At 44.5% G+C, this 57,671-nt stretch carries 53 protein-coding genes and 1 pseudogene (2 of these 54 cut by a window edge); 25 read left to right on the top strand and 29 right to left on the bottom strand.

Annotated features, from left to right (window positions below; genetic code table 11):
* Window positions 1-686 carry the 3' end of a cysteine--tRNA ligase gene (gene cysS / locus B3K42_RS01045; RefSeq protein WP_110989634.1) on the top strand. Its footprint begins 703 nt before the window's first position, so 686 of the gene's 1,389 nt are visible here — the last part of the coding sequence; the start codon falls outside the window, past its left edge; its stop codon occupies window positions 684-686.
* 400 nt (window positions 687-1,086) lie between these two features.
* On the top strand, window positions 1,087-1,527 hold the full coding sequence (locus B3K42_RS01040; protein ID WP_110989635.1) for an OsmC family protein: 441 nt from the start codon (window positions 1,087-1,089) through the stop codon (window positions 1,525-1,527).
* A gap of 40 nt (window positions 1,528-1,567) precedes the next feature.
* Here the strand turns inward: B3K42_RS01040 and B3K42_RS01035 are convergent, their stop codons facing one another.
* From B3K42_RS01035 to ggt, 3 genes are all read right to left on the bottom strand, one after another.
* Complete coding sequence (locus B3K42_RS01035) at window positions 1,568-3,235, bottom strand: S8 family peptidase (RefSeq protein ID WP_110989636.1); 1,668 nt, start codon at window positions 3,233-3,235, stop codon at window positions 1,568-1,570.
* Between the two features lie 143 nt (window positions 3,236-3,378).
* A complete protein-coding gene (gene mscL, locus B3K42_RS01030) occupies window positions 3,379-3,831 on the bottom strand; it encodes a large conductance mechanosensitive channel protein MscL (protein ID WP_110989637.1) in 453 nt (150 codons plus the stop codon).
* Window positions 3,832-4,002: 171 nt separating this feature from the next.
* Window positions 4,003-5,685 carry a gamma-glutamyltransferase gene (gene ggt, locus B3K42_RS01025; RefSeq protein ID WP_110989638.1) on the bottom strand — a complete coding sequence of 561 codons (1,683 nt, stop codon included), beginning with the start codon at window positions 5,683-5,685 and terminating at the stop codon, window positions 4,003-4,005.
* A gap of 165 nt (window positions 5,686-5,850) precedes the next feature.
* Between ggt and nadE the strand changes: the two genes are divergently transcribed.
* On the top strand, window positions 5,851-6,690 hold the full coding sequence (gene nadE / locus B3K42_RS01020) for an NAD(+) synthase (protein ID WP_110989639.1): 840 nt from the start codon (window positions 5,851-5,853) through the stop codon (window positions 6,688-6,690).
* Here nadE and B3K42_RS01015 read toward each other — a convergent pair.
* From B3K42_RS01015 to B3K42_RS01005, 3 genes are all read right to left on the bottom strand, one after another.
* Window positions 6,674-7,753 carry a hypothetical protein gene (locus B3K42_RS01015; protein WP_110989640.1) on the bottom strand — a complete coding sequence of 360 codons (1,080 nt, stop codon included), beginning with the start codon at window positions 7,751-7,753 and terminating at the stop codon, window positions 6,674-6,676. The two genes, nadE and B3K42_RS01015, sit on opposite strands and share 17 nt — an antisense overlap.
* A gap of 463 nt (window positions 7,754-8,216) precedes the next feature.
* Complete coding sequence (locus tag B3K42_RS01010) at window positions 8,217-10,670, bottom strand: hypothetical protein (RefSeq protein ID WP_110989641.1); 2,454 nt, start codon at window positions 10,668-10,670, stop codon at window positions 8,217-8,219.
* 57 nt (window positions 10,671-10,727) lie between these two features.
* Window positions 10,728-11,192: a hypothetical protein gene (locus tag B3K42_RS01005; RefSeq protein ID WP_110989642.1), complete on the bottom strand. Its 465-nt coding sequence runs from the start codon at window positions 11,190-11,192 to the stop codon at window positions 10,728-10,730.
* A 135-nt stretch (window positions 11,193-11,327) separates the two neighbouring features.
* Between B3K42_RS01005 and B3K42_RS01000 the strand changes: the two genes are divergently transcribed.
* The 7 genes from B3K42_RS01000 to B3K42_RS00970 all read left to right on the top strand — a co-directional run bounded on the left by B3K42_RS01000 (window position 11,328) and on the right by B3K42_RS00970 (window position 19,745).
* On the top strand, window positions 11,328-12,179 hold the full coding sequence (locus B3K42_RS01000; protein WP_110989643.1) for an aminotransferase class IV: 852 nt from the start codon (window positions 11,328-11,330) through the stop codon (window positions 12,177-12,179).
* A 135-nt stretch (window positions 12,180-12,314) separates the two neighbouring features.
* Window positions 12,315-14,399 carry a peptide ABC transporter substrate-binding protein gene (locus B3K42_RS00995; RefSeq protein ID WP_110989644.1) on the top strand — a complete coding sequence of 695 codons (2,085 nt, stop codon included), beginning with the start codon at window positions 12,315-12,317 and terminating at the stop codon, window positions 14,397-14,399.
* 70 nt (window positions 14,400-14,469) lie between these two features.
* Complete coding sequence (locus tag B3K42_RS00990) at window positions 14,470-15,837, top strand: M14 family zinc carboxypeptidase (RefSeq protein WP_110989645.1); 1,368 nt, start codon at window positions 14,470-14,472, stop codon at window positions 15,835-15,837.
* Window positions 15,838-15,842: 5 nt separating this feature from the next.
* Window positions 15,843-16,829 carry an ABC transporter permease gene (locus B3K42_RS00985; RefSeq protein ID WP_110989646.1) on the top strand — a complete coding sequence of 329 codons (987 nt, stop codon included), beginning with the start codon at window positions 15,843-15,845 and terminating at the stop codon, window positions 16,827-16,829.
* Between the two features lie 2 nt (window positions 16,830-16,831).
* The gene (locus B3K42_RS00980; RefSeq protein WP_110989647.1) at window positions 16,832-17,764 is read left to right on the top strand and encodes an ABC transporter permease; all 933 of its coding nucleotides are present in this window, start codon (window positions 16,832-16,834) and stop codon (window positions 17,762-17,764) included.
* Window positions 17,765-17,769: 5 nt separating this feature from the next.
* On the top strand, window positions 17,770-18,753 hold the full coding sequence (locus B3K42_RS00975; protein WP_110989648.1) for an ABC transporter ATP-binding protein: 984 nt from the start codon (window positions 17,770-17,772) through the stop codon (window positions 18,751-18,753).
* Window positions 18,753-19,745, top strand: coding sequence for an ABC transporter ATP-binding protein (locus B3K42_RS00970; protein WP_110989676.1), 993 nt, complete (start codon window positions 18,753-18,755; stop codon window positions 19,743-19,745). Before B3K42_RS00975 ends, B3K42_RS00970 begins: the two co-directional genes overlap by 1 nt.
* Window positions 19,746-19,806: 61 nt before the next feature.
* Here the strand turns inward: B3K42_RS00970 and B3K42_RS00965 are convergent, their stop codons facing one another.
* The 3 genes from B3K42_RS00965 to B3K42_RS00955 all read right to left on the bottom strand — a co-directional run bounded on the left by B3K42_RS00965 (window position 19,807) and on the right by B3K42_RS00955 (window position 23,152).
* Complete coding sequence (locus B3K42_RS00965) at window positions 19,807-21,087, bottom strand: alpha/beta hydrolase (RefSeq protein WP_110989649.1); 1,281 nt, start codon at window positions 21,085-21,087, stop codon at window positions 19,807-19,809.
* A 135-nt stretch (window positions 21,088-21,222) separates the two neighbouring features.
* Window positions 21,223-22,410: an ABC transporter permease gene (locus tag B3K42_RS00960; RefSeq protein WP_110989650.1), complete on the bottom strand. Its 1,188-nt coding sequence runs from the start codon at window positions 22,408-22,410 to the stop codon at window positions 21,223-21,225.
* Window positions 22,403-23,152, bottom strand: coding sequence for an ABC transporter ATP-binding protein (locus B3K42_RS00955; protein WP_110989651.1), 750 nt, complete (start codon window positions 23,150-23,152; stop codon window positions 22,403-22,405). The genes B3K42_RS00960 and B3K42_RS00955 overlap by 8 nt, the downstream gene beginning before the upstream one ends.
* Before the next feature lie 247 nt (window positions 23,153-23,399).
* Between B3K42_RS00955 and B3K42_RS00950 the strand changes: the two genes are divergently transcribed.
* From B3K42_RS00950 to B3K42_RS00940, 3 genes are read left to right on the top strand one after another with little or no spacing between them, the layout of a single operon-like run.
* Window positions 23,400-24,830, top strand: coding sequence for a TldD/PmbA family protein (locus B3K42_RS00950; protein ID WP_110989652.1), 1,431 nt, complete (start codon window positions 23,400-23,402; stop codon window positions 24,828-24,830).
* Entirely contained in the window at window positions 24,830-26,104 is a 1,275-nt protein-coding gene (locus B3K42_RS00945) for a metallopeptidase TldD-related protein (RefSeq protein ID WP_110989653.1), read from the top strand. Before B3K42_RS00950 ends, B3K42_RS00945 begins: the two co-directional genes overlap by 1 nt.
* Window positions 26,105-26,121: 17 nt before the next feature.
* Window positions 26,122-26,787: a nitroreductase family protein gene (locus B3K42_RS00940; RefSeq protein WP_110989654.1), complete on the top strand. Its 666-nt coding sequence runs from the start codon at window positions 26,122-26,124 to the stop codon at window positions 26,785-26,787.
* A gap of 125 nt (window positions 26,788-26,912) precedes the next feature.
* Here B3K42_RS00940 and B3K42_RS00935 read toward each other — a convergent pair whose 3' ends face one another.
* From B3K42_RS00935 to B3K42_RS00915, 5 genes and pseudogenes are all read right to left on the bottom strand, one after another.
* Complete coding sequence (locus B3K42_RS00935; protein WP_110989655.1) at window positions 26,913-28,961, bottom strand: heavy metal translocating P-type ATPase; 2,049 nt, start codon at window positions 28,959-28,961, stop codon at window positions 26,913-26,915.
* Window position 28,962: 1 nt separating this feature from the next.
* Window positions 28,963-29,313 (bottom strand): ArsR/SmtB family transcription factor, encoded by a 351-nt coding sequence (locus tag B3K42_RS00930; protein WP_110989656.1) that lies wholly within the window; start codon window positions 29,311-29,313, stop codon window positions 28,963-28,965.
* A 67-nt stretch (window positions 29,314-29,380) separates the two neighbouring features.
* A pseudogene (locus B3K42_RS00925) lies at window positions 29,381-30,313 on the bottom strand (PhoPQ-activated protein PqaA family protein); the annotation flags it as partial.
* Between the two features lie 15 nt (window positions 30,314-30,328).
* On the bottom strand, window positions 30,329-30,661 hold the full coding sequence (locus tag B3K42_RS00920) for a hypothetical protein (protein ID WP_146227019.1): 333 nt from the start codon (window positions 30,659-30,661) through the stop codon (window positions 30,329-30,331).
* Complete coding sequence (locus tag B3K42_RS00915) at window positions 30,654-31,331, bottom strand: hypothetical protein (protein WP_292596321.1); 678 nt, start codon at window positions 31,329-31,331, stop codon at window positions 30,654-30,656. Before B3K42_RS00915 ends, B3K42_RS00920 begins: the two co-directional genes overlap by 8 nt.
* 133 nt (window positions 31,332-31,464) lie before the next feature.
* Here B3K42_RS00915 and B3K42_RS00910 point away from each other — a divergent pair, with 133 nt between their 5' ends.
* On the top strand, window positions 31,465-32,124 hold the full coding sequence (locus B3K42_RS00910) for an HAD family hydrolase (protein WP_110989660.1): 660 nt from the start codon (window positions 31,465-31,467) through the stop codon (window positions 32,122-32,124).
* Here the strand turns inward: B3K42_RS00910 and ltaE are convergent.
* Window positions 32,102-33,139: a low-specificity L-threonine aldolase gene (ltaE, locus tag B3K42_RS00905; RefSeq protein WP_110989661.1), complete on the bottom strand. Its 1,038-nt coding sequence runs from the start codon at window positions 33,137-33,139 to the stop codon at window positions 32,102-32,104. The two genes, B3K42_RS00910 and ltaE, sit on opposite strands and share 23 nt — an antisense overlap.
* A gap of 504 nt (window positions 33,140-33,643) precedes the next feature.
* Window positions 33,644-33,883 carry a DUF3795 domain-containing protein gene (locus B3K42_RS13810; protein ID WP_220026548.1) on the bottom strand — a complete coding sequence of 80 codons (240 nt, stop codon included), beginning with the start codon at window positions 33,881-33,883 and terminating at the stop codon, window positions 33,644-33,646.
* Window positions 33,884-33,981: 98 nt separating this feature from the next.
* On the opposite strand from B3K42_RS13810, the gene B3K42_RS00895 reads away from it, so the two are divergent.
* Entirely contained in the window at window positions 33,982-34,719 is a 738-nt protein-coding gene (locus B3K42_RS00895) for an acyl-[acyl-carrier-protein] thioesterase (protein WP_110989663.1), read from the top strand.
* Between the two features lie 34 nt (window positions 34,720-34,753).
* On the opposite strand, the gene B3K42_RS00890 is transcribed toward B3K42_RS00895, so the two are convergent.
* The 4 genes from B3K42_RS00890 to B3K42_RS00875 all read right to left on the bottom strand — a co-directional run bounded on the left by B3K42_RS00890 (window position 34,754) and on the right by B3K42_RS00875 (window position 40,392).
* Window positions 34,754-35,848: a KamA family radical SAM protein gene (locus tag B3K42_RS00890; RefSeq protein ID WP_110989664.1), complete on the bottom strand. Its 1,095-nt coding sequence runs from the start codon at window positions 35,846-35,848 to the stop codon at window positions 34,754-34,756.
* 372 nt (window positions 35,849-36,220) lie between these two features.
* Window positions 36,221-39,223, bottom strand: coding sequence for an Ig-like domain-containing protein (locus tag B3K42_RS00885; RefSeq protein WP_292596315.1), 3,003 nt, complete (start codon window positions 39,221-39,223; stop codon window positions 36,221-36,223).
* 81 nt (window positions 39,224-39,304) lie between these two features.
* Window positions 39,305-39,955: a DUF4230 domain-containing protein gene (locus tag B3K42_RS00880; RefSeq protein WP_110989666.1), complete on the bottom strand. Its 651-nt coding sequence runs from the start codon at window positions 39,953-39,955 to the stop codon at window positions 39,305-39,307.
* 53 nt (window positions 39,956-40,008) lie between these two features.
* Window positions 40,009-40,392, bottom strand: coding sequence for a DUF5362 family protein (locus B3K42_RS00875; RefSeq protein WP_110989667.1), 384 nt, complete (start codon window positions 40,390-40,392; stop codon window positions 40,009-40,011).
* A gap of 197 nt (window positions 40,393-40,589) precedes the next feature.
* On the opposite strand from B3K42_RS00875, the gene B3K42_RS00870 reads away from it, so the two are divergent.
* Together B3K42_RS00870 and B3K42_RS00865 are read left to right on the top strand one after the other, a co-directional pair.
* Window positions 40,590-41,546, top strand: a complete 957-nt coding sequence (locus B3K42_RS00870; RefSeq protein WP_110989668.1) for a potassium channel beta subunit family protein — start codon at window positions 40,590-40,592, stop codon at window positions 41,544-41,546.
* A gap of 49 nt (window positions 41,547-41,595) precedes the next feature.
* The gene (locus tag B3K42_RS00865) at window positions 41,596-42,210 is read left to right on the top strand and encodes a hypothetical protein (protein WP_110989669.1); all 615 of its coding nucleotides are present in this window, start codon (window positions 41,596-41,598) and stop codon (window positions 42,208-42,210) included.
* A gap of 60 nt (window positions 42,211-42,270) precedes the next feature.
* On the opposite strand, the gene pruA is transcribed toward B3K42_RS00865, so the two are convergent.
* Genes pruA through B3K42_RS00845 form a run of 4 tightly spaced genes read right to left on the bottom strand, consistent with a single transcriptional unit; the run spans window position 42,271 to window position 47,108 of the window.
* Window positions 42,271-43,842, bottom strand: a complete 1,572-nt coding sequence (gene pruA / locus B3K42_RS00860) for an L-glutamate gamma-semialdehyde dehydrogenase (protein WP_110989670.1) — start codon at window positions 43,840-43,842, stop codon at window positions 42,271-42,273.
* 12 nt (window positions 43,843-43,854) lie between these two features.
* Window positions 43,855-45,003 carry an NAD(P)/FAD-dependent oxidoreductase gene (locus B3K42_RS00855; RefSeq protein ID WP_110989671.1) on the bottom strand — a complete coding sequence of 383 codons (1,149 nt, stop codon included), beginning with the start codon at window positions 45,001-45,003 and terminating at the stop codon, window positions 43,855-43,857.
* Entirely contained in the window at window positions 44,987-46,804 is a 1,818-nt protein-coding gene (locus B3K42_RS00850) for an FAD-dependent oxidoreductase (RefSeq protein ID WP_292596311.1), read from the bottom strand. The genes B3K42_RS00855 and B3K42_RS00850 overlap by 17 nt, the downstream gene beginning before the upstream one ends.
* The gene (locus tag B3K42_RS00845) at window positions 46,797-47,108 is read right to left on the bottom strand and encodes a (2Fe-2S)-binding protein (RefSeq protein WP_292596309.1); all 312 of its coding nucleotides are present in this window, start codon (window positions 47,106-47,108) and stop codon (window positions 46,797-46,799) included. The genes B3K42_RS00850 and B3K42_RS00845 overlap by 8 nt, the downstream gene beginning before the upstream one ends.
* 211 nt (window positions 47,109-47,319) lie before the next feature.
* Between B3K42_RS00845 and B3K42_RS00840 the strand changes: the two genes are divergently transcribed.
* The 3 genes from B3K42_RS00840 to B3K42_RS00830 are packed head-to-tail and all read left to right on the top strand — an operon-like array spanning window position 47,320 to window position 50,122.
* Window positions 47,320-48,060: a glycerophosphodiester phosphodiesterase family protein gene (locus tag B3K42_RS00840; protein WP_292596307.1), complete on the top strand. Its 741-nt coding sequence runs from the start codon at window positions 47,320-47,322 to the stop codon at window positions 48,058-48,060.
* Complete coding sequence (locus B3K42_RS00835; protein WP_110990843.1) at window positions 48,057-48,824, top strand: YdcF family protein; 768 nt, start codon at window positions 48,057-48,059, stop codon at window positions 48,822-48,824. Before B3K42_RS00840 ends, B3K42_RS00835 begins: the two co-directional genes overlap by 4 nt.
* A gap of 11 nt (window positions 48,825-48,835) precedes the next feature.
* Window positions 48,836-50,122 (top strand): C69 family dipeptidase, encoded by a 1,287-nt coding sequence (locus B3K42_RS00830; protein ID WP_292596305.1) that lies wholly within the window; start codon window positions 48,836-48,838, stop codon window positions 50,120-50,122.
* Here the strand turns inward: B3K42_RS00830 and B3K42_RS00825 are convergent.
* Window positions 50,115-50,714 carry an MBL fold metallo-hydrolase gene (locus B3K42_RS00825; protein ID WP_292596304.1) on the bottom strand — a complete coding sequence of 200 codons (600 nt, stop codon included), beginning with the start codon at window positions 50,712-50,714 and terminating at the stop codon, window positions 50,115-50,117. The genes B3K42_RS00830 and B3K42_RS00825 overlap by 8 nt on opposite strands.
* Before the next feature lie 224 nt (window positions 50,715-50,938).
* Between B3K42_RS00825 and B3K42_RS00820 the strand changes: the two genes are divergently transcribed.
* The gene (locus B3K42_RS00820; protein WP_258367356.1) at window positions 50,939-52,612 is read left to right on the top strand and encodes an HD-GYP domain-containing protein; all 1,674 of its coding nucleotides are present in this window, start codon (window positions 50,939-50,941) and stop codon (window positions 52,610-52,612) included.
* A gap of 24 nt (window positions 52,613-52,636) precedes the next feature.
* On the opposite strand, the gene B3K42_RS00815 is transcribed toward B3K42_RS00820, so the two are convergent.
* From B3K42_RS00815 to B3K42_RS00800, 4 genes are all read right to left on the bottom strand, one after another.
* On the bottom strand, window positions 52,637-52,783 hold the full coding sequence (locus tag B3K42_RS00815) for a hypothetical protein (RefSeq protein WP_181419103.1): 147 nt from the start codon (window positions 52,781-52,783) through the stop codon (window positions 52,637-52,639).
* Window positions 52,784-52,831: 48 nt separating this feature from the next.
* Window positions 52,832-52,978 carry a hypothetical protein gene (locus B3K42_RS00810; RefSeq protein WP_292596303.1) on the bottom strand — a complete coding sequence of 49 codons (147 nt, stop codon included), beginning with the start codon at window positions 52,976-52,978 and terminating at the stop codon, window positions 52,832-52,834.
* Window positions 52,979-53,563: 585 nt separating this feature from the next.
* Window positions 53,564-54,097: a chromate transporter gene (locus B3K42_RS00805; RefSeq protein WP_292596302.1), complete on the bottom strand. Its 534-nt coding sequence runs from the start codon at window positions 54,095-54,097 to the stop codon at window positions 53,564-53,566.
* Window positions 54,094-54,636 carry a chromate transporter gene (locus B3K42_RS00800; RefSeq protein WP_292596301.1) on the bottom strand — a complete coding sequence of 181 codons (543 nt, stop codon included), beginning with the start codon at window positions 54,634-54,636 and terminating at the stop codon, window positions 54,094-54,096. Before B3K42_RS00800 ends, B3K42_RS00805 begins: the two co-directional genes overlap by 4 nt.
* 216 nt (window positions 54,637-54,852) lie before the next feature.
* Between B3K42_RS00800 and B3K42_RS00795 the strand changes: the two genes are divergently transcribed.
* The 4 genes in view from B3K42_RS00795 to B3K42_RS00780 are tightly spaced (at most 32 nt apart) and all read left to right on the top strand, a layout consistent with a single transcriptional unit that may run on beyond the window.
* Window positions 54,853-55,473 (top strand): PRC-barrel domain-containing protein, encoded by a 621-nt coding sequence (locus B3K42_RS00795; RefSeq protein WP_292596300.1) that lies wholly within the window; start codon window positions 54,853-54,855, stop codon window positions 55,471-55,473.
* A complete protein-coding gene (locus tag B3K42_RS00790; RefSeq protein WP_292596299.1) occupies window positions 55,473-56,024 on the top strand; it encodes a hypothetical protein in 552 nt (183 codons plus the stop codon). Before B3K42_RS00795 ends, B3K42_RS00790 begins: the two co-directional genes overlap by 1 nt.
* 32 nt (window positions 56,025-56,056) lie before the next feature.
* Window positions 56,057-56,755, top strand: a complete 699-nt coding sequence (locus tag B3K42_RS00785) for an ABC transporter ATP-binding protein (protein ID WP_292596298.1) — start codon at window positions 56,057-56,059, stop codon at window positions 56,753-56,755.
* Between the two features lie 2 nt (window positions 56,756-56,757).
* Window positions 56,758-57,671, top strand: the 5' end (the start) of a protein-coding gene (locus tag B3K42_RS00780) for an ABC transporter permease (RefSeq protein ID WP_292596297.1). The gene runs 2,101 nt beyond the window's last position; 914 of the gene's 3,015 nt are visible here — the first part of the coding sequence; it begins with the start codon at window positions 56,758-56,760; its stop codon lies beyond the right edge, outside the window.

Below are 57,671 nucleotides of genomic sequence, written 5' to 3'. Positions count from 1 at the left end.
ATATCCATACGGGCGGCATAGATCATATTCCAATTCATCACACGAACGAGATTGCCCAGAGTGAGGCAGCTTTCGGTCATGAATGGGTTAATTACTGGCTTCACTCGGAATTTCTTGTCATTGGTGAGGGGGAGAAGATGTCCAAATCCCTGAGGAACTTCATTACCTTGCAGACGCTGATCGATAAGGGCTACGATCCTGCAGAGTATCGATACTACCTTCTGGGAGCTCACTACAAGAAGCAGTTGACTTTCACGCTCGAGGCTCTTGATGGGGCGAAAAGCGCCATGAAGAAGCTTGCCACTAAGATAGGAGAACTGAAGGAATCAGAAGCACCAGTTAGTGAACCCAATTCATTACTTCTGAATGAATTTCATGAAGCAATAAACGACGATCTGAATACACCTAGGGCGCTCGCTGTGTTGTGGAAGGTCGTTGACAGCGAGGATCTCCGTCCTGGCGAAAAACTCTCTTTGATCGACGAATTCGACAGAGTTCTTGCGCTAGGTCTCTCCGAAATCGAAACTGACGTAATTCCCGAAGAAATAAAAGAGCTTGCAAACCAGAGGGATCAGGCTCGAAGTGACAGGGACTGGAAGAAAGCAGATGAACTGAGGGAGCTGATTTCTGAAAAGGGGTATGAAGTTCTAGACGAACGAGACGGATACAAGATAAGAAAAAAGTGAATCGCAGTGAATACCGGCAAATGAAGAGTTTTACGCGAATTCAACCTTCCTTGATGTCACGTTTGTAGTAAGATGTTGACCTGTTGGCCCAAGATCTGTGTTCAGACAGAGCTTTTTGACTTGTGAAGAGAGATCTTTCTTTCATGTTCGTCTTTATTCATGGTTCTCGCTTCAGACAACGATCTTTCCATCCATATCATTTCGTACGAGAGCAATACTTCAGTATTAGAGCTTACAGCCAGGAGATAGATAGCGAGCGGACCTCTGTTCATTGTTTTTTACAGCTTTGGTCTGTCATTCTTGTGAGTATTTAACGGATAATTTATATCGGCTTAACCGAGAAAGGTTTCAATCCTGTTAGAATATATGTGAAAGATATAACAATTTAGGAGGTAAGTATATGCCAGATGCGAATTTCAGAGTAAGAGCAGTTTCGGAAAGTCGGGCGAGAGTTGCCGTAAAAGCAAGAAATTTCACTATGATCGTTGATGAGCCACCTAATCTCGGTGGTGACGATAAGGGTGCCAGTCCAGTTGAATACGTTCTCGCCGCACTTGCCGGTTGTCTGAATGTAGTAGGACATCTCGTTGCAGATGAGATGGGTTTCAAGATAAAAAGATTGGAAATAGACGTCTATGGTCCGCTGAATCCGGCCAGATTGTTTGGTAAATCATATGAAGACAGAGCGGGTTTCAAGGAGATAACCGCAGAGATGAAAGTTGAGACCGATGCAGATGAAGAGACACTCAAGAAATGGGTCGAGGCTGTGGAAGATCGTTGCCCAGTCACTGATAACCTGGTAAACCCAACGCCTGTTAAAGTTCTGGCATCCAGTCTGTAGACGAAAAGAGTTTCCAGAAAAGACCCCTGAAGGGGTCTTTTCATTCTTCGGTAGTTGGACAGATTATCGGAAAGAAATATATGACGTTATCAAGGTCATGATGACCGTTTTTAAAGAAGCTAAGAGTCTGAGCATCGTTGAAAGATGGATTCCAGGTTTGGGCTGGATTAATCGCTCCATTGCCAAAATACCCTATCAAATCTCCTTTGTCGATCTCTTTGTTTCCATTGAAATCCCTCCAGATCCTTATTTTGATGTAGTTTTCTGTGAGTCCGGTTAAGTAGAATGAACCGTCTCTCTCAACCTCGGCTTCCTTTAGAACCTGGCCCGAAGTGGAGAGGATTTGAATCAAGAGAGGTCTCCGCTCTTCACTGAAGTTTAGAGCATCGAATGCCTGAATAAGGCCGTATCCATAGTACTGATCCCATCCCGGATCTCCTAGATCACGGGCCGTTTCCCGAAGGATCTTCCTTATAATCTCTTCGCCAGAAGAATCTCTGCCTGCGTATCCTTGTGCCATCAGGAGAGCTGCAAGCCCCGTTACATGTGGCGCCGCCATGGATGTTCCGGCCATATATGAGTATGTATTTCCTGCATTCACTGAGTATCCTGTACTAAGTATTTGATAGCTGCTTGAGCCGCCTGGGGCGACAAGGTCAAGAGAATCTCCGTAATTCGAATAACTCGCCCTCTGCATCGTATTGTCGACCGCTCCGACTGATATCACTTCCTCGTAAGAAGCCGGATAGTATGGGCTTGAGGAATTGTAATTGCCTGATGCAGCTATCATCAAAACTTCATTTTCCGACGCGTATTGAACGGCCGCCGCTACAACAGGAGAGTCCGGCCCTGCAAGGCTCATATTTATTATCTTGGCTCCATGATCAACTGCATAATGAATTCCCTTCGCAAGAATGCTCACCGTTGTGACGCTTCTTCCGTATTCATTGTAATCGAAGACTTTTACTGGAAGAATGACTGGATAATCACCCCATATCATTCCCGAAACACCTTCGAGATTGTCGGTCGACGAAGCTATAGTACCTGTCACATGAGTTCCGTGTGAAAGCTTGCCGGCGGGGGGTTCGTCTATTGGGTCATAATCATCATTGTAGACGTCGTATCCAGAAAGCAGTTTGCCTGATAGATCGGGATGGTCAGGTCTTGTACCTGAGTCGATGACGGCCACCACAACCGTTGACGCTCCCTTTTCAATCTTCCAGGCCTTATGCATCTCAATCATCGGATAGTTCCACTGTTCGGGATACAGCTGATCGTTGGGGACACTCTCCTCGGATTGAAGAGTGAAAATCCTCTCCGGCTCGATTGACTTAACTCCTTCAATTCCAGACAGCGAAGATGGATCGTTTGTCTTCACAACGGCATAGCCAAGAGAGCCGTCTCTTGAATAGAACTCATCAAGGATCTCTACTCCAGAAACTCCTGAGATTATTGCTGAATCAAACCCTCTATCGAAGAGGATAACAAATTGATTACTCAGGAAACCCTGCTCGATGTCTTCACTGGAAAATCTTGGAGAGTATGCTGTGGTTCTTTGAAAACTATCAAGAACTGAGGTTTCTGGAAAGTAAGGAACGACCTGGCCTGAAAGAGAGTAGTAAACCTCGGGTTTAATGCACCCGGTTAGCGAAAAACAAAGAACAATAAAAAGCGCAATCAAAAGCACGAAAACTTTTCTAAGCCGCATCTTGAACCTCCGGATCTAGATAGGAAGATTGTACCATTATCTCTGAAGCGTCGGATTCTTCTGATAAATCGGTTCAACAACAACCAGGAATGGAAACACGCAAAAAAAGAGCGGCTGCAAAGCCGCTCTTTCTAATTACTATCTCAAGTTTTCTTTCCGAGTTCAGATGTACAATTAGGACACCTTACGGCATCGATAGGAATCGAAGTGTGACAGAAAGGACAGGTCTTGGTTGATGGCGCTGCCGGAGCCTCTTCCTTCTTTAGCCTGTCACGCATTTTGTTTATTGCTCTGATTATCAGGAAGATCACAAAAGCGAGAATAATGAAATTGATGATTGCGTTGATGAAAAGACCGATGTTTATCGTTGCGGCACCAGCCGCCTTTGCCTCTGCGAACGTTGCATAGGCCTCCCCTGAAATGTTTATGAATAAGTTGCTGAAATCAATGCCACCTGTGAACAAACCGAGAATCGGCATTAGTATGTCGTCTACAAGAGATCTTACAATGACTTGAAATGCACCACCGATAATAATGCCGACAGCCAAATCAATAACGCTGCCGCGGCTGATGAACTTCTTGAACTCTTTCCACACACCGCTCACCCCCCTCTACTATGAAGCTGTAAAAAGATTATAATTTAGTCTAGTTCTAAAAACAACCGTTTAAGGCCCTCTTGATCCATCTTTTCTTTTATTGGATCTCTTGTTTATCAACAGTGATTCGCTACCTTCTTAGTCTTTGTGTGTGTGAAAACCGTATCTGATTCAATATCCAACAGCCTGCCCGTCTCTTCTGGGGTCGGCTCCTCCAAATAGTATTCCTATATCTTTGTTGAACAAAACGGCATGAACCCCGCCGAAGTAAGGATCATAGTCGTTTCTTACAGTTATTTCATGTCCCATTTCGATAAGCCTATTGTAAGCGTTAATTGAGATCCTTCCTTCTATAGACATCGGGCCAGTCTGCATCCTAAATACTCTGGGTGCCAGAATTGCTTGCTGTACAGTCATTCCGTGGTCAATTATGTTGCTTATGGTTTGAGCTACAGTAGTGATGATCCGTGTACCGCCTGGCGCACCGATAGTCATATATGGTTCACCTTCAGGGTCTATAACCAGAGTAGGACTCATGCTGCTGAGTGGCCTTTTCCCGGGTTCGACTGAGTTTGCTGAGCCGGGGGTTTTTACGAAGTCGTCCATGTGATTATTAAGAATAATTCCTGTTGTCGGCACAACAACGCCAGAACCAAAGAAGTAGTTTATGGATTTTGTCATAGCAACCATGTTTCCCTCTTTGTCCATAACAGAAAGATGAGTAGTGCTTCCGCTTTCGAACTTCCAGGGGTCACCGGGCTCAACGAATTCAAGTGGAATGCGCTTATCTATTTTCTCAGCAAGGGTCCTGGCATAATCTTTCGAAGTTAGTCCCTCGAGAGGAACATCCACAAAGTCAGTATCGGCCATGTATCTTGATCTATCGGCAAAAATCAGTTTCATTGCCTCTGACCAGATGTGGATCGTCTCGGCAGTGTTGTCTCCCATCGATCCGACATCGAAATTCTCCATGATATTTAGAAGTTCAATTACGTGAGTTCCTCCCGAGCTAGCAGGTGGAACTGACAGTATAGTGTAACCTCGATATGTTCCAACAACTGGTTTGCGAACCTTCACTTCATAATTTGCAAGATCATCCATTGTCATTACTCCGCCGCGTTTCTGAACTTCGCCCACAATCTTCTCGGCAATTTCTCCAGAATATATCGCATCTTTCCCGTTCTCTACGATAGATCTTAGGGTATTGGCCAAGTCCTTTAGTACAATAGTCTCTCCCACTTCATAAGGAATACCTCCATACTTCAAATAGAGGTCGACTCCATTTTCCATCATCATTATCTTCTCGTAGTTGTCGCTAATAATTGAAAAAAGATTAACTGTTACAGGGATTCCCTTCTCGGCCCAGTCTATGGCTGGCTGAATTACTTCTTTTCGAGAAAGCGTTCCGTAGTTTTCAAGAGCATATAATAGGCCGGCGACTTCACCCGGAACCCCTATGGCCTTTCCCCCGATGACGCTCTCATAGTTTACTGGACGATTATTCTCGTCAAGATTGAAGAAAGTCGGGCTTGTAGAGTTCGGTGCAGTCTCTCTGAAATCAATGACTACTGGTTCATCCATATCGGCCAGCTTAATTATCATGAATCCTCCTCCGCCGATTCCAGAAGCATTCGGTTCCAGAACACCTATCGCAAATGCGGTGGCTATAGCAGCGTCTACAGCATTCCCGCCCATCTCAAGAATCTTAACGCCTACTTCTGAGGCTTCAGGTTTTGCGGCTGCAACAACTCCGTTTCTTCCCTCTGCATCCCTTCCATAAAGGTTAAGAGGGTTCGATGCCAAAACGGTTCCAGCAATTAGTATGGCCACAAGAACAAACACTGATTTTCTCATTTTTCACTCCTCCTGCTCCAAATATGAGATTGCTCTAACAAATCAGTCTAACATTTCTGGAAACTGAAACTTCTTTGTCGGCAGACTTTCCAGTGGGCGCTTTGTGTAGAATATTCAGTTTTCAAGAATGAAGGAAAAGTTTAGTATAATCTTGTTGGTGATCATATGCGAGAAATTGTCGATTTCATAAGAAGCACTGTTCTGAAGTGGGGCTATCGAGGGGCTGTGATAGGAATAAGCGGAGGAATAGACTCTGCAGTGGTAGGTAAGCTAGCTGTTGACGCCCTAGGCAAGAAAAACGTATTTGGCCTTCTCATGCCCGAGCGCGACTCTTCGAAGGATACTCTGGAGGATTCGAAGCTTGTGGCTGGTTTCCTGGGAATAGACTTCAAAGTCAAGAACATAAGTTCAGTTCTCCGTTCTGTTGGCTGTTATAGACTTCAACCGCCTGCACTTTTAATACCTCAGTCGGTTAAAGAAAAGTATGTAAGGGATAAGTGGAAGAAGCTTTCTTCAGATCCTTTTCTCGACGACTTGGCCGACAGTGGCAATGAAGAATTCAAAAGGGGACTGGCTTTTTACAGGGCTAAACACAGAGTCAGGATGGTTTCGTTATATCTGGAAGCCGAAAAAAGGGGTTACGCTGTACTAGGCACGACAAACAAGACTGAATGGCTTTGCGGACTTTATGTGAAGTGGGGAGATGATTCTAGCGACATTGAGCCGATAAAGCATTTGTTCAAGACTGAGGTAATGGATCTTGCAAGAGACTTGAAAATCCCGGCGAGGATCATTGAAAAACCACCGAGTCCCGATCTAATTCCGGGAGTCAATGATGAAACTGCCTTTGGACTTCAAATGAATGAGCTAGATGAAGTGCTTCGGGAAATCGAAGCCGGCAAAGCCCCAAACCCTCACGACAGGAAGGTCATGAGGGTTATGGAAATACTCCAGGCGGCTGAACACAGGAAGCTCAGGAATCTTTCAATTATTCAGAAGAAGTGAGAGTTTTAAGCCCGTTACTCCATGAAATGCTTATCAGATTAACTACGGCTCTTTCCAGTTGATGATCAGCGAATTCCGGAAAGTCAGTGAAAACTTGTTTCTTTGCTTCCCCAGGTCCAACGCTAAGTTCATCGAGTTCCTTTTCGGCAACGTAGAGCTCTTTACCCATTGGATCAAGTAGTCTGAAAGAGATGTGCACTCCTTTAACCGTTCCAAGATCTGAATTGTTCTTGACTCTTAGGACAACGCCCTTCTTTTTGCTGAAAGTTCCAGTCTTTTCTATGCTTGACTGAATAACGACTTCGCGATGGAGGGAGTTCGTTGTTTTTCTGTCTCCTGCAAGGTAAAGGTCTGCACTCTCTGGAATACTGTCTTCCAGATCGAGATCGGATACAGATATTTCTTCTCCAAGCGCTTCTGGGAGCGATTCATTCTTAGTTTCAAAACTCTCCAGAGATTTGTACAGCTGATAAAGATCCCACAAGTTGTCGTTGAAGACTCTGTGTTTTTTCAGTTCTTCAACGATTATTCCGGTGCTAAAGGAATCTAAATCTATCTTCGAATTTTCCTTGCGAATCTTCACGCCATCCTGGCCAAAGTGGACACCAGAAAGAATAAACCATTCATCGGGCAACGGAAAGACGAATCTTCCAATATGCTCTTCCTTTGAAGAGAACTCTATCGCGTTAACGATAATAGGAACGACGTAATCGGTCTCTCTTTTTGCAGGGATCTTTGATGCTTCTCCGTCTGACACCACTCTCATAGTCTTGCCAAGCGTCCTCGATTCGAAGGCCCAAAGCGAAACTGAATCCTCATAGAACTTGTCGTCCACAACTTTTACCCCTTGAAGCTTAACAGAGCTAAGATCGAGTTTGCTTTTGGTAAGAGAAAACTTGGACGATTCCATCTTCACTTCGACTACTGTCATAAGCCGGTCCTTGTATTTCGCAAAGACCGGATCTGAAGGAAACGTGAACGTTATTCCGTCATGTTTTGATTCCTCAATAAACACAGAACCAGCATCGCTTATAAGAAAAGCCGAGTACCCCATTATCTTCATAATTATTTCCCCCTTTCTTTTTTGTTATCTCCGATAACAGCATTATACCTCATTCCATTGTCACGACTTAAGCAAAGTCGACTGACAGGCAGATTTCGAGTTCTTTCCAAAAGTGAAGTAGACGACCCGCATTGTTCATCGAGAGGGATATATTGCTAGTAAGTAGGCTTGAGATAGTTGTTCTGGTTTTCTGCCAAAAGGGGTGATTGCGTCGTAGCATTGAGATGGAAAATCCTAAAGGAATCTTGAGTTTTTACAAATTGAGAAAGGATTCCCAGCGTCTCCGAGCATAAACGGTTCTATCCTATCTTTCCAGAAGAACCTGCTGTCAAGTCTATTTGGAGGAAGGTGCCTATTGCTCCGTTCTGCAAATAAGTGGTTGTTCGAAAAAGAAAGGGGAAGATTCCCCTTTCTCGTTTATTTTCTTTGAGCAATTTTACGGCTCATGTATTGAAATCTCTCTTTACGGTTGATTATCCAATCCAAAGTAAATTCCAAAACGCGAGTCACTGTACTTAATGCCTATCTTGGGGAAAACGTCACCGATACCTATTGTTGAACCTACATTTATGAAAAGGTAAAGGGCGGAATGATCGAGACTGGTGTTTGTTCCGCTTATCACAGCGCCAATTCCCAGCTCTTTCAAGAAGAATAGAGGACTCCAACCCCAGTCTATCCTGTACATGAGTTGAGCTCCGTTCGCATACCAGTAGAAATCATCGTAGAAGCCGACACCAAGACCGACAGATGTACCCAGAGTTGGGGAGAATCCAGCATCCACGGCAAGCAATGGCGTGATCTTTCCGTCAGAAAGTCTTATCCCGGGTTCCACCGAAATCGAGAAGAGATTTCCTCTCAGACTTAAGGGAACAGATGTAGTGATGCCGCCTGACGTGTCAAATCCAATATAAGCGTGTGATCTAAACCTTGTGGAAGGATTCAAAGGCATCTGGAAGAGCTCAGAAGATAGTCCTGCGGTTAGCATAGGCACGCTGGGGGTGCCTAAGCTTACTTTCAGAGAGACATCTACTCCTTCCAAGATCTGTCCCACATACTCCCCCTGGAAAGTAAGCTTGTTAGTACCAAAGGTAAATGAAGGCATCAGCTCCATGGAATGCTTCGAATCATGTGAAAGGTGAACGGTAAGAAAGCCAAGGGAAATGTTCTCGCCATCGTATGCGACTAACGGAGCTCTTAACACAGGGTTCAGAAAATGAAGGAAAGTCTTCTTCAGGTAATCGCCGCTTGTATACTCCACAGAAGTTGGCTCGAAGTCATCGGGTTCAACTTCTTTAACACTGTATGGAGTGCTTTCAAGACCGAAAACATAAATAGACATTCCCTTTTCTCTTCGGGAGTGTCCGAATCCGTACACTGTAGAATCTAGCACCACCGCCTTTTCGAGATTGGCACCTTCGGTTAGTCTGAAAACCTCTCCCGATTTTACCTCTACAGCGAAGGCATCCATATACCCTTCTTCATAAGCGGCTGTAAAGACTACCTTCCCCTCTTGGTAGTCAATACCCCTTCCCTTGAGATAGGGATCGTCTAGTATTACTCTGAATTCCCCTTCGGTGAAGGTCGCGACGGCTCCGTTAATGCCATTCCTTGATAGCAGCATAGCCAGGCTTCCGTCTTCAAGAACTACGATATCTTTGACCAGCCATGGAATTGTTATGAGTTGCATCCCATCGAAATAGATGGTTGATAGTTCAGTCTTTGCGTCGTATAGTGCTTTGATCAATCTCCCGTTGTAGATATCAAAGGCAGTGATCATTCCTTTGTCCAGAAGTCCCACAGAAAGAGGAGGCCTGTGTGACCAGATTTCTCTGGACGTTGTGTTCCTTTCGGTTACCGAAGTCATCAAGTAGATATTCCCTTCGTGCCATTTCAAGCTCAGGGCGCCAAAGTCGGAAAGCCTCCTGGAAAAGCCGCCATCTACATATTCTTCAATTCCTCTTTCTACAGAGCCATTCCATGAGCTTGCTTCACCGAAAACCGAATAGGAGAATAAGACACCGTTTTCAGTCTTCGTCATATCGTATATCTGACCGTTGGCCACTGTTCTGACTTCAGTTAACGTGGCATACTTTGTGGCTTCGATTCCGACTTCTTCTTTCCAGTCATTGTAGAGCCCGTCCAGGGTTTCACCGAATGCAATTTGTGAGGCGTTGATAGGTCCGAAAACGGGAAGTCTTCCCGAGACTTCACCATGAAACTCCTTGACTGATTCTATGCCGAATCTTCTTACGAGATAGTCATAGAAGCCTGCCATATAGTTATAATAGAGGGCTCCTCCTCGGTAGTCCTCCCTTGATACAGACAACGCATAGTCCAGAGCTGGGAAGGTGTTTGCTTTCATGTTCTGATAGGTCATCTCTTTCCCCCATAAAGGGTTATTCAATCTTCCCTCGGAGAAGTAGTTAGAGGACTCGGCGAACAGGGTCACTCCTTCTACAAATGGCGAGAGCATTTGCGGCGAAAAGAGTTCCGTTCCCAGGAGCACTCTAGAAATGAACGCAGGTACACCCGTTATGTAAGTCAGATGAGCGATATGAGTGAATTCATGCATTAACAACTGTCTATACTGATTCGACACATTCATTCTAGTTGAGAGTATTGTGTCGGAAGGCCACACGAAGATCTGAATAGTTTTGTGGTTTTGCACTTGAGCGATACCGTTCGTGTTTGCCCCAAAATCGGCGAGGACGATGTTTATTCTTCCGGGGTCGTTGCCGACGAGTTCGACTGCTTTCGGCCGTATCGATTCGAAGGTGTTGCCTATATAAACGGCAACTTTCTCATATCCCTCCGGGTAATAGATATCAGCATTCGGGAATTCAAGTACGTTATTGGCAAGGATAGGGACTGCAAGAACAGCCACAATTGCCAAGAGCAACATTATTGTTTTTCTCATTAGTATACCTCCTGCCTCAGACCATAGGCGAACGGGACTCATCCCTTGAAAGAAACGCTACATACCGAATGTGTCTTTGAAAAACCGCTTTGTATCTTTCACACTTAAGTTCCTACCGAAAGTCAGCTTCATTTTGCCTTCTGCCCAGACAATCTTAATTATCGTGCCATCTGAAAAAGTAGTCTCCCTCGAAGAGTCCGTCTTCCTGGAGATCTTCACCTTTTTTAGTGATGCTTTCGGAATGAAGATATTTCCTGGCGTCTCGTTAAGTATTTCTTCCATTGACTTTTCACCATATCTATCCAGCAAAGTTGAACCAGAGGACATAACGGATGCCATCTTCTTAAGAAAACCTTCATTTCTTTCCTTTGAAGCTTCCCTCGCCCTATTAACGGCTTCACTGGTGAGTGCTTTTGTTATCTGCACCAGCAACAGGCCTTCTGGAATCGCCACAATGTCATATATCTTGTTTCCGAAGAATCCAGAAGCCCCTCCTGGAAAGATCTCCAAAATATTGTCCATCTAGAAAACCTCCAAATGAAAAGTCTGCTTACGATTCCGTTATATTCTAACATTGATCAGCTGTCATACCGTAAATTGATGATCTGTTTGATGCATAATAGTGTCAGGAAGGCACTAAAGCTCAGGGAGGTTTCTATGTGGGCATTTCTTGACGGTGATTTTGTACAGGAGAAAAGTAGAGTTATTCAGTTGGAGAACAGGGGACTGACTTTTGCAGATGGACTCTTTGAGGTTATTAGGACGATCGAAGGGAGAATTCTCTTTTTTGAAGAGCACTTCTCGAGGATGAAGAAGAGTGCTGAGTTTTTCAACATCGAGATGCGATTCACCCCAGAAGAAGTAAAGAAAAGTGCACTTGAACTCATAGGGAGAAATTCAATCGAAGATGGGGAGCTTTACATAGAACTAACGAGAGGTACAGACCCTCACAGAGAGCATAGATACCCTCCAAAGGATACATCCAGCACGTTTTTTATGCTTGCCCTTCCATTGAGAAGAATTGATGCAGATAACTGGAAGAATGGAGTTAAGCTCTTCACCTATCCTGATCTAAGACACAAGCTATGCGAGCACAAGACGATAAACTTGCTGCCCAACGTTCTTGCCAAGAACTTCGCGTATGCCAATGGAGGATATGAGGCACTGATGTATCGAGAAGAAGATGGAATGAAATTCGTGACCGAAGGGGGTAGTTCAAACTACTTTCTTGTAGATAATGGGATCTTCTTGACGCCCAATGTCGACAATATCCTTCCTGGCATTACCAGGGGAAAGGTAATTGAAATCATAAAAAAACTCGGTCACAGGATTATTGAAAAGCGAGTCACCGTCCAGGAGTTTCTAAGCGCGGAAGAGGTTTTCCTCGTGAGCACGGTTTCCCGTGTAATGCCAGTTAAAGGCATCGATGAAGTTACTTTCAAAGTTCGCGGCAGATACACCGAGAAAGTTATGAGCGCATATGAAGAACTCTTCTTCTCAGACAGGTGAATGATTTGGTATTAACTTGTATTAAGAAATAAACAATACGTAAAATCTGCCCTTGAGGGGTAATCTTTTGTGTGACTGGTATATAATTACAAAAACTTTTCGGGTTTCAAATAATCTTTTTTGGAGGTGTTCGGGATGAAGAAGCTCCTCGTTTTCTTTCTAATTGTTCTCTTCTCAGCGATCTTGTTGGGGCAGGTTTTCCCGGAAGAAGCGATTCCTGTAATCGAATCAGAAGGGATCATGTCTTCTGTTGATGAATCATTGTTGACTTATTCAGAATTCAAGAATGCAGTTGAAAAGGCCTTTCCAGGTAAGGGAAATCTGATCTCAGGAACAGGCGAGGTCTTGAGAGCGGATTTCGCCGTTGCGATGATCGAGGTTCTCGGTCTGAAGTCTGAATCTGAGTCCTACGAAGAGATTTGCACCACCGCACTTGACGAGTGGGAAGCCCCAAAGGAGGCCTGGGGAGCGCTCACGGTTGCTTACAGGAGCAATCACCAGCTTCTCGATTTCCGATATGGCCATTTAATCGAGGCAAATTCACCTATTACGAGGGAAGAAGCGGCCATTTCGATTTACATGACCATGAATCCACCAGTCATTGGTGGAATGGCAACGACAGCAGTCACAGCCGATGCTCCAGGTTTCAACACTTTATTCACTTCTGCCGGTTTGACCTGGACCATTTGTAATATCATTGGCGACGGAATTACCGGAACAGACAAGGACGGATTCTACTTCCCCAGGATGATCAAGAGAATTCCATCTCTTGAGAACGGGCTAATGGTGCTTAATGAAGATGGTTCGCTCACAATAACCTATGAACTAAGAAAAGGAATGAAATGGCACGATGGAGGGCTGGTCACTGCGCATGATGCGAAGTTCCAGTGGGAAGTTATGAACAGCGGCGCCCCGGTTACGACGAACTACTTCGAGAGCTCAGTCTCCGAAGTTAATGTTATTGACGACTATACATATTCCATTACCCTTCCAGAACCTCTTAGTAATGCCGAGTTGGGTTCTTCTGTTTACGCTTATTACTTTGGGTGGTTCCAGCTTCCAGAGCATGTTTTCAGGGATAGTTACGAAGAGGCTAAGGCCAGTGGAAACTGGGATGCTTTCGTTGAAGAAGCTAACAAGAACCCGATAATGACCGGTCCTTACAAGTTCAAAGAGTATGTCGAGGGCCAATACGTGATTCTGGAAGCTTTTGATGAGTTCTATATGGGTAGACCTAACATTGATGAGATAGTTATGCGAATCATTCCTGATATGGACGTAATCTTCGCTTCTACACTCAACGGAGAGATAGATTTCGGAAGATATACTCTTACACTGAAGCAGTCGGTTCAGCTTGAGAATCAGCGAGGCGACATGTTCAACGTCTTCTATACACCGAACATTGCTTACGACAATTTGAACCTTAACCTGAGGGATCCTGAGGATACAACAAAACCCCATCCGATCTTTGGAGATAAGAGGGTACGGCAGGCCGTTCTCTATGGTATCAACAGAGAGCAGATAAGCAACGTGGTTTACGCAGGACTTGCCGAGGTTGTCGATACCTGGATTACTGATCTTCACCAGATGAGAGAAGCGCTCAAAGGTCCGGATGTGAAGCATTACGAGTACAATCCCTCCAAGGCAAAGGTTTTGCTCGAAGAAGCCGGCTGGAAACTGAACAGCAAAGGCATTTACGAAAAGGATGGAAAGCCTCTGAAGTTCAGTCTTTCACTTGCTTCGGGAAGCGGAGATTATCAGATGATGGCCCAGATGATTCAGGGTATGCTTAAGCAGATCGGCATGGAAGTAGAAATAGATATGAAGCCGGCGCTGGTAATCTGGACGGAAACATTCCCTTATGGCGCTTACGATGCTCTTCTCTCCGGTTGGGGGTATGGAGTCAGTGATGAGGCTGCGAACTATTGGACAACCGACCAGATACCTTCTGAAGAGAACTACTGGGGTGGTATGAACTACACCGGTTGGGCAAATGCTGAAAACGATGAGATAATAAATGCGGCCGCAAGGGAGCTTGATCCAGAAAAGAAACAGGCTCTCTATGAAAGGCATTTTGCGATCTGGACAGATGAGCTTCCCGTTCTACCGTTAGTAGTTGCACCAACACCTCATTTTGCAAAGAAGTACATCAAGAGTTTCAACTCTGGATACGATAACGGCCTTGGCTGGATAATCCAGAACTGGTACATCGATAGATAATAAGCTTCTTTGGGGGAGAAAATGAACTTCTCCCCCATGTTTTTTTACATCATCTTTCGGAGGTTTCGACATGAAGTTCAGAGAACTAATCGATGCAGTCCCCGACTACAAAGAGTTCTTCACAGTCGAGGAAATGGACCAGAGATCGTTTGAACTCGCAAGAAAGTATCCTGACAAAGTCAAGATATATGAGGCAGGAAGATCACGTGCTGGAAATCCAATCTATGTTCTGGAGATTGGTAAAGGCAAGAACAACGCCCTTCTATTCGGATGTCCCCATCCAAATGAACCGATAGGAGCAATGATGTTGGATTTCCTGAGCGAGAAGCTTGCAAGTGACGACACTTTTCGTAATGAATTCGACTACACTTGGCATTTGATAAAGGTAATTGACGTCGATGGGACGAAGCTTAACCAAGGATGGTTCAAAGACTCTTCCTCTATAAGAAAGTATGCAGGTAATTTCTACAGGCCGCCCGGTCACGAACAGGTTGAATGGACATTCCCTGTTGATTACAAAACTCTGCATTTTCACTCGCCGCTTCCGGAAACGGAGGTGCTTATGAAGCTTATTGAAGAGAAGAAACCCGAGTTCATGTACTCTCTTCACAATTCCGGTTTTGGAGGGGTCTATTATTATGTGAGTGACTCAGTTCCAGAACTCCATGAGACTTTCAGCAAGCTTCCAGGCCTGTTTGGTCTGCCACTTTCTCTTGGAGAGCCGGAAGCACCTTTTTTGGAGCAGCTCGAACCTGCTATTTTCAAGCTTTTCGGAATGGCTCAAGAGTACGATTATCTAGAGAAGAATCTTGGTCCAGACAAAGACCCAGCAAACGTCATCAAAGCCGGTACTAGTTCAGATGATTTTGCTTCATCCGTAGCCGATACGTTTTCCTTAGTTTGTGAGATGCCATACTACTATGATGCAAGGGTCGAAGACATGTCTGAAGCCGACATTACGAGGAAGGAAGCGCAGAGATTCAATTATCAAAGGTCCGTCGAGAATTTTGAGTTTGTCAGCGAAGTGATGAAAGCGTTGGATCCGTACGTCATAGACAGAAATTCCCCGTTCTACAGAGTCTTCAAGAATGTTCTTGAAACCTATCCCGATCAACTGCAAGCACAGAAGAATTGGATTGAAAACGACCAGTCTCTTGAGAGAAAGGCAAGTATGGCAGAGGTCTTCGATAACAAGATAGTCAGCCAGTTCTATCAATCATTGATGCTCGGAATGCTAAGAAGATTGGTCAGGGAGAATGATGACGGATCGGAAGAGCTGTCGGCAATCGCAAAAATGGTGGAAGAAGCATTCGAGAGAAAGATTGAGTATCTCGAGAATAATCTTGATTATACGACTATTCCAATAAAGAGTCTGGTCAGCGTCCAGCTGATTGCAGGGCTTAATGTGGCAGACCATATTCAAACAAGGAGAAGCTAGAAGTCGTGAAAGTCCATTTCCTGAAACGGTTTCTGGAGCTTATTCCGATATTTTTCGCAATCTCAATAATCATCTTCGTAATTATGAACTCTATGCCCGGCGATCCTCTCTTGCAGATGAGAATGCAGAATCCGAGGGTAATGACTAACGATCCTGAAAGGATGAGGGAGCTTAGAGAGTACTATCATCTTGACGATCCGCTTCCGGTGAAATACTTCTCATGGCTGAAGAGTGTTATGATCGGCGACCTAGGATATTCGAGCATGTACAAGACTCCGGTAATAGATTTGATTGTTTCTCGACTGCCGAATACTCTAATCCTTACTATAACCGCATGGCTGATTGGGCTGGTAGTAGCTCTTCCTATTGGGATACTTTCGGCAGTCAAAAAGTATTCGGCTTTCGACTACACAACAACTGTTTTTGCCTTCATAGGCATCTCTTTGCCGGGATTCTGGTTTGCTTTAATAGCGATAATAATCTTCAGCGTAGGTCTCGGGTGGTTACCCGTTTCCGGTATGTCGACCTATGGAGTTACAGGGACCTGGAATATCTTTGTTGACAGACTGAGACATCTTGTACTTCCGGCTTTTGTACTGGGATTAGTGCAGGTTGCTTCGTGGGTGCGATACATAAGAACATCCCTTCTGGAAGTCCTTGATCAGGATTACGTCAGAACTGCGTATGCAAAAGGTGTTCCCGATAGAAAGGTCATCATCAAACACGCTCTGAAGAACGCGATGATACCTATTATTACAATAATTGCACTCGATATCCCTTACTTCTTCGGTGGAGCATTGATTATTGAGACAGTATTTTCCTGGCCAGGAATGGGTAGACTTATGTACAATGCAGTGATCTCGAGCGACTACAATCTGGCGATCAGTTGTCTGATGTTCCTGGCTATCATAACTCTTATTTCAAATCTCGTTGCTGACTTCCTGTATGTGATGGTTGATCCAAGAATCAGGATGGGCGGGAAGGGAGCTTAGTCATGCCAAAATTCTTCTACAGAAGGGAACTCGATGAAATCGAAGACAAGGCGCGGCCGGTTCATATAAATAGCTACAGGCAGTTGGTGTGGGCGAAGTTCAAGAGTCACAAACTTGCCATGTTCGGTGCGGTTGTGCTTGTTGGTGTGATCTTATTCACCGTATTTGGTCCGCTTTTCGTCGATGTGGGATACGAAGATATGGACTTCTCTTATCTCTTCTCGACGCCGTTGACAGAGGGTCATCCTTTTGGGACAGACGAGCTGGGTCATGATGTACTTGTTAGAGTAATGTACGGCGGAAGAATCTCTCTCTTTGTCGGGTTTGCCTCTGCGGTGATAACCACCCTAATCGGAACAGTTGTCGGACTACTTTCGGGCTTCTATGGAGGCCTTGTTGACAGGTTGTTAATGAGATTTGTTGATGTAATGCTTTCTATACCAATGTTCCCGATTTTGATTACTCTTACCCTTGTCTTTGGTTCGGGAATTATGAATATCATCTTGGTCCTGACCGTTTTCGGCTGGATGGGTGTTTCCAGGTTGGTCAGGGGACTTGTTCTCTCGATAAGGGAGACCGAGTATGTCATGTCGGCCAAAGCTATGGGGGTCAGAAACGTAAGAATCATTCTAAGGCACGTTTTGCCTAACGTAATACCAATCGTAATTGTCTCTGCGACACTTAACATGTCGTATGCAATACTTGCAGAGTCATCTTTGAGTTATCTCGGGCTTGGAATTCAGCCTCCCATGCCGTCCTGGGGTAATATGCTTCAGAGAGCTATGAACTACATACTTGGTACAACTACTGGGGTAAATCCGTGGTGGCTTACCGTCTTCCCAGGATTCTTCATATTTATCACAGTACTGAGCGTGAACTTCCTGGGAGACGGGCTTAGAGATGCTCTAGATCCCAAATTTGTGAGTGAGAGTTGAAAAACATGGAAAGAATTCTCGAAGTTGACAACTTGAAGATTTCCTTTAAAACTCAGCTTGGAAGGATAACACCTCTAGACGGAGTCTCCTTTAGTCTGTCAAAGGGAGAGACTCTCGGGATCGTAGGGGAATCTGGCTGTGGCAAGACAATCACAGCTTTCTCAATAATGAGGTTGCTCCCAAAGAACGCCTTTCTCGGTGAAGATGCAAGGATTGCTTTCAGAGGGAAGGATATTTTAGGTCTTAGCAAGGAAGAGCTTCAGAAGATTAGAGGGAAGTCGATATCAATGGTATTTCAGGAACCCATGACTTCTTTGAATCCCCTCTACACGATTGGATGGCAGATTTCCGAAGTTTACAGGCTGCACGAAGGTCTTAGTGAGGAGGAGGCAATGACGAGGAGCGTGGAAATGCTCCGGCTTGTTGGGATTCCAGACCCCAAGAAGAGAGTCACGGAATTTCCTCATCAACTGTCGGGAGGTATGAGGCAGAGAGTAATGATTGCTATGGCGCTCGCATGCAGCCCGGAGCTACTCATTGCCGACGAACCCACTACAGCGCTTGACGTAACTATTCAAGCCCAGGTTTTGGAACTAATGAACGAGCTGAAGGATAAGTTTAGCACAGCCACGATAATCATTACGCACGATTTGGGAGTAATCGCCGAAATGTGTGATAGAGTTCTCGTAATGTATGCAGGTCAGATTGTTGAGAGCGGGGACATATTTGACATCTTCGACAAACCCATGCATCCTTACACAAAGGGCCTGATCAATTCTATACCAAAGATTGAGATTTCCAAGAAAGATCAGAAGAAGTTGAACGTAATAAATGGTTATGTCCCCCATCCGTCGAATTTCCCCGATGGCTGCAGATTCAGGCCGCGTTGCCCGATGGCATTTGAGAAATGTCTGGATAAACCGCCGATGATTGAATCCGAAGGCCATCACTCAGTTCGTTGTTGGCTATTTGAAGGGGATGATGTGTGATGAAGGTTTCCCCAATGGTAGAGATCAAGAACCTGAAGAAATGGTTCCCCATAAAGAGCGGGTTCAGGTCTAGGTCCAATCTGAAGGCGGTAGATGGGGTTGACCTGCATATTTATAGGGGTGAGACTCTTGGGCTGGTTGGAGAATCGGGTTGTGGAAAGACCACAATTGGAAGAACCCTCATAAAAATCTACCAGCCTACCGATGGAGAATTCCTCTATAGAGGAGGTTCGACTGATAACAATGTAGATATCTTCTCTCTTTCCGAATCGAAAATGAGACCCTTCAGGAAGGAGATACAGATGGTATTCCAGGATCCATATGCGTCTCTCAATCCGAGAATAACAGTACACGACATAATCGCGGAAGGGCTAAGGGTGCACTCCGTTGGCAGAAGCAAGCAAGAGAGAAAATCAATGATAGCAGAGATCCTTGAAAAGGTAGGTCTAAGGCCAGAGTACATGTACCGATACCCTCATGAATTCTCAGGTGGACAGAGACAGAGAATAGGAATTGCCAGATCGATGATCCTGAATCCTGCACTCGTCATTTGCGACGAGCCTGTTTCGGCGCTTGATGTATCTGTCCAGGCACAGGTTATTAACCTGCTTGAAGATCTAAAGCACGAGTTCAAATTGACTTATCTATTCATTGCTCACGATCTGGCAGTTGTGAAGCACATTTGTGACAGGATTTCGGTTATGTACCTGGGAAAGATAGTAGAGACAGCGGAAACAGACCAGCTCTTTAATGACGCGCTTCATCCCTACTCGCGCGGATTGCTTTCGTCGATTCCAGTTCCGAATCCTCACATGAGAAAGACCGGAAAGAGAGAGATCGTGAAAGGAGACATTCCCTCTCCCGTTGATCCGCCTGAAACTTGCAGATTTGTTAAGCGATGCCCCGGGGCATTCGATAGATGCTGGAAAGAAAGCCCTTCATTGAAGCAAGTAAGTGATGGTCATTTTGTTTCGTGCTTTCTTTATGATTGATAGATTCTTTAGCAGAAGTTCTCGATATGTATGGAGTTGAGAACAGATGTATGCAAGCCTGTCAATCAAAAATATAAATCCATGAAAATAGAGCATCTATGAGACGACCATCGACATGTCGAAACTCATAGTAATCATCGGGTGTTGATATCCCACCCTTTACAGGCATAAAGTAATGATCGAGACCGGGTAGCAGCTGAAAATAAACATTCAATCGTGTCCATAGCGCGTTCATGAACATTATGTAGTCCTGAACCGTCGATTCGAAATCGGCATCGCCCTGAACAATGAGCACGGGGATCTCCAGTTCTCTTACAATTTCAATAGGATTCATTCTGTCAAGCTCATAATAGTATCCGGCTGTTGCTGCCAGGACGGGGGCGCCGGGAGGCAGCTTACCATCAAGAGCGGTCTGCAGGTAGTCGGTCAGAAGTTTAGTCTGCTGTCCAGTTTCTTCTCCATAGAGCGATCCAATGTATTCATGTTTGTCAATTATCACCTGCAGTTCTCTCCTGGCAGGCGTAGCCAGTAAGATAATTCCATCGACCCTGGAGTCTCTGGCGGCGATTGCTGGGGCAACTCTGCCTCCAAGTCCGTGTCCCGCAAGAAATATTGATGAGACTGAGGGTATTCTCGATGCGGCAGTTATCGCATTGATTACATCTTGTATTACTTCAGTCTCGATACTTGGAGAAGTCTGGGACAAACGCTCTCCGAACACGAATGTTCTCTTGTCATAACGAAGAACGGCCACACCCTGGGTTGCAAGGCCCCAGGCAATCTGCCTGAAGGGTTTGTTAGGACCTATTGTAGAATCTCTGTCCATAGCTCCTGAATCATGTATGAGAATTACAAGTGGATACTTGTCAATCTCTTTGGGAACGGTAATTACTGCGGGAAGCCGGTTCTTATCATCTCCAATCGTGATTTCAAACTCATCGAATTCTCTCGTATCGATGTACTCGGCAATTGCTCCTGTTTGCAGTGTCGGTTGAACCAGAAATGTGTCAACTCTGCCTTGATCATCAACCACTACGTTGAAGTCGATAAACCCTCTCTCAAACTGAGCGTGAAAGATGAATACTGTGAATCCTCTTATCTTGCTCGTCTCGGTTGAGAAAATGAAGAGATATTCGCCGTATTCCTCCGCAAGCTGCTGAAATTCCTGACTCATGTTTTCGACTGTATAGAGATTTTTCGCCCTTAGACTTTGCATCTCGTAAGCAAGATAATAGTTTCCTCGTAAGAGAAACTGAAGATACCTGTCAGCGAGTACCTCGGATCCAAAGAGCATTGTGAAAACCAGAAAAACAAAAATCCCGACTGATACTATTTTCCTCAACCTAGACTTCTCCCGACAAATGATTCTGACTATTTATCCTAACTCAATGATAAACCATAGACCTTGATTGGTGAAATTAAAAGGAGGGCATGGCCCTCATTTGTTTCTAATATATGAAGATTTCCCGGGATTCAGTTAAGCTCCAGAAATGTCCATAATCTTCTCGCTGTTGAAGACTCTAGTAAGAAAGTAGATGAACAATGATACATAAACGAGGTTGCTCACAAGCATGAGGGAGAATCTCGAAACGACAAAACTGGCGGTAATGATATCTTTCATGACGAAGATCGAGTTCACGAAAGGAATCAAGTAAAGAAGGGGATTATCTGGAGATTCCATCTGCATAGTTGCAACTCCCAGTACTATTGCCATAATATATATGGGCATTACGTAACCGCTTCCCTCTTTCATATTTCTTGCTAAGGAGCCAAGGAGAACAATTAGGGCGGCTGCTAGCCCGGACATTGTCACCAGTGTAATGAAGAGACCGAAGAGATTTGTGGCCGACAGAGATGAAAAATTGAGCTCACCACCCCCAAATGCAGGTCCTCCAACTTTGAAAGCGATTATCAATCCAATGAAAGTGAATATGCTGTTCAGAATCGCTATGGTCATCACGTAGAGAATCTTGCCGGTTGCAATTGATGATCTAGAAACCTGATTCACCAAAAGCACAGGCATGTTTCCTCTCTCTTTTTCACCAGCAGTTGTGTCGAGGCCTATATTCATGGATCCGGCGAAGATGTATATGAGCAGGAAATATGGGATCAAAGTGGCTAGCAGCTCTGTTCCCTGAGACTCTTCCGGTGCAACATCTCTTTTCTCTACGCTCACGAGATTGAGATCATCGAGTGTCAATCCATGTTCGAGAAGCTTTTCCGAAAGAAGCAGAGATGAATACGCCGATAGGGCATTCTGAACTATTTGAGCCCCATACGAAGAACCTCTTGAAGTCGAATTGTAGAAGAGACGGGCATCTATCTTCTCTCCACCACCAATTCTTTCCGCGGCATCTGCGGGAAACTCTAACATGATTGAGTTCTCCTGGTTTCTGACCGATTCTTCGCTAAGAGTTTCGTCAATTTCAAATGATATCATCTGATCTAGAAAACTAAGGAACCTCCCGTCTGGCATGTTAATTATCTTCAGCGTGTAGACTGTGTTCTCGTAGGTTCTGGTTTGGGATGTAGACACCGTGTTCATTACGAGGAAGATCACTGGCATGATCAACATCGGCAAAATCAGAACTGCGAAGACAGTTCTTGCGTCCTTGAATATATTCTTGAGTTCCTTTCGAAAGATGATTAGAGCATCCCTAAACAATCTCGATCAGCCCTTCTCTGTCTGCAATCTTAAAGAACACGCCTTCAAGATTGTCTTCGCCATACTTCTCATAAAGCCCTTCAAGAGTGTCGTCTTCGACAAGCCTGCCCTTGAAGATAATTCCAACTCTATTGCATAGCTTTTCGGCAACAGACATGATGTGAGTAGAGATGATTATCGTCTTTCCCTGGTCGCGGTAGTCTTTGAGAAAGTCGGTAACCGTTCTTGCCGTAAGGATGTCCAGACCATTTGTGGGTTCATCAAAGATTATGACTTCGGGATCATGAATAAGACTGACTGCGATCGCAGCCTTTTGCTTCATTCCTGTAGAGAGCTTCCCGATTCTCTTGTCAAGGAAGTCATTCATATCCAGATATTCTGATAGTTCCTTTGTCCGTTTTGAGATATCTGTGTCCCTCATATGATTGAGTTCGCCGTAGAATCTAAGCAGTTCCTTTGGTGTAAGGTTTCCTGATAGTTTCATATCGCTTGTAAGGAAACCTATTCTCTTCCGAACTTCTGTGGGCTGAACTACGGAGTCGAATCCCATTACGCTTGTCTTTCCTCTGTCTGGCTTGAGAAGAGTTGAGATAATTCTGAGAGTTGTAGTCTTTCCGGCACCATTTGGTCCTAGAAGGCCAAAAATGCTTTTTGGCTCGGCGGAAAAGCTCAACGAATCGACAGCTACCACCTTTTTTCTTCGACTTTCGAAAGTCTTTGAGATATTCTCGACCTTAACCATTTTTTGCCTCCTAATGACGGTCTTTCCAGGGTGTAGAATAACACTCCATTGTTAATTCGAAGTGAAAAAATATTTCATTATGACAGGGAGATTGATTAATTATATTCACTGCAAAATTCATTTATTTCATGTCTTGACGAATTATAGTATAATTTGTCATAAGTACTCCGCTTAGAACTCTTGGAGTCGACTCTTCGGATCAAGTTCTTGCTTAGTGATGAGCAAAATACGCGTTAGGAGGTTCTAGATGAAGGTAGAAGATTCAAGATATCTCAACGACAAACGGGACATGATGAAGAAACTTGTGTGTTCTCTGGAACGTGACTTTCCTTACGTTTCAGTTCTCGGCACGGATGTCAGAGGTAAACAGTACCAAGCGATGACAACAGGGATTAGCGTGAACGATTCGAGATGGTCCGAAAGAGGGTTCGTACTCAGAATTCATGATGGAAGAGGTTACTTTGAATTCTCGTTTAACGAAATGGGGAATCAAACAGTTGAAGAGATTGTAAAGTATGTAGGGAGAAAGCTTTCTGCGTTCAGGAATAGTATGAATGAGAAAAATCTAGATACTTCAGCAGTATCGATGTTCGAAGAAGAGGAATCAAAACTCTGTTTCAATGACGAAGTTGGAATTCTTCCGGGTTCTCTCTCGGCAGGAGAGATAATCGATAGACTGTCTTCTTTTAAGGATCGGGCTCACGAACTCTCCGATGAAGTAGTAAACGTAATGGCCCTCATGGAAAACGTGCAAGTGAGTAAGCTCTTCATTTCTTCCAGGAAGGAGCTCTCACAATCCTACATCTGGTCTCAAGGATATTTGTACGTCGTTGCCAGAAGGAACAAGAGGACCAAGTATAGTATGAAAGGTTTCTCGGGATTGAAGGGTCTGGAGGTTCTGGACGAGATGGAAGCGTTCGTCGGGAAAGTGGTCGAGAATGCTCGACTTCTGCTCTCGGCCGAGAGAATAGATCCAGGTGAGTACGATGTGATTTGCTCGCCAGATGTTGCAGGACTGATTGCTCATGAAGCTTTCGGACACGGAGTCGAAATGGACATGTTTGTGAAGGGGCGGGCAAAGGCCGTCGAGTACCTGGGAAAGCAGGTTGCGTCTGAGTTGGTTACGATGCATGACGGTGCGGCCGGTGTAAGAGAAGTTTCATCTTACGCATTTGATGATGAAGGCAGTCTGGCAAAGGACACAGTGATAATAGAAAACGGAATTCTCAAGAGGGGAATTTCAGATTTGATTTCTGCATCTGTTCTTGGAACTGAGCCGACCGGCAACGGTAAGAGGGAATCGTTTGAGAGAAAAGCATATGCACGCATGACGAACACATATTTCTCTCCGGGAAAAGATGATCTAAAAGATATGATCGAATCAATAGATTATGGTTTTCTTCTTGAAGACTATTACAGTGGAATGGAGGATCCCAAAAACTGGGGGATTCAGTGTGTTATAGCCTACGGACGTGAGATTAAGAAAGGCCAGTTCACGGATCGCGTCGTATCTCCAGTAATGATGACAGGATATGTACCTTCTTTGCTGAAGTCGATTTCCATGGTGTCTGGAGATTTCAAGCTCTCAGGAACGGGAGCCTGCGGTAAAGGTCACAAGGAGTTCGCTAAAGTCTCTGCGGGTGGACCATATATTAAGGCAAAAGCGAGGTTGGGATAATGATAGAGACGATTGTAAAGAACCTTGAAGCAAATTCAGTAGATGCGTGGAGAATAAGGGAAGAGAACATTGAGAGTGAAGAGTATTTCTTTGTAGGGAACAAGGTCGATCTTGGAAGGGCGAAAAAGGTGAAGAAGTACGAAGTAACTATCTACCATGATTTTGAAGAGGGCGAAAAGAAATACAGGGGAAGCTCGACGGTTACCGTGAGCCCGGGAACAACGGTTGAGGAAATCGTCCATTCAATACAGGAGGCCTTTTTTGCTGCAGGTTTCGTAAAGAATCCCTGGTATCCAATGGCACCGAAATTCTCGCGGAGATTCGAAACAGCCGAACATGACCTCCATGATCTTTCAAGAGATGCTATTGGAGCAATCTTTGACAATGAAAAACCGTCCAATTCATGGTTGAACTCTGTTGAGATTTTTGTGACGAGAAACGGGTACCGCATTCTCAACTCTGAAGGTCTCGACGTGGCTTTTTCAAAATATAGAACGTACATCGAAAGCATTGTAAGTTCTTCCGGCAGAGAAGAAGTTGAGCTGTACGATCAGTTGCTCCTTGCGCTTCCCGATGTTGAACGTATAAGGAAAAGGATTTCCAGACTACTTCTGTTGGCCGGTGAAAGAGCTAATGCCGTTCCTACGCCAGCTTTAGACAGGATACCGGTAGTACTTACTGGAGAGCCGGCGAAAGAGGTAATGAGATACTATTTGAAACAGGCAAATGCACGTCTTAAGTATGACAGGATATCCGAAGCTGAACCTGGAGACTCTGTTCAGTCAGGAGAATCGGGAGATAAGATAACGCTTGAAGTTGTGCCGGAACTTGAAGGTTCATACTTCAGCCTTCCTGTTGACAATGATGGTTTTCTCATTGGGAAAAGGACGGTTATCGAAAATGGGATCTTGAAGAATTACTGGGGTGACATCAAACATTCCCACTACCTGGGAATCGAACCAACAGGTGCTGTGCTGAACTTCTCGGTTGGTCGTGGCAGTCTCAGCATTGATGAGATGCGAAAAGTAGATCATCTGGAGGTCACTAATTTCTCGGCAGTTGACGTTGATGAAACAACGGGCGATTTCGGAGGAGAGATCAGATTAGGCTGGTATTTCGATGGTTCGAAGAGAATTGCGGTAACGGGAGGTTCAGTGACCGGTAGTCTAAGAGAGCTTGAATCAATCTATCTGTCGAAAGAGACAGAACTGGACGAAGATTACTACGGACCGGTCTCGATCGCAATAAAGGGGTTGAAGATTTCGGGTGAATAGTTTTTTTGGAGGTGCACATGATTATTGAGACAATAAGAATGAGGCATTCAACGAGGAAGTTCCTCAATTACGACCTGTCTGCAGAGGAAAAGGAAAGTCTAATGAACTTCTTCAGGGAGCTTCCTACTCTTCATTCTTTGCACCTGAAATGGACCCTAAGAAATCTGAACAAAGGATCGGGCGTTATATTTGCACCGTGTCCCGCCAAGCCGAGCTGGCTTGTAGAATACGGGTTCCAGGGAGAAATCATTGTGCTGGAAGTGACCAAGATGGGATTAGGTAGTTGCTGGAATGCCGGGATTAGAGAGGAGGGCTCCCCGGCCGGGATTATCCTTGGTAAGGAAGATTCAGGGAAGGTAACCCTAAACGATATTCTTACCGGAATGGGGAGAAGGAAGGAGTTGGAATCTCTTGTCGAGGGACCGTTGCCCGAAGATGAGAGGCTGCTTCAAATATTGGAATCATGCAGACTTGCCCCTTCTTCGATGAATAGACAACCCTGGAGATTCAACGTTCAGAAGGGTGATCTATACATCTGGACTAAGGCAAACATGACTGGGAGCAGTCACTGGATAGATCTTGGAATTGTCCTTTCACATGCCTACATCACTGCACAGGAATTCTTTTCGAAGGTTTCTATAGAGAAGGCAGCCGGAGAAAAATACAGATTGATTATGAAGTAACCAATTTGGTCGTTTCTATCATGATCCACAAACCTTTTTGACTTACCTCGGTCAAGGCTAGAAGAGAAGGCTGATAGGGCTGGAAGATCAGAGTGAAACAAACTGCGAGGCATCCCACTCTCAGCTTATTTTCCGAGCAATCTAAGTGAATTGAGAACGGCCAAAAGAGTTACTCCCACATCAGCGAATACTGCTCCCCACATGTTCATCAAGCCGAAGGTGCCTAGAGTCATAAAAATAACCTTGATCCCAATGGACATCACAATGTTCTGAACTGCGGTGGTGTTAGTGAACCTCGATAGCTCTATTGCTCTTGCAACTTTCGAGAGCGAATCATTTGAGAGAACGATATCTGCCGTTTCGATTGTTGCGTCAGCTCCCGAAGCTCCCATGGCAATGCCAACATCGGCCCTTGCAATTACCGGTGCATCATTTATTCCGTCGCCAACAAATGCGGTTTGTTTCCCACTAGCAATTGCTGACTCCACTGCCTTCATTTTGTCTTCGGGAGTCGCTTCGGAAATCAGACTGTCAAGGTCCAGTTCGGCCGATATGGAAGCAGCAATATTATAACTATCACCCGTAAGCATTACTATCTCATTAATTCCGAGTTCTCTAAGCTTGATGATGGCATCGGCAGAATCGTCCTTCAGAACGTCGGACAGAGTAAAAACTCCCTCTACTCTGCCATCGATGGAAAGAAATATCTTTCCGGATACGCCTCGCTCTTCATAATCAACTCCGAGATCTTCCAGGAGAGAGGAGTTACCAATGCCCATTTTCATGCCGTTGATTTCTGCTGTGATACCTTTTCCCGCGATCTCTGTGTGGTGGGAGATTTTCATCTCTTCGGGAATCTCTGGATTGAGGCCTCTGAAAGAACTTGCCACTGGATGGGTGGAGTAGCTTTCCATTAGGGCTGCGTATTCCAATAACTCTCTCTTGTCATATCGGCCGAGAGTTTCTATTTGAGAGATCTCTGGCTTTCCCTTGGTCAATGTCCCGGTTTTGTCTATGAAAATCGAATCAATCTTGCCGAGAGATTCCAGATAATTACTTCCCTTGAACAATATACCCTCTCTTGAGGCCTTTCCAATACCGACGAAATAGCTTAACGGAACAGAGATGACTAGTGCGCAGGGACAAGAAATGACAAGAAGGATCAACGCCTTATGAACCCAATCTGAGAGTTCTCCTCCGAACAGCAGAGGGGGAAACACCGCTATTGCAGTAGCGATAGAAACCACAATGGGTGTATACAGCCTCGAGAATCTAGTGATGAACCGCTCCTTGTTAGATTTTCTAGAAGTCCCCTCTTCAACTAACTCCAGCATTCTGCTAGTATAAGATTTCTTGAGATTGGTTGATGCAGTGACTTCTATTACACTTGACTTGTTTATGGTTCCGGCAAGAACTGTATCGCCTTCCTCTACAGGTACGGGACTACTTTCTCCTGTGAGAAGTGATTTATCTAGCCAGGTCCTTCCGGAATTGATGAGTCCGTCAATGGGAATTCTCTCTCCCGGTCTGACAACAAATCTGTCACCCGGCTGGATCTGACTTGCCGGTACAGTCCGAAGTTTTCCGTCAATAATCTGATTGACTTCTTCAGCCCTTAAATCTATCAGTTCCTTCACTGATCTTCTTGATTTTCTCAAGGCGATTGCCTCCAGAAGCCCTCCGAAACTGTAAAAGATCATCACGGCAACAGCTTCCGGCAATTCGTGGATAGCAAATGCACCCATAGTGGCGACGGTCATGAGGAAACTCTCGTCGAACAAATCACCCTTGAGGAGATTCCTGGAAGCCTTTAGGACGGTATTTCCCCCTGCGACAAGATACGCAGTCACAAATAAACCATATTCCAGCAATTCATTGTTCCCGTGGAGAAAGGGGGAAAAGACCAAAGCAATGAAAAACAGGACTCCTGAGAAGAGTAGTTTTACAAGTTCTTTGACGGGTAAGTCCTTCTCAACTCCCGGAGATTCCAGCAAAGTTATCTCCGGAGAATGTTTGTGAATGATTTCTTTGACATCTTCGAAAGTTTGACTATCGATTATTAGTGTCGAAGAAGAGAAATCTATTCTTGCATCAACTCCCGATTTCTTTAGCTGGCCCTCCAGTTTGGCTGCACATTTCGGACAATCAAGTCCTTCTATTCTGTATTTCTTCATTCTAATCGCCCTCTGATAGTTCCTGGAAATGCTCTCTGGCAATGTGTATGAGGTCAATAACGTGATGGTCACCCAGACAGTATAAGACTGACTTCCCTTCCCTGCGATTTCTTACAAGTCTGTAAGATTTAAGCTGTTTCAGATGGTGAGAAATCGTCGGGAGAGTCAATCCCAGAATTTCTGCCAGATCGCAAGTGCATAACTCCGCCTCAGACAGAAGAAATATAATCTTTGTTCGCGTCTCGTCTGAAATTACCTTGAAAAGCTCTGAAAGGCCTGAAACTTCCTCTGCAATCTCTCTATATTGTTTTACATCAACATGTACTTCTCTACTCGGGCAAAGGTCGCTCACTGCCTACCTCCCAATCAATTAGATGGGTGTCTAATTGATTGTACTTCGAATATCTGCCTGAGTCAAGTCACTTTCCAAACACTACTGTAGGCGTGGAAATGAGAAGTTCCTTTCCGCCAAAAGTGAAGACACCCTCGATGTAATAGGCTGTAGGAAGTCCAAAGGAAAGTTCGATTAGTTGGGTTTCATTTATTATTTCGAATTCGAACCTGGATTTTCTGAAGTCTCCGTCTGGAGAAGATGACGTGAAAAGTCTGAGTTCATTCATTTTGGCATCTCCTCTCTTTACAACTGGCTGAATCCTCGCACCTTCTTCGAAAGACACGATTTTGCAGCTCAAAGCGGGAAATTCCTCACTGGTATTGATATGGTAGATCATTGAACTGATAGCCTGTGTCACTCTGAAGACCTCAGTTCCATGTCTGGCGTTAGGCGCATAAACCATCGAAAAGTAACCAGGGAGATCATCCACGTATAGTTTGGAAGCGTCTATGGGCCAGTGGGGATCGTTTCTCCCGACAACGATGAGTTTCGGCACTTCTAAATCCATGCGATAGGTGAAAGGATCTATGTATTGAAGGAGATCTCGCTTGACAGGGTTATCAAGATCGTCGAGTATCCCTCTCTCAACGTATTCTCTTATCGAAGGGCTGAAGCTTCCCCAGAAACTTAGCTGGTGTTGCATTTGTTCAGCGATATTGAGATTATCAAACGCGATAGGAACGATTCCTTTGATTCGCTCATCCATTGCGGCGGTAAGCCAAGTAGTCCAGCCGCGCTTTGATCCTCCAGTCAAAATGAATCCTTCAATCTTGTCGCCCATGTTCTTGATATAGTCATCAAGAAGGTTCATCGAAACAACAGTTGACTGTACCATTGGCAACAGAGCCGGCCAGCTATAGTCACCTGTTTCGATAAACTTCGAGAAGGAGTAGCTAAGCAGCCAATCCTCTCTTAACCCGCCGAAAAGTGGCTGATTTGGTATATCGAAAAGCACGGCAACGTATGCTTTGCTTTACTGCGCTTGCAGCCTGTAAATGGAAAGCTCTTCCTGCGTATACTTGTAATCTCCGGCAACGAATATTACTGCGACTGTTGATAGTACACTTGGTGGTCTTATTATCATCAGATGATTCTGACACTGGATATTCTGCCATATAACTGAATCAAACTTCATGGTCTCAATCTTTATCAGCCCTTGCGATGGCGATTGCACAATTAATTCCTTTCCTTCTTCAAGGTTTGAGGGAAGAGTATCTGAATGGAGAAACGCGTCCATTGTAAGCGCTGAAAGTACGGTTGCGATAATTAGCATAAGAGAAATCACGACAGTCTTCATTTCATGCACCTAAGGTCTTCAGTAGACTAACGGTGACTTCTTTCAGTTTCTCAACTACATCTTCCGGTCCCGTAATTCTTGCTTCTTCATTTGAGGCAAGGAACATAACCAGGTCCCCAAAGTGAAAAAAGTGATAGACACGAAAGTCCTTTTCAAAGTCAAATCGAGCCTCACTGAACTTCGCCCCACGAGGGAACAGCTTCTTCCACAGCATTGGCTCTTCAATGTATCTCCTGCTTGTGATCTTCACTTTGTCGACTTCATCCGACCTGACAAAGCAAAGTTCACTATCTTCTTGAACTCCGCAAAATTGCTCTTGTCTTTCGTCAAAGCAGGCAGGACTGAAGAAGAACTCATTACCTCCTCGAAGAACAACTTTCACAGCCTTCTTTCTATTAATAGCCTTAAGAAAGATTGAGCTGACAAGATTCTCGCTCTTTGTTTGCGACTTCATGCTGTCTTCGAAGAGGGAAGGAAGCCGATACGTTTCGGAATAGAAGTATTCTTTACTAGTGCGGGAGTATTTTAGCGGAGCGCCCAGATTTGTTCTCATGTACTTGAAATCTCTTCGAGCCTGACGGCTGGAGATGCCGAACTTTCCAGTGTATTCATTCATGGAGGCCGGATCATTGCTTGACAGGCGGTCATGTAGCCAAATGATTCTCATTTCTCTTGACATATCTACCACCTCCTGGAGTTCGGACGAAAGCCAGCCAATCTTCTCAGATCTCAATTCGAAGATGTTAGAATTGCAATTGTATTATACAGAATTAGATAGACTAAATCTAAGAGCCCGATGATGGAGAACAGGTATGATTAAAGGAATCATTTTTGATCTATTCGGTACTATTGTGAGTAACAAAAGGCTCTTCACCCCTATTTGCTCAAAGATGGCGGCAGACTCTGGAATTGAAGTAGAGGAAATCGAGCGAGATTTCGTTGATCTTTACAGACGCCACTTCAAGAATTGTCATCGTTTGCCATTTCGGCCAGAAAGATATTACTATTACCTTCTGATAACGGAACTGATCGAAAAATACGATCTGCCTGGGGACATTGAATCATACTGCAATTTCATGTATGACTCCTTTTCAAAGCTTCCTGCCTATTCAGATTCTAAGATACTTAAGAAGATGTGCAAGGAGTTCACCACTGCGATTCTCACTAACGCCGATGATGTCTTCGTCAAGAAAGTGATTGAGAGAAACAGAATTCCTCACCACGTGCTGTTGACTTCGGAGACTGCGAGATCATACAAGCCTTCTGAAGAGATCTTCGAAAAGATCTTATCTCTTATAGGACTAGATAAAACCGAGGTGGTCTTTGTTGGCGACAGTATTCAGGTCGATATGCTGGGAGCTTCCGGCGCCGGAATAAAGGGAATACTTATCGATAGATCCAAATCCTATTTTGACTACGTGCCCAGAATAGAAAGCCTAGAGGAGTTGCCTAGCCTCCTAAGGCAACTTTGAGAGCTCTTTCGAATTCTATGATGACTCTTTCAAGATCGTCTCGTGAAACGTTCAGATTCGTCACGAATCGCCATTCACCACCCTCGGGAGGATTGATCTTTATACCCTTTTCTAGAAGCGTCTCAACTATTAGTCGTGAACGTACCTTGTTAGTGAGCTTGAAAAAGACCATGTTTATGTCGAGCCTTTCAGAGAAAACCTCGATGCCAGGTATCGTTGACAGACCTTCGGCGAGAAATCTTGCGTTTCTGTGATCTACTGAGAGACGATCGATCATTCTCTCCAGAGCGAAAATTCCTGCAGCGGCAATAATCCCGGCCTGGCGCATAGCACCGCCCATAATCTTTCTTCCCTTTCTAGCCTTTTTTATGAACTCTTTCGTGCCGACTAGCATTGAACCTATCGGTGCTCCGAGACCTTTAGATAGACAGAACATGACTGAATCGGACTGAGCAGCGATTTCTGCCGGGCTTACTTCAGCAGCAATCGCGGCGTTGAAGATTCTTGCACCGTCAAGATGGAGAGGAACACTTCTCTTTCTCGCAAGTTCGTAGACTTCCTTCAAGTATTCCATGGGGAGTAAACGTCCGCTGGAATGTGCATTCTCCAGGCAGATTAGTCCCGTTCTAGGATAGTGAAGATCTTCAGACCTGATCGCTTTCCTGATTCTTTCCACCGAAGGCATGCCGTCGTCACAATCAAGAGTTCTCATTTGAACTCCGGCTATCACAGCAGAAGCACCTGCCTCGTGAACAATGATGTGATTTGAAGCAGGTATGATCACCTCATCGCCCCTTAACGTATGTGTCAGGATTGAAAGTTGATTTCCAAAGGTTCCGGATGGGACAAAGAGTGCGGCCTCTTTTCCGAGTATTCCCGAGGCTATCTCTTCCAGCCTGTTTACTGTCGGATCGTCTCCATAAACGTCGTCTCCCACTTCCGCATCGGCCATTACCCGGCGCATTTCTTCGCCGGGGACCGTAACTGTATCACTTCTGATGTCTATCCACTTCACGACGGCACCTCCAAAGGTTTGTTATGAAAACAATTATAAACCAGAACCGTTAAGTAAAGAAAAAGCCGGATCATTAGATCCGGACTATATGGGGTTCCTATCTAAGGGGGATAGGGGGGTTATAAACTATAATAATTCTAGTTTGTTTTCATTAATATCACCTTGTGTTAATAAGGCGAAATAATGCAGGATCAGTTGCTTATAGTTTAATACCCACAAACATTATTAACATAAGTTCATTTTTGTGCCAAGACATATGACATGCACAATGGATCCTAAAAATACCAAGGCCACAAACGGAGCAAGATAATGTCGGGCAAGAGGCATAAGCCCTCGAAAGGCGATTCTCTTAAGGTCTTTCAGAATTGAGCGGCACACCTAGAATCTTTGATTAGCGTTCCTGATCGGAGGAACCGTGTCGTTGTTCAAGAATTAAATCCAGTCGTGGCTTCGCTCCGGGTAATGATCTCAAGAACCTTTCCAAGGTTTTCACGGATACTTGTCTCATTCCCCGCAGTTAGAAATCCCTTTCTCTTCACAACAGCTCTTGAAGGGGCATCCATCGCATAGTTTGAAGCGTATTTCGCTGTGACAGCCGCAGCAATTGATTTCGGAGAATGCAATATCGAATCCAAAGTCTTTCGACCACAAATCTGCAGTTTCTCTCCTCAACGAATAATCGTTAGCTAAAGCGGCTCTGTATGTCTCGCACTGCGTGCAGTCTATGCCACAGAATGCTATCATATTCATACCACCGTCATGGCCCGCTACAATTAGAAACATCTGCTCACAGATAGAGCATATCATTATGTGAAGCACAGACATAACCATGGAGGGAAGATTTGAAACCGCTGGTAACGGAAGAGGTTTACAGAGTACGGTATTATGAGCTTAAAAATGATTGGAAGGCTTCAATTTCATCTATTATGGACTATTTCAACGATGTTGTGACGTTGCAGACGGTGCAGATTGGCCACGGCGTCGACGTAATGAGCAGGGGAGAATACGCATGGCTTCTGCTTCGCTGGGAAATAAGGGTCGACAGGTATCCTGACTACATGGAAAGTGTCGTTGTTCGAACTGTTCCGCATTCGATGGACAGGTACTACGCTTACAGGCGTTTCGAAATCCATGATACTTCAGGTGCATGCATTGTAGAAGCCGATTCCCAGTGGATTCTGATCGATCAGAAGAAGCGGAGACCAGTGCGGATAGGGGAAGAGTTCTACAGAAGATACGGTGTTGACACAGACTTCCATCAACCTCTCTCTTTCACGAAAATTCCCGAACCGGAAGCTGCGGATAGGGAAGTCTCTCTAAGAGTCCGCCAGTCCGATTTAGACACAAATGGACATTCAAACAATGTATCGTATGTCAAATGGATAATTGAAACAGTTCCGAAAGAGATCGAGAACAGGCATCTGCGAAGGCTTGCTATTAGATACATACACGAGTCAAGAAGAGATGATGAGGTTGTAATAACTGGCACGTTCAGAAAATGCAGTAATTTCGTTGAGGGAATGCACCGGATAAGTAACGGCGAAAGATTGCTGACATTGGCCAGGACTGAGTGGATATGAAGGACGGCAGAAACCGCCCTTCTAGACCACTCTATTAGACAAGTGAATCCGGGTCCACGTAATCATCTAGCCAATAGGCATTTGGGTTTCTATCGAAGGCCATGAATAGATCATATCGTCTGGGATCTGCCGCTCTATGGTACTTCATGTATATTTTGTTCTCATCGAGTCCTACATACTCTATTTTTCCAGTTGCATGAGACATTACGAATCTAGCTCTCTTGGCAAGACCTGAGACTCTGTCTATTGACTTTTTGAAGATCTCGTAACCTTTTTCGGCAGGGACAGCGTAGGTGTGATTGCCTTTTGTGGGTCTGCACTGGAATACATAATAGGGGGGAATCCCAATAAACGAGAGCTTCTTGAATAGATCTGTCATTACCTCAACGTCGTCGTTGACTCCCCTTATCATTGGAGTCTGATTGCAGATCACGGCACCTGCATCCCTCAAAATGTTGAGGCCCTTTACCGCTTGATCCGTCAGTTCTCTTGGGTGGTTGAAGTGCGCCATTATATAGATTTTCTTCTTCTGAGTACTGTACTTGCTGATCATTTCTGGCAGATTGGGATCGTTTATGATTCTGTAAGGATTGAATGCGACCATTTTACTCCCAAACCTGATTATGCCAACGTGGTCGATTTCTCTTAGCTGTCTCACGATGTCACCGAGTCTCTCTGTGGACAGTATTAGTGAGTCTCCTCCAGTGAGAAGAACATTCGTAATCTCTTTGTGTTTCCTAATGTACTCTATACCTTGCGTGACGTCATTGACAACTTCTTTGTTTTCTACTGAAAACAGTCTCTTTCTGAAGCAGAACCTGCAGAAGCTCCCGCAGACCTTCGAGACAAGCAGCAAAGCAGTGTCTGTGTATTTGTGCTCCATACCGGGAGCTACCGTGTACTTATGCTCCTGTGAAGCATCTAGATCTCCCCACTCGTCAAGTTCTTCGAGATCGGGCACGATTATCCTCTTTATTGGGTCATGAGGATCTTTCCAGTCAATCAGTCCCAGATAATAGTCGTTAGCCCTAAAGGGATAAACTTCCGTCACCCTTCTCATCTCTCTTATCTGTTCTTCACTAAGGCCCTCGATTTTGTCCACACTTGTGAGATATTTAGGACTATGCAAATTCACCACTCCTTACTTTTGGATTTAAATACAGTGAACACTTCTCTTCAGAATCGAGAAGATCTCGAAAAACCAGATTCCCGAACAACTGGTCACTCGGCGACATCCATGAAAGTACACTCGTCCTGAGAAACGCAAAACATCACTGATATTAATCATACGAGTAAGCCAGCTCCGCATTTAGAAACATAAGTTTGAGCACAAATAACCATAAATTATAACACATGAAATATTCTGCCCCGACTAAATTACTGCGCAATCTCGTTATGGGTCTTCAAATAAGCTTTACAAGACCATACGTCTCGGGGGTATAGAGAGAAACAAAAAACCCCTCCGGAAAGAGGGGCCCTTATTAGTGCGATATCGGGAGTTCTATTCGGTCATTAGAATGATATTTCCCATGTAGTTGCCTGCAGGAGAGTATATCTTTCTGTTGAGTTGAGAATCAACATCATCAAATACCGCAGTACCGATAAAAGTATCTCCCAATTCGTTGACCGCGAAGAAGTGAATCTCATAAAAGTTGAAGATCCAGTCTGTTTGAACTACAGACTGTTTTTCCTGGGAGAGAATCTCGTACTGACCTGCAACGATTCTTACCGAATCACTATCAACTGAGCGAAGTGCATATGAGATTCCCGTTACCTTTTCTGAGGTTTCAACCATAACTGTGAATCGATTCTCCGTTTTCATTCCCTTTTCGTCCAAGACTTCCAGGAGGATCTCATTCTTTCCAATATCCTTTCTTGTGGGAATGAATGAGTACGTTCCTTCAACTATTTTGCCAGGTCCCGACAAAAGCCTGAATTCTAGACTATCGCCATCTGGATCGCTCGCGAATCCTCTAAGATACAAAGAATACTCGCTTCCTATCTCCGTAGTGGCGTCGGGTATGAATAGCTCGGGAGGCCTGTTCAAGTCTCTCACCAAGATACTAACGGTCAATGTCTCGGATAAGCCCATCGAGTCTATTGCCGTTATAGTAGTTGTCTTCAAGCCCTGATCATCGTAGCCCGGATTGTAGACAAAACGATCTTCACTGATTTTTCCGACGCCCTCAACAGTGAATTCGAGATCATCTCCATCGGGATCGAAAAAGAGAGTACTCAGGTCCAGGTTAAGGGTGAATGTCTCCATGATCGTTGTATTCAGCGAAGGAATGACTTTTACGGGAGATCTGTTCACGTTCTCAACCTCTACTGTGAATGTGCCGACACTTTCGAGTCCCTTGTCGTCTCTGGCGAGCAATTTGACTTCATGAGCGCCTTCTGAGTCAAAGTCGGGAGTATAAAGATAGTGACCTTCTTCGATGGAGCCGGGTCCTTCAACGATCTCGAAATCCAAATCATCACCATCAGGATCGAAAATGAAGGCCCTAAGATAGACCCTCAAGGTCTCGCCCTCCCTAATATCCCAATCTGGTATCGATACTGTCGGCGGTCTGTTGACGTCTATGACATCAATGTTTATGGGTAATGAAAGACTACCCCCCTTACCGTCTGAAGCGGTTATGATTACCCTCTTCTGTCCAGCTTCGCTGTAATTCGGGGAGTACGAGTAATAGCCACCCTCGATTATCCCGGGTCCGCTTACGATGAAAGTCAATTGATCACCATCAGGATCGGAAAATAACGGATCAAGGTCAATCCTAAGAGAAAAGCCTTCTCTTATCGAAGTATTTATCTCCTTTATTGCAGACTCTGGATTCCTGTTCTTGTCCCTCACGCTTATTCTGATAGGAAGGTTCTCCGATAAGCTGTGGCTGTCATATGCAGTGACAGTAGCAAGTTTTTCTCCCTGATCGTTGAAATTAGGTGAGAAAATATAGCGAGACTCCTCTATCCTTCCGTAACCTTCGATCTCAAATTCGAGATCATCTCCGTCGGGATCGAAAAAGAGAGTACTCAGGTCCAGGTTAAGGGTGAATGTCTCCATGATCGTTGTATTCAGCGAAGGAATGACTTTTACGGGAGATCTGTTCACATTCTCAACCTCTACTGTGAATGTGTCGACACTTTCGAGTCCCTTGTCGTCTCTGGCGAGCAATTTGACTTGATGAGCGCCTTCTGAGTCAAAGTCTGGAGTGTAAAGATAGTGACCTTCTTCGATGGAGCCGGGTCCTTCAACGATCTCGAAATCCAAATCATCACCATCAGGATCGAAAATGAAGGCCCTAAGATAGACCCTCAAGGTCTCGCCCTCCCTAATATCCCAATCTGGTATCGATACTGTCGGCGGTCTGTTGACTTTGTTCACTCTTATTCCAAAAGAAGCGGTACTTGTTCCTCCCTTTTCATCTTCTAGAAACACTTTGATTGATTTCTCGCCAGCGTCTCCAAAGTGTGGAGAATATACATATTTGCCGCCGACCAGTTCTCCCGGTCCTTCGATGGCAAAGCTAACCTCGTCTCCATCGGGCTCGATAACCCTTTCGAGTAGATCAATTTCCACTGTTTCTCCTTCGTCCAAAACAATGTCACTCAGAAGAAGCCTTGGCGGGCGGTTAACGTCAATGATTTCAATCTCAAAACTAGAAAATCCTTCGTTCCCGTAGCTGTCTAGCGCTTTGATAGTCACGTTCTTCATTCCAGCATCTGCAAAGGAAGGCTCGTATACGAACAGACCGTCTTCAAGCCGTCCAGGACCTTGTACTATACTGAAGAAGACTTCATCTCCGTCTTCGTCGAAAGTAGAAGATGCAATGTCAACCGATAGTCGTTCTCCTTCATTGACTACCTGATTTTCGATTTGCATTACTGGCGGAGCATTGACATCAATGATTTCAAGTTGAATATCCCGAGCAGTCTCGTTCCCGTGACTATCTCTAGCAGTTACTCTCAAGACGCTAGTACCTGCATCGCCGTAGCCTGGAGAATAGACAAAGACACTTCCTACCAGCTCACCGGGTCCCTCAACCGAGAATTCCAGACTATCTCCATCAGGATCAACAGCGATTGAATTTAGGTCTATTGAAAGCGTCTCTCCCTCACTTATTTCAACACGAGATGTGTTGATTTCGGGAGGCCGATTCACTCTTATTACATTGATGAGCATTTCATCTTCAGAGCTCTTTCCTTGTTTATCAGTTGCGCGAATCCTAACTGCGATCTCTCCGGCATACGAAAAACCTGGTTCAAAAACGTATGAGAAACCAGATAAAACGCCAGGTCCGTCTATCAGTTCAAGAACAACCTCATCAATCTTTTCATCTTTCACAAACTGCTTCAAGCTTAGGGTCAGTGTTTCACCCTGGTTGACAACCTGTACGGGCAATTCCAGTTCAGGTTCTTTATTCATAAGTCCAGGAAGCGTAATAACCAAGATTATTGCAGCAGCTGCCGCTGCAATAAGAACATAGATCATCCATCTTTTCATCATATCTCCCCCTTAATTGTCGGGAACTACAGCAAACTTTCTTACACCGGTCTAGAACTTGTCACATCAAGAGTCTCAGATTCATTGACTCAGTTCCCTTCTCGGATTATCGATTTTATCCGTCGGCATTTCAGCCTTTGATACGTCATCCTCGTCAAAGAGAACGACTACCTCATCGAACCCCATGCCCAGGAATAGTCCGTGAAAGAAGTTTCTTGCACTCTCTCTTGACGTCTCATCGACACCCATTTCAAAGGCGTTTTGAAGTGCCTGTTTTTCAATCTCTTCACTGTATGACTGAAAGGTTTTCAGCATGTCCCTGTTGCCGAAAATTCTTACTAGCACCCCGCTTTGATTGATCACCCTGATATCTGGAATCTTATTCTGTGGGATAGTTACTTCAAGCTTAGGAGAGGGAAGAGTGAGCTTTATTCTCCTTGCTTCACCTTCATGGACCTCTATAGCATCTTCCTTTAATTTCCTCAGGTCGAGATAACCGCGTACCTGGAATGGGACTATGAAGATGAAACGTTGAACCGTTCCAGGAACAAGACTTCCCCTCTCTGGTTCAAAAATCAACAAGGTAGTCATCCTGGCAGTACTTAGTTCAGAAATTCTCTCTACCTTATGAATTATTGATTCCGATCTGAAGCTTGTTTTTTTTCTCGATTGGAGAAAAAGGAGAAGGAGCAAAGCGATTACCGCGAAAAGTACGATATTCAGAACGAGCAATGAGTCACCTCCAAGAACCTGACTGTTTCAGAAATCATTCATGTAATCCACCATTAGATTGCAATAACAGCCATGGCAACTAAAGTGATTACTACGAAAACAATCGCCAGAATTATCAGTACTCCCTGTATCCTGAAGTAGTATCTAAGACTGTCAAGAGCTATCTCCAGGCTTATTGTAGACTTTGAATAAATGAACGTGTCTAGCTCCTTTTTTGATTTTCTCAGTTTCAGTCCCATAACCAAAGCGATAATTGCACTTATTGCTCCGAAGATAGAAAAGGGATTCGCTACCATACCCGCTATAGATCCTATGATTCCAAGAACAGCGCCAATAATCGTCCAGACACCCACAAAACCGGCCCAATAGCTCAGACCGCTCAAAGTTTGATAAGAGATGCTTTCAATTCCAGAAGCTTCATTTGTCCTTTCGAACATAAGAAACGCCTCCTCTTCTCAACTCATACCAAGTTTATCAGAGAAGAAAGGAAATCCGTTCAGTTAGGGAAAATCTATTCAATTAACCTGCTATATGGCTTCCTTTTATGTACTGACAACTGCTTCATTAAGAGCATCGAGAATGATATAATTAAAACAATCCATATCGGAATTAAAACTAAGGAGGAATGCAGATAATGGAATATCGCAAGGTTGGAAAGAGTGGTCTTCTCATCAGCGAACTAAGCCTGGGTTCATGGCTCACATTTGGGGCTCAGCTGGACATTGATAACGCAAGAGAAGCTATGAGAGAGGCATATAAAGCGGGAATTAACTTCTTTGATACGGCTGAGGCGTACGCCAGTGGTATGGCCGAATCAATGATGGGCGAGATCCTGAAGGAATTCAAGCGCGAGGAAGTGGTCGTTTCCACCAAGATCTTCTGGGGAGGAAGCAAACCAAATCAGAAGGGACTCTCAAGAAAGCATCTTCTTGAAGGAACCTGGAATTCTCTCAAACGACTCCAGCTGGACTATGTAGATATACTATACGCTCACAGACCCGATCCAGAGACTCCGATGGAGGAAGTTGTCCTTGGAATGGATTACATTGTCAGAAACGGTCTTGCCTTCTACTGGGGAACATCTGAATGGAGTTCAAAAGAGCTGGAAGAAGCCCATAAAGCTGCCGATAAACTGAATGCTATTCATCCTGTTGTTGAGCAGCCTCAGTACAACATGTTTGTAAGAGAGAGAGTTGAGTCTGAGTACTTGCCTATATACGAAAAGTACGGTCTAGGTCTTACCATCTGGAGCCCTCTGGCAAGCGGACTTCTTACAGGAAAATACAACAATGGGATCCCCGAGGACAGCAGATTGGCAAAATTCCCCGGTCTGAAAAAGCATCTTGAAGAGAACAAACTCTTCTCGGATGAGAATCTTAAGAAAGTTGCGAGGTTGGCAGATATCGCTAAGAAACTTGATACAGGACTCGCTCAACTGGCACTTGCCTGGATCCTCTTAAATAAAAATGTTAGTTCGATAATTCTTGGAGTCAGCAAGGTTCAACAGCTGAGAGATAATCTAAAGGCTTTGGACATAAAGGATAAACTTACCGAAGAAATAACAAAAGAAATCAACTCCATTATTGAATGACCGTTCTTGAGCGTTCTTTTGGAGTGAAGAGAGGGAGAAGAAATCCAATATGAAAAGACTCTTGCTTTTTTTATCGGTTGCTTTGATTATTCTTCTGGGGAGTTCTTGCCTATATGTAATTTCGGTGCCAATCCCAATTGGCGAAGGATTGATAGAACCCTTCGAATTTGAACTCCCCAAGAGTATAGTGCCGTTATCTTACTATGCTTTCGGAACCGAGACAGTCCCATCGCTCGACGAGATAATCCAAGAGGCCGAAAAAGAAACCCAGTTAAATTTTCCAGATAGCTTCGCGATTACCGGTATGGAAATCAAAGCTAGAGTAGAATGGATACCAGAGAACCCCGGTTCGGAAGACTCTATTGATATTGACTTCTATGTCTTCAGAGAGAGACATTCAGAAGAAGAATTCCTAGCTTTTTTCGGCAATCCGGACCCAATAAGTGATCACAAGCTTTTTGGTGGTTTGATTTATCCCGGCGAGAACACTTTCAGGCTAGACTCCAACGAATCAGGGGCATTAACTATGATATTGCAAATAGTCAACGGTGGAACGGCCGAAGATATAGATTGGTTCGCCATTTACGACTATGAAGCATCTTCGGATTCTTCAGTTACGATCTATCTGAGTGGAACTGTCTGGGTCAAGAGGGTAGTTGAGTGAGAGTCTTCATCGAAGACCGAAGGTCCCCCTAGAGGGGACCTTTGTTATTTCTTGAATGAACTAGAGAATCTTCTCACTGATGGACTTTGCCTGAAGGAAGAGCAGGAGGTAATCTCTCCCACCTGCTTTGGAATCAGTACCGGACATGTTGAACCCTCCAAACGGCTGAACTCCAACAAGCGCCCCGGTGCACTTCCTGTTGAAATAAAGGTTTCCAACATGAATTTCTTCTTTTGATCTCTCTATCCTGTCTCTTTTCCTGCTGTACAGCGCGCCCGTAAGTCCATATTCGGTTCCGTTGGCGATCTCAATAGCATGATCGAAATCACGCGCCTTTGTTATAGCCGTGACGGGTCCAAATATCTCTTCCTGAGCGATTCTTGCTTCCGGTGGCACATCGGCGAACACTGTGGGTTCAATGAAGTATCCCTTTCCTTGAATATGATTGCCGCCCGTTACCAATCTGGCCTCTTTCTTGCCTATATCAATGTAATTCATTATTTTTGTCATGGCGGCCTCATTGATAACAGGACCCATGTAATTGTCCGGATCGGTGGGATCTCCGACGGTCAGTGCCTCGGTCTTCTCCTTTATGAGTTGAACTATTTTGTCATACACATTCTCTACGACGATTATTCTCGATCCCGCCGAACATTTCTGCCCCTGAAAGCCAAACGCGCTAGCTACAGCCCCAGTCGAAGCAGCATCGATGTCGGCTGTTTCATCGACTACTACGCAGTCCTTACCGCCCATTTCCAGAACTACTCTCTTTATCCATTTCTGTCCTTCATGGTGCTTTGCTGCTAGTTCGTTAATTCTCAATCCGACTTCTTTGGAACCCGTGAATGAGATGAACCTCGTAAGAGAGTGTTCTACTAGATAATCGCCGATTTCGCTTCCCGAACCTGGCACAAAGTTGACTACTCCATCTGGAAGTCCTGCTTCCCTAAGAATCTCGACGAACTTGGCGGCTATCACGGGTGAGTCTGATGCGGGCTTTAGTAATACACAGTTTCCCGAAACTGCTGCCGCTGTTGTCATGCCAGCCATTATTGCGCTGGGGAAATTCCAGGGTGGGATTACCACGCCGACACCAAGAGGAATATATCTGAGCTCATTGTATTCGCCCGGGATTTGAACAACGGGCTGAGAGACACCATATCTGAGGGCTTCTCTGGAGTAGAATTCAAGAAAATCTATCGCTTCTGCAAGATCGGCGTCTGCTTCTATCCAGCTTTTACCGACTTCGAGAATCATAGTTGCATCGAGTTCGAACCGTCTCTCCCTCATAATACGTGCAGCTCTCAGGAATGGTTTGACCCTTTTTGAAGCTGGCAGCCTGCTCCATGTTCTGAATGCAATGTAAGCAGTTTCCATTGCTTTGTCAACAAAGTGCTTGTTGGCTTTCGAAACCCTCCCAACGATTTCATCTGGATTTGCAGGATTTGCTGAGATGATTTTTTCGTCGGTCGAGAGGTACTTGCCTCCGATTAAGAGATCATAATCCTTGCCTTGAGAACGAATCTTCTCAAAAGCTTGGTTCATCTTAGATCGCACGTCGTGGTTGTTGGGATTGATATAAGGTTCGTTCGCAAAAGGCGGGATTATCTGGAAATCTGTTGTCTCAAACATGTTCGTAACCTCCTATACTACGTTCTTTTCTCTTGTAAAGCCTTGTTTGAATCTATTCAAGCTCAGGTTTGATAAGTCAACACTTCTCGGTTCTCCATAAACTATCCATTCGGCGACGGCCTCTCCAACAGCAGGAGCCAGCATGAATCCGTGGCCTGAGAACCCAATCGCACAGTAGAAGTTCTCAATCTCGCATGACCTGTCGATGATGGGCAGGGCGTCAGGAGACATATTATACAGTCCGGCCCAGTGTCTCAGAATTCTCATATCACTGAGGAATGGGAAGAATACCGGCATTTTCCCAGTCATTTCTCTCAAGAACCTCCATGTTGGAGTGATATCGTGTCCGGGGAGTTCTGTTCTGTCACCCTGCCCCATTATGAAATTCCCCGATTTCGTTTGTCTTATGTAGAAGTTTTTCTCGAAACTTATGACAAGCGGATCCATGAAATGCTCTAGAGGTTCCGTAACGAATATCTGGTGTCTGTAGGATTCAGTTGGCAAATCTATGCCTGCCATCCTTCCCACTTCGTGGGAGTAACCGCCGGCTGCATTTACGACTACTTCGGCTTCAATCTCGCCTCTGTCTGTGAGAACACCGGTTATCCTTCCGTTTTCTGTAAGAATTCTTTTTACAGAAGTATGGGTTAGGATATCTACACCCATCCTCTGAGCGGCCCTAGCGTACGCGAACGTTGTCAGGTGGGGATTTGCGTGGCCATCACTTGGACAGTAAGCTGCAGCCTTAACATTTGTCAAATTCATGAAAGGAAATATCTTTGCAGTTTCTTCTCTTGAGAGGAGCACAACATCAAGCCCCTCTTCCTGTTGCATCTTAGTGTTCTTCGCGAATAGTGAAACCTCTTCTTCTGTATAGGCTAGAAGAAGATAGCCTCCCTGAAAGTACTCTATATCGAACCCCACTTCACTTTCGAATCTCTTGAAGTGATCAACACTCCGCATTGCAAGTCTCACATTCATTCTTTCAGACCATTGCTGCCTTATGCCCCCGCCGCAACGACCAGTAGAACCTGACGAAAGGTAATCTTTTTCGAGCACAGCAACGTTGCGTATTCCACTCTTCGCTAGATAGAAGGCGGTTGCCGTACCGATTACACCCCCACCTATTATCACAACTCTGTATCTATTCTTCACAGTCATCATCCCTGCTTTCAGCTATCGCTCTGAAACTTACCGGAACCGCTGGTGGTCTGAAAATCCCGGGAGAAAGTTTCTCTATAGGTATGCCTGTCTCCTTGGACAGAATCATCAGGGTGTTCAGCCTGCAGGTTCTTCCGCCGCAGGGTCCCATGCTTATTCTCAAGTATCTTCTAAGTTCTTCAAAATCTGTATATCCCTCTTTGATGGCTTTTCTAATTTGATCAACCGATACTTCTTCACATCGACAGACTATGGCCTTTGCATCTTCTGAAGTCACAAGAATACTTCGCACATCAGATGCAGCTCCGGCAGAAACATTAATATAGACAAGGTTTGTATTGTTCGGCGATCTAGTGACTCTTTCAACACGAGCAGAGCAGAGAAACTCTCCGTTTCTTCCTCTAGCGGTCACATATTCTCCCTTTGAAGGAAACGGAAGGAACTCGTAAGGAATTCCTATTGAACAAGTTCCGTCTTCATTCTCTTTGAACATGAAGATCGCCAGTCCCGGACAGCTCGTCGCACAGATACCGCATCCAGAACATTTCGAGTAGTCTATAACCGGAATATTATTGATATTTTTTCCGACAGTTATTGCTCCGAATGGACAGCTTGTTTCACAGGGATTGCAAGGGATCGCTTCTAAGCACTCAATTATTGGGCGCAACTTTCCTACATATTTATCGAAACCGCTCGTCTGTCTCTTGGCGAAGGGTGAACCTTTGACTCTGATTCCAAGTCTTCCAAGTCCATCTCTTGTCCTAGAAGACTTGGGACCGCTCCTGAAACTCGCCAGAGTATCCTTCAAACTGCCGAGGAGCTCCTCGTCGCAGTTTCCGGTCAAATCCTTTATTATGGATAGCCCTGCAATTTTACCTTCCATCATGGCCGTAGTGGCTTCTTCGATCCCGGAAACATCGCCGGCGACAAAGACATCAGGTACCGATGTTCTCATATTCTCGTCTCTGGAAGGAACATACCCTCCCAACTCCTGGATATATTCTATTTTGCAGCCTGCCTGTGCTGCGAGTTCAGTCGATGGGGAGAGCCCTACTGCAACACATATGGTGTCTACCGCAAATTCTCGTTCCGTTCCTGCAATTGGTCTCCATCTGTCATCGAGCTCGGAAACCACTGCTCCCCTGACAGTGTCTTCTCCGATCGCTTTCAAGATTGTGTGCCGCAGTTCTACGGGAATTCCCAAACGTTTTACTTTGTCGACGTGAACCTGATAACCACCTACTTCATTTGAGGCTTCGATTATCGCTCTCACTTCAATTCCAGCCTGCATCAACTGATAGGCAACTATCAGGCCAATATTGCCTGATCCGATCATCAGAACGCTTTTGCCAGGAATGATGCCATATTGATTCATAAGAGTCTGGACGGCGCCGGCTCCGTAGACACCTGGCAGATCGTTGTTTTCAAACTGAAGGAACTTCTCCGAGGCGCCAGTTGCCAGAACTATCTTTTTAGGTCTGAAAACAGTTGTAGAATCCCGCCTCATGTCCAGTACAGGAACTCCGTCTGAATAGACAGCCATCACTGAATTCTCGCTCAATAGTTGAGCTTTCTCAAAAGCACTAAGTTCTTCAATCAGTCTTTGAGCAATCTCTATTCCCCTCACAGACGCGAAGAAGCTCTCATTGCCGAAGAATTTGTGAGTCTGTTTGACCAGCTGACCGCCTGAAGAAACGCCCTCGTCTACTACCACTACCGACAAACCGCTCTTAGAAATTTCTATTGCAGTGGACAGCCCGGCAGGTCCGCCTCCTACTACGAGTACATCGAGATCATTCACTAATCTCACCTCTGCCATGCTGTCTTCTAACAATCATTCCAGGTCTCACGGGAGTTATGCAAGTACGCACGTTAGGTTTTCCGTCCACTTCCATCAAGCAGGAGGAACACTTGCCGATCGCGCAAAACAATCCTTGTGGATGCCTTTCCTTCGTGCTGTAACGCAAGACCTTAATACCGTTGGCATGAAGGGCGGCAGCAATCGTCTCGCCTGAGTATGCTGAAAGTTCTCTTCCTTCGAAAAAGAAAGTGATTAACTCTTTGCGCTCGAAAGAAAGAAGCGGATGCTTATTTATCCTTTCCAAGGTATCGCCTCCATATAATATCTATTACAAGTATAATTCCTTTCCTTTCCCTGAAGAAAACCAGCATAATAGCGCATACTCTTGAACAGGCAACGTATCCTGCTATAATTATGGATATACGCAGTTGCCGGAATCGAGGCCGGTTAATTGGCATTTCAGTCGTCAATTTCCGTGGTCTCGACATAGGTTGATTTGTTAAATGGAGGTTTCTATGAATTCAAGGCCTTTGATTCTCGGACACAGGGGTATGGGAACAGGTGCGGGGGAAAATTCCCTTCTCTCAATAGTAAGAGCAGTTCAGGTTGGTGCTGACGGAGTCGAACTGGATGTACAGCTTACAGCAGACGGAGTGCTTGTCGTAAACCACGACTCTAATTTAAAAAGGACTCTGGGTGTAGATGTTGAGTTAAGAGATACGAGCTTCAAGAGACTCAAGAAGATGAATCTAGTTAATCCCGAAGGAATTACGACTCTCGAAAAAGTTTATCTTGAGCTTCCTGAAACGGCTTTTGTCAATGTAGAGATCAAGGATCCCAGAGCGGCCGATCTTGTTGTTCCTCTTGTCAAGAGCTTTAACGCGATTGATAGGACACTCTTCTCATCTTTTTATCATGCCTGTCTAAGAAAAGTGAAAGAGAAAGAAATTCGAGCAAAGATAGGTCTTCTTGTTGGAGAAGATGCAAGAGGAAAGGATCCTGTAAAGTATTTCGAAGAGCTTCTCAAATACGAGCCTTTCTCTGTTAACCTACCCGTCCAGTTATTTGATGAGATCGGTTTCGAGCTGGGAATGCGTTTTATAAGATTTATAAGAAGCAGAGGAGTGAAGGTCGCGCTGTGGACATTAGATGATCCCGGACTACTTATTAAGATCAGGGGTGAAGTTGACATAATAATTACCGACAATCTTCAAGGTATAATGGCTGCACTTGGAGGAAAAAGCGAAAGAAGGTGACGGCATTGCTGTATCTTGAGAAATTCGCTTCGGCTATTTTGACACCACCGGGACTGTTCATCCTAATCTTTCTTATAATTGCAGTGATTCTTATTAAGAGAAGCGAAGAACGACGCACAAAGATCTCTGGAGTAGTCATGATTATTCTGTGTTTCTTCGCATATCTTCTCTCTACAGGATTTGGAACTCATCTGTATCTTCAGCCGATGGAAAATGCATATTCCGTGCCCCGCACAGTGAGTGGACAAGCGATAGTGGTCTTGAGCAGCGGTATAATCATCTCTCCGGAAGGTCAGGTGCTGGATAATCACAGTATTGCCCGGCTGTCAAAGGCTCATGAGCTTCATCTTCAGACGAAACTTCCGATCATTGTGACGGGATCGTCCATGCCGGGAAGATCAACTTCAACAGTTGCGGAGCTAATGAGAGACTGGCTTCTCGATCGCGGAGTTGCGTCTGCCAGGGTCATTGTTGAACCACGAGCTCAGACAACCTGGGAAAATGCTCGTTATGCTTCAGATATCTGCAGTCAATTCAACTGGTCAAGCGTGGTTCTGGTCACTTCGGCCGTCCACATGAAAAGGGCGGTCAGTTCGTTCGAGAAGTTCGGTTTGAGAGTAACACCATTCCCAACTGACTACATGTATGATCACACGAAACTAAGCTATGTCGATTTTCTGCCAAACCAGCGGGCTCTAGATGCTAACCTGGCCGCTCTGCATGAGTATTTCGGACAGTTGAGATATCTGATCAAGAGTCCGTAGGGTGTGAGATCATGTGTGATACTTTTGTGGTTCTAGGAAAGTCATCTGCCAATGGCATAACTCTCTTCGGAAAGAACAGCGATCGTGAGCCAAATGAACCTCAGTCAGTCTATTTCTTTCCACGTTCTTCAAACAATAGCGATGAGCTATTCACAACTAGTCAAAGAGTGGATCAGGCAAGTGAGACTAATGCCATACTCATTTCAAGACCTTCGTGGATGTGGGGCGGAGAGATGGGTGTCAATGAAAAGGGAGTCGCTATAGGTAATGAGGCGGTATTCACCAAAGAGAGCGTCAGAAGAGACGGGCTGCTTGGAATGGACATGTTGAGAATTGCTCTCGAGAGATCAGAAAACGCCGAACATGCTGTCAAGATTATTGTAGAGCTGATTGATAAGTATGGCCAGGGTGGGAACGGAGGTTTCACCAAGTACCTTTATTATCACAATTCCTTTATGATAGCAGATAGAGAGAACGCCTGGATTGTTGAAACCTCAGATCGATACTGGGTTGCAAAGAGAGTTAATGGATGTGCCGCAATTTCGAACTGTCTTACGATCGGAGAGGAAATCGATGAGAGCCACGCTCAAGTTGTTAGTAATGCTGAGAATCGAAACTGGCACAAGAGGGGTGAAGAATTCAATTTCGCCCAATCATATGAAAGAAGACTGATTAGCAATTTCTCTGGCGCAGGGGCGAGATCAAAGAGAATGAAGAGCCTGATTGAAGAGAGAAAAATGGACATAGAGAGTAGTTTCGAAGTTCTTAGAGATCATGAAAGAGGCAGGTTGCTTGGCTCAATGAGCAACATATGCATGCATGCGGGTGCAGGCGTCGTCAGCTCTCAGACCACATCTTCTATGGTGGTTTCACTGGGAGATAGAATTGAAGTGTGGGTTACAAATAGCAGTCTTCCTTGTCTTTCAATCTTCAAACCGGTGTGGTTTGACGGCCTCAAATCAAGTCTTCCCTTCGAAGAAGAGGGAATCAATTACTGGGGAAACTGGGAGATATTCAATAGACTGGCATTGTTAAGGAATTCGAAGGCGAAAGAACTATGGAAGGAATACTGTCTGCCTCTGGAGTTAGACTTATTGTTCAACCGGGAGAAGATGTCAGAAGAAGTCCTCACGAGTCAGGCCTTCGAAAAGAGCTGGAATATTGCAAGGAAGATGACATCTCTACTTAGAGAGGAGAAAGAAGAGGTTGGGTTCTTTGATAGGAGCTACTGGAATAGGCAGAACAAGAAACTTCAACAGTTGAAGTCAAGGAATTTCAAGAAAGAGCTTCCTACCTAAAGAAGGGGTTTTCTCTCAAGATATCTTGGGCAGTAGCTTCCGGTCCGTGGCCTGGGAGGACCCGCAAATTGGGAAGTTCATTGAAAAGCTGCCTGAGTCGCTGAATGCTTCTATCCATTTCGATTTCATTTCCACCGGGAAGATCGGTTCTTCCAACGGAATTTGAAAAGACTGTATCTCCAGAAAACAATTGCTTTTTCCCATAAAGGAAGCAGCAAGAACCCTCTGTGTGCCCGGGAGTATGGAAGCACTTCCACTGACCATCAAGAATCTCAGTTGTCCTTATCTTAGCTTCTTCAATCAGTAGGGCCTCTTTTCCGAAAATGTACAGGAAGCTTCTCTCGGGATCAATTAACATATTTCTATCCAGCTCATGGATAACGATCTCATCTGAGTCTATCTTGTCAAGATCAAAAATGTGATCGGCGTGCCCGTGAGTTAGCAGAACGCGTACCTTCTTCCTCCCGACTAAGGGGAGAAGTTCAGCAGAAACTCCACATCCCGGATCGATGATGGTCACCCTTTCTTCTTCCTCTACCACATAGCAGTTCTCATCCATAGCTCTAGCCAAAAGCCTCTTTACTCCTGTCATCTACAACGCCTCTCTCATAGATATCACTAATAGTCTCATACAAATGTATCGATGACCTGCGAAAGGCAAAGTCTTTCTGAAGAAAAGTTTTCTCATACAGAAAGGTCTTAGCCAAACTATTCGCATCTCTTTTGATTCCTTAAGATGTCCACAACCATCCATTGTTCTGATTTTACCAGAATGCTGGTCGCGTGATAGAATACTGAGGGGCAGAGGAGTTGGATTTGAAGAATTCTAGAATTAGCGGTCTGGCCTTAAGGTTTAATTATGATGATTCCGAGAGTTTTAGATCTGAGCTGAGGGCTATTCTTGATGAAGAGGATCTCTCGAGAGAAGATATCGGAATATTGGTAGCTCTTGACTTTGCATACTCTCAGACGTTTGACGAGACGGGTGTATTTGACTTCTCCGATGTGGATAATGAACTTCTGGCAGAAGGAATGTATTCTCTCTCTTATTTTTTTGCTAGGAATTCAGAGGACAAGATCGCTTACCTTGTTTCCAAGCTTGCAGTGGATCTGATTGCAAAGGAATGTGGAAAGGAACAGGAAATCAACCTCAAAATACTCCATATGATGACTTCATTCGAAATGGGCTTCGGAGACGAAACGCTCGCGCTTTTTAGCGAACTTGTGAAGCTGGAGCAGTATGTGCCAACGCACAAGCGCTTTGAGTACTACAATGATCTAGGCCTGGTCTCCACTCAGCTCCAGACCGGAGACAATCCATGGAAGTTTTATGAGAGAGCAAAGGCAGTGGCCGAATCACCGGTAAGAATGCTAATGGTTCAGTTGAACATGATCGACTATCTTTACTCGAAGAACAGATTTGCTGAAGCAATAAAGCTTCTTGATCAGGTCGAAGGATGTAGTGTGGTTTCAATAAACGGGTACAAGCTCATGATAAACTTGAAGATTCTTCTTCAAATGAATGACCTTAGTAGAGCGGCAATTATTGCCGAACAACTTGAGTCACTGATAAGTTCTCATATCGAATGGACAGACATTGCAGTATCATACATTTTTCTGGGGCACTTCTATGTGAAGAGCGGCAACGTTTTTAGAGCGGAGAATTTTCTCAATCAACTCAAGTCTCTTCCAGATGAATCTTTGACCAATTACATCAAGGGAGAAACACTGATTCTTGAAGCGTCAATAATGCAAGTTAAAGGAGAGCATTTTAAGGCTCTAGAGAATTCAGTTGGCGCATTCGAGTCGCTTACTCTCTACAGTACAACATCGCCCCATCTAAAAGATTTTGTGAACAACCTTTTCGAGAGCATTTCTTCAGTTTTCCGTCAGCTTATCAGAGAGTTAAGGCTTAAGGACGACTATACTGCTCTCCATACGCTTCGCGTCCTCAAGATTTGCTATGAGTTTGGAAAGGAACTTAATCTAGAGAAGATCGATCTCTTCAATCTTTCAATCGGCGCGATGTTGCACGATTATGGGAAGGTTGATATTCCTTTCGATACGCTGAATAAGCCGTCATCTTTGAGTGAAGAGGAGTTCAAGGAAATAATGAGACACCCGGTATATGGCGAACGTTACTTGAGAGACCTGAATTTTCCGAAGGCAGTAAGAGATATTGTAAGGCACCATCACGAGAGAATAGATGGGAACGGTTATCCCGACGGTCTAAAGGGAGACGAAATCCACATGCTTGTTCAAATAGTTTCGGCAGCCGACGTCTTCGATGCACTAACAACCGACAGGCCTTACAGAAGGGCCATAACGAAAGCAAGAGCACTAGAGTACCTAAAAGAAAAAGGCGACCAATTGATCTCAAAAGGTCTCCTAACTAGATTCATAGAATTTTCTCAGCGCAAAGAAATCAATGTTCAAGAAGAAGAAATAACCCCATTGTGGCGTTCAATAATCTCCGAGCTTTTCAAATAAGTTGGAAGAGCTGCAGTTACAAAATCAATAACCTTCAGGAATCTTCCAAAGTCCTGGGCCACCATCTACGGTAAACTCGCCCTCAGGAATCTTCCAAAGTCCAGGTCCTGCAAGTGCAAGCGTGCCAAACGATACCAAACCTATCAAAAGTATTGCGATCATCTTTTTCATCAACCTAACCTCCCTTTACCCATGAAAAAATCGATGTTGAAAATAGAATCAATAACCTTCAGGAATCTTCCAGAGTCCTGGGCCACCATCTACGGTAAACTCGCCTTCGGGAATCTTCCAAAGTCCAGGTCCTGCAAGTACAACTCCACCAAATGCTATCAATCCAATTAGAAGAATTGCTGCTACCTTCTTCATTCACTTCACCTCCAAAAATTCACTTAATGAATTTCGTTCTGTTTCAGCACCTTACTCTTAGTGATCATCTTCTTCAGGTATCTTCCACATACACTGCACCTCCCGGTCAAGTGTTTGAGTTACAATACATTTCTCTCCAAGCCGCAATTTCCCAACTACTATCTTTGAATGATCAACTCTTAAGCAAAGATAATAGGTCGTTCGGACAACATAAATCAAAACCCTGTCGAAACGGATCAAGACTGTAACTCCATTTTAGATCAAAGAAGTTCTATTTCCAAAACCATGTAAGAGGTAGTATGTCTTTGATAATCGATTGCAGTTTCCGATAAGCGTTAATAATCGGCAAGCACGGTAGATATAGAAATTATAGCAGTTATAATCAAACGAACGCAGACATGTAGTGTTTGGATCATACGCATTGTTATTGCATAGATTGCACTTCGAGTTGGTAGAAATAGATACTGGAGGTAAATGAATCGAGATACTTATTCGAATGAAAAGTTCAAATATTGCAGTCGTAAGATTGCATAATTTCTGCAACGCAGGCGGCTGATCAACGGATCTAGATGTGAAACTCAGATCCTAAAGAGGAAGTAGTACGGTCCAGATCACACCGACAAGACCTGTTCCCAAGACAATCCAAATGACAGACAGCTTGAATTTGTAAAGAATGAGAAAGGCAAATATCCCAAGAATTAACGAGAAAATACTGTTGATAGACTCAATCCCTATTCTTAAAGTAGCCGAAAGGATCAGTGCAATTATTCCGAGCCTTAGGGCATTAAAGACCTCTCCCGTATCGATCCATTGTGATAGAATTTTCAGAGCCTTTAGTATCAGAAAAATCCAGAATACGCTTGGAAGAATAACTCCAACTGTAGAACAAACCGATCCAGGCACTCCGGCGATCCGATATCCTATGAAAGTTGCAGAATTGATAGCTATTGGGCCTGGAGTCATTTGTGAGATGGAGATCAACGTAAGAAATTCTTCAAGATTCATCCACTTGTTTATATTGACTATCTGATCCTGAATTAAGCTGAGAGCGCCGTATCCACCTCCAAAAGCGAGAAAGCCGATTTTGAAAAATGACCAGAAAAGCTCTATGAGAATCATCTCGCCAGCCGCCTGTCAATAATATAGATTAGTATGGAGCAAAGGAGCAAAATCCATATTGAAGATATGTTGAAGAAAACAATGGCCACTGTCCCAGCTGCGATTACCATCAAAACAAAATACCTTTTCAGACTCTTTCTGAGTAACTGGAGAGAAAGATTTGCCAGGATTACCGTTACACCAACTCTTGCACCAGCAAAAAAACCTTTGAAAACTGGCAAATCGGCGAAATCGGTGAAGAATGTTGCGATGACAAGTATTATGAAGAACGGGGTCAATGAAGCTCCTAGAACTGCAAAGAAAGCGCCCCATAGTCCAGCCAATCTGCTGCCCAGAATCATTGCCGTGTTTATTGCAATCACTCCGGGCACGGTCTGGGCAGTCACAATTACGTCCAGGAATTCATCTTCCTTCATAATTTTGTACTTGTCGACAATGAATTCCTTTATTACAGGAATCATTGCGTAGCCGCCGCCAATTGTGAATGAACTAACCTTGACGAATATCCAGAATAACCGGAAAGGGTTCATTGACTTCATTGTCCGTCGTATCCTATATGTGGAGACGAACTTCCTCCTCTCAGAATTAATGGCTTCTTCAGAACAATACTTTGACCAGGATGATCGTCGTGTTCTCTGTTTTCCACCCTTCTGCTCATATATTGTACAACTCGTTTTCTTTTTCTGCAGTCAAATATCAAGTAATTGAGATGATGCATGTGTTGCATGATAAACTTGACTGAAGGGGGTGAACCTATGGAAAACAGAATCAGATGGGGCGCCAAAGCGATCTCTTCCGACGGCAAAGATCTCGGAAAAGTCATCCGGGTGGTTATACATCCCAAGAGCAACGAGGTTACTCATGTTGTAATAGAAAAAGGAATTTTCAACAGAGTGGCAAAACTGGTGCCGATAACGACTGTGTTCTTTGCAGCTCCCGATGAAGTAAGATTGAAGATTGAGTCGAAAGATGTTGAGACATTGCAGGATTACGAAGAGACGTTTTTCGTCTCAGGTGAAGAGATCGAGAATTTGGAGAGTGGGGTTACTCCGGTGTACTGGCTGAGGCCGGTTGGTGACTATGCAGAGCTCTACCCGCTTCCACCACTGAATACGTCGATAAATGTTCCAAAAGACAGCAAGTCTCTTGAGCCAGGGTGTGATATAGTTACTGCTGAGGAAAAGACTGTGGGAAGGGTAAGGAGTTTCGTTCTGAATGATGAAGGGAAGATAACTCATTTGATAGGCGAGTGTGGTAGCTTTGGCTCAAAGTCGAAGAAACTTATACCTATAGATTGGGTCGAAGAGATTGATGAGTGCAAGGTTAGGGTTTCCGCATCTTCGGTGATGGTGGAGAAATTGCCGGAAATGGACTGATGAAAAAAGTGACTGTGTTCTACTTAGTCTGTGCAGCAATCCTGTTTATACTGAATTTTGCGAAGGGCTCGTATTCTCAGCCCGTGTTCTTTTTTATGCCATTAATAATTGTTGCTGACTACTTAATAATCATGGGAGTTCCAGGGAAGAGTCGTTCAAAAGAAATCTCGGGATTCTTAGAGAGTGTTCAAAGCATACTTACTCTAAGGAGTACTTTCGAAGAAAGCACAAAGGGAAAGATAATCGATTCTGAAAATCTAAAAAACCTCGAAGAAGTGGTGTCTTCTCTCGAAGAGAAATTAAGGAAGCCATCTGAGCTGCAGAGAAGACTTTATCTATTCTCGGCTTACGCAGCGCCGCTGTTTCCTTTTGCAGTAATGCTTTCGTCCGTACTCATTCAGAGGAGAACGGAGATTGTTGCCGGGTTATTTTCTTACGCCGCATCTGTAATAATTGTCGTCTTGTCAAGAAGAGCCTTTTCAACTCTTGAGAAGACGATTGAGAAACTCAGAGGAGAGATAAAGAAAGCTGTGGACGATATCACTCAGTAATTGAGAGTTTTTTTATTGGAAGGAGATTCGAAATGGCATTTGTTGAAGTCAGAGACCTAAGCAAGACTTACAGGTCCGGTGAGGTGTCGGTCGAAGCATTGAAAAGAGTTTCATTTGATATTCATGAAGGCGAGATACTATCGATTCTCGGACCGTCCGGATGCGGAAAAAGTACGCTCCTGAACTGTCTTTCAGGAATAGATACGCCTACGGAGGGGAAAGTTACAGTCAAGGGGGTGGATCTTCACTCTTTGAAGGATGATGAAAAGACTCGCTTTAGGGCGATGAATATGGGATTTGTTTTCCAATTCTACAACTTAATACCCGTCCTGAAGGCAGTTGAAAACGTTGAACTTGCCATGCTTACTATGGGAAGCAATGAGAAAAAGGCGAGAGAAGCGGCAATGGACATTCTTGCGAAAGTCAGTCTTAAGGAGCGGGAGCACTATCTTCCCTCAAGACTGAGCGGCGGTGAAAGACAGAGAGTCTCTATCGCAAGAGCGCTTGTTCATAAGCCGGCAATAGTATGGGCCGACGAACCTACCGGAGCTCTTGATACAAAGACCAGTAGTGATCTGATGAACTTGATAACTGAGCTTAATGGGACATTTAACCAGACGTTTGTGATTGTTACTCATGATGAAAGAGTCTCCAATTACTCAAACAGAGTTCTGCATATGGACAGCGGCCGCATTCTCAAGATTGAAGAAAATAAAGAATTGAAGGTGTAACAGTGATAATACAGACAATTAGTCTCCTTGCGGGTGTTGCCGTAATTGCGATCGTAATTTCAATGATAAGAAATCCGGTAATTTTCAAAATCGGTTACAGAAACATTTATAGGAGAAAATCCGATACTTTTTTGGTCATAATGGGATCTCTGATTGGAACGGCGCTTATCATGGGTTCGATGGCCATGAATGATTCTTTTCAGAATTTCCTTTACAGTCAGATCGAAAAAACCCATGGTGAGATCGATGAACTGGTCTACATCCCTTCAGATAATCAAAACGTTGGTAAAGAGTTCATTCCAAATTCCACAATCGAGATTCTTGTCGATTCACTCTTGAAGAACGAACAGGTAGACGGTGTCCTTCCGATCCTTAGCAGAACTGTCTCTATAGGACTCCCCGGAGAGGCCAGAAGTCAAACTGGAAAAAACTTTCAGGTGAGCATGATAGGAGTGAAAGCCGATCAACTCTCAAGGTGGCCTGACGTCGATAAAGTGGATCTGGTCGTCCCCTCAGGTACAGATGAACTTCCCGAGGTTGTCATCAACAAGGAGCTGGCCGAAGCTGCCGGGGTGGCGGTTGGGGATACTCTCGAAATACTTGCAGACCCTGGACAGAGATTGCTTTTCTGGATTCCTCTTCCTGAGGTAAGGGTAGCTGAAATTGTTGAAGGAAATGGGATTCTTCACTACCAGATAGAAAACCGGGGTTCAAATGGGTTTACCATGTTAATGGATATTGAAGAAGCCAGAGAAGTACTTAAGATAGGTGTCGAAGACTATTACAATGCATTAATCGTTTCGAACCGTGGCGATTTTCTAACGGGTGAAAGGCTTACAGATCAGGTTGTGGCAAGCATAAAGTCCTTAGTCGGTGAGGAAGTGGTGGTTGGGGAGGTCAAGAAGGATTCCTTGAG

Source organism: Mesotoga sp. UBA6090 (assembly GCF_002435945.1).
GTDB lineage: Bacteria > Thermotogota > Thermotogae > Petrotogales > Kosmotogaceae > Mesotoga.
This window is presented reverse-complemented; position numbering and strand designations above follow the sequence as displayed.

What these genes read in the sequence shown, in the direction of transcription:
- B3K42_RS00970 (WP_110989676.1), top strand. Translation starts at nt 18,753, where the DNA reads ATGAAGGTTTCCCCAATGGTAGAGATCAAGAACCTGAAGAAATGGTTC.
- B3K42_RS01035 (WP_110989636.1), bottom strand. Translation starts at nt 3,235, where the DNA reads ATGCGGCTTAGAAAAGTTTTCGTGCTTTTGATTGCGCTTTTTATTGTT.
- B3K42_RS00810 (WP_292596303.1), bottom strand. Translation starts at nt 52,978, where the DNA reads ATGAAGAAGGTAGCAGCAATTCTTCTAATTGGATTGATAGCATTTGGT.
- pruA (WP_110989670.1), bottom strand. Translation starts at nt 43,842, where the DNA reads ATGTTTGAGACAACAGATTTCCAGATAATCCCGCCTTTTGCGAACGAA.
- B3K42_RS00980 (WP_110989647.1), top strand. Translation starts at nt 16,832, where the DNA reads ATGCCAAAATTCTTCTACAGAAGGGAACTCGATGAAATCGAAGACAAG.
- B3K42_RS00815 (WP_181419103.1), bottom strand. Translation starts at nt 52,783, where the DNA reads ATGAAAAAGATGATCGCAATACTTTTGATAGGTTTGGTATCGTTTGGC.
- B3K42_RS00865 (WP_110989669.1), top strand. Translation starts at nt 41,596, where the DNA reads ATGAAAAGACTCTTGCTTTTTTTATCGGTTGCTTTGATTATTCTTCTG.
- B3K42_RS00945 (WP_110989653.1), top strand. Translation starts at nt 24,830, where the DNA reads ATGATAGAGACGATTGTAAAGAACCTTGAAGCAAATTCAGTAGATGCG.
- B3K42_RS13810 (WP_220026548.1), bottom strand. Translation starts at nt 33,883, where the DNA reads ATGATAGCATTCTGTGGCATAGACTGCACGCAGTGCGAGACATACAGA.
- B3K42_RS00975 (WP_110989648.1), top strand. Translation starts at nt 17,770, where the DNA reads ATGGAAAGAATTCTCGAAGTTGACAACTTGAAGATTTCCTTTAAAACT.
- B3K42_RS00910 (WP_110989660.1), top strand. Translation starts at nt 31,465, where the DNA reads ATGATTAAAGGAATCATTTTTGATCTATTCGGTACTATTGTGAGTAAC.
- B3K42_RS01000 (WP_110989643.1), top strand. Translation starts at nt 11,328, where the DNA reads ATGTGGGCATTTCTTGACGGTGATTTTGTACAGGAGAAAAGTAGAGTT.
- nadE (WP_110989639.1), top strand. Translation starts at nt 5,851, where the DNA reads ATGCGAGAAATTGTCGATTTCATAAGAAGCACTGTTCTGAAGTGGGGC.
- B3K42_RS00885 (WP_292596315.1), bottom strand. Translation starts at nt 39,223, where the DNA reads ATGAAAAGATGGATGATCTATGTTCTTATTGCAGCGGCAGCTGCTGCA.
- B3K42_RS00830 (WP_292596305.1), top strand. Translation starts at nt 48,836, where the DNA reads ATGTGTGATACTTTTGTGGTTCTAGGAAAGTCATCTGCCAATGGCATA.
- B3K42_RS00935 (WP_110989655.1), bottom strand. Translation starts at nt 28,961, where the DNA reads ATGAAGAAATACAGAATAGAAGGACTTGATTGTCCGAAATGTGCAGCC.
- B3K42_RS00795 (WP_292596300.1), top strand. Translation starts at nt 54,853, where the DNA reads ATGGAAAACAGAATCAGATGGGGCGCCAAAGCGATCTCTTCCGACGGC.
- B3K42_RS01010 (WP_110989641.1), bottom strand. Translation starts at nt 10,670, where the DNA reads ATGAGAAAAACAATAATGTTGCTCTTGGCAATTGTGGCTGTTCTTGCA.
- B3K42_RS00870 (WP_110989668.1), top strand. Translation starts at nt 40,590, where the DNA reads ATGGAATATCGCAAGGTTGGAAAGAGTGGTCTTCTCATCAGCGAACTA.
- B3K42_RS00790 (WP_292596299.1), top strand. Translation starts at nt 55,473, where the DNA reads ATGAAAAAAGTGACTGTGTTCTACTTAGTCTGTGCAGCAATCCTGTTT.
- B3K42_RS00950 (WP_110989652.1), top strand. Translation starts at nt 23,400, where the DNA reads ATGAAGGTAGAAGATTCAAGATATCTCAACGACAAACGGGACATGATG.
- B3K42_RS00840 (WP_292596307.1), top strand. Translation starts at nt 47,320, where the DNA reads ATGAATTCAAGGCCTTTGATTCTCGGACACAGGGGTATGGGAACAGGT.
- B3K42_RS00915 (WP_292596321.1), bottom strand. Translation starts at nt 31,331, where the DNA reads ATGTCAAGAGAAATGAGAATCATTTGGCTACATGACCGCCTGTCAAGC.
- B3K42_RS01005 (WP_110989642.1), bottom strand. Translation starts at nt 11,192, where the DNA reads ATGGACAATATTTTGGAGATCTTTCCAGGAGGGGCTTCTGGATTCTTC.
- B3K42_RS00990 (WP_110989645.1), top strand. Translation starts at nt 14,470, where the DNA reads ATGAAGTTCAGAGAACTAATCGATGCAGTCCCCGACTACAAAGAGTTC.
- B3K42_RS00940 (WP_110989654.1), top strand. Translation starts at nt 26,122, where the DNA reads ATGATTATTGAGACAATAAGAATGAGGCATTCAACGAGGAAGTTCCTC.
- B3K42_RS00785 (WP_292596298.1), top strand. Translation starts at nt 56,057, where the DNA reads ATGGCATTTGTTGAAGTCAGAGACCTAAGCAAGACTTACAGGTCCGGT.
- B3K42_RS01015 (WP_110989640.1), bottom strand. Translation starts at nt 7,753, where the DNA reads ATGAAGATAATGGGGTACTCGGCTTTTCTTATAAGCGATGCTGGTTCT.
- B3K42_RS00800 (WP_292596301.1), bottom strand. Translation starts at nt 54,636, where the DNA reads ATGAAGTCAATGAACCCTTTCCGGTTATTCTGGATATTCGTCAAGGTT.
- B3K42_RS00995 (WP_110989644.1), top strand. Translation starts at nt 12,315, where the DNA reads ATGAAGAAGCTCCTCGTTTTCTTTCTAATTGTTCTCTTCTCAGCGATC.
- B3K42_RS00855 (WP_110989671.1), bottom strand. Translation starts at nt 45,003, where the DNA reads ATGACTGTGAAGAATAGATACAGAGTTGTGATAATAGGTGGGGGTGTA.
- B3K42_RS01040 (WP_110989635.1), top strand. Translation starts at nt 1,087, where the DNA reads ATGCCAGATGCGAATTTCAGAGTAAGAGCAGTTTCGGAAAGTCGGGCG.
- B3K42_RS00805 (WP_292596302.1), bottom strand. Translation starts at nt 54,097, where the DNA reads ATGATTCTCATAGAGCTTTTCTGGTCATTTTTCAAAATCGGCTTTCTC.
- B3K42_RS00875 (WP_110989667.1), bottom strand. Translation starts at nt 40,392, where the DNA reads ATGTTCGAAAGGACAAATGAAGCTTCTGGAATTGAAAGCATCTCTTAT.
- B3K42_RS00825 (WP_292596304.1), bottom strand. Translation starts at nt 50,714, where the DNA reads ATGACAGGAGTAAAGAGGCTTTTGGCTAGAGCTATGGATGAGAACTGC.
- ggt (WP_110989638.1), bottom strand. Translation starts at nt 5,685, where the DNA reads ATGAGAAAATCAGTGTTTGTTCTTGTGGCCATACTAATTGCTGGAACC.
- B3K42_RS00955 (WP_110989651.1), bottom strand. Translation starts at nt 23,152, where the DNA reads ATGGTTAAGGTCGAGAATATCTCAAAGACTTTCGAAAGTCGAAGAAAA.